Raw genomic sequence first — 57,671 nt, 5'->3', positions numbered from 1 at the left:
GCCTGGTACTTGAAGCTGGTCTCGCCCGCGCCGCCGTACTCCTCGGGCACCTGGATCCCGAAGACGCCGAGGTCGCCGAGCTTGGTGTAGAACTCGCGCGGCGGGTGGCCGGCGTTCTCCCAGTCCTCGTAGACGGGGGCGACCTCCGCCTCGATGAAGGCCCGGATCGTGTCCCGGAACGCCTCGTGGTCCTCGTTGAATACGGTGCGGCGCACGCCGTGGCCCCTCTCCTGTGCCGGGGTGCAACTAACGGAACGCTAACTTAACTCGAATGTAGTTCTAGAATCAAACACGAGCGAGGTCAGCAGTCCGGTTCGCAGACGCGCCGCGACACGGCCTTGAGGAAGATGCCCTGGATCTGCCCGGGCGTCTCGGCCACGTAGGCGTCGCCGTGCGTGACCCGCGCGATCCGCCGCAGCTCATCGACGTCCACGCCGCGCCCGTAGCCGAGCATGTTGACCTGCACCGGGCGCTCCGGGTCGTACTCGCGGCGCATGTGGTCCAGGGTCTCCTCCAGGGACGGGCCGCCCGGGTCCTCGTTGCGGCCGTCGGTCCACAGCAGCACCGAGTTCACGTACTCGGGCTTGTAGGTCCGCTTCATGTAGTCGAAGGCGGCCATGACCGTCTCGTACAGCCCGGTGTCGCCGTGCGGCTTCACCCGGATCCGCGCGAACGCGCTCAGCACGAGCTGGCGGCGGGTCGCCGAGCCGAGCCGCTCGTCCAGCGGCCCCACGCTCACCAGCTCCCGCCAGTCCCGCCCGCCCTCCAGCTCGGTGGAGAAGATCCACTGGCCGAGCTCGCTGTCCTCCGGCAGCAGCGACAGCCCGCCCTGCGCGGTCCGCACGGTGGACTGCAGCCGCGTCACGCCCGGCGCGACCCGCTCGTCCATCGACCCGGACACGTCGATGATGCTGAGCATCCGGATGCTCAGCGACAGCTGCGCCCACGACTGCATGATCCGCCGCACCTCGGCGGCCGGCACCGCCGGAAGCGCCTCCGGCGACGCGGCACCACCGGGAGCCCGGAACCCCAGCCGCCGCACGTCGTCACGGACGGCCGCGCCCGACAGCTCCCGCCACAGGAGCCGCGCCGCACGTGCCTTGCCCGGAGCCAGCACGGCGACCGGATGGTCGAGGTAGACCGTCCCCTCCGCCGGATGCACGGCGACCACCGGCGCGGCGGGACGCCGGGAGTTGTAGGCGCGCACGGCCTGCTCCGGCGCGAGCGCGACCGGGTACCGGTCGGCCGCACCGGTGCGGAACGCGTCGAACTCGGCCTTGACCGACACCGCGACGCCCTCCCGGATCGTCCGCACCACACCGGTGAACCCGGCGGGGGAGCGCTTCAGCAACGTGTTCGCCAGCACCAGCGTGCCCATCCCCGTGGCGCTGCGCCCGGGGTCGGGAACCTGCAACCGCAACAGCCGCGGCGGAATCACCGAGTCGCCGGCGGCACCCTCCGCGGTCCCCGCCGCGGCGAGCAGCTCGGTCCAGGAGGGCCGCGCCGGCGCCCCGAGATTGCGCAACTGCAGCGCGAGCCCACGGGGCATCGCCACCACGATCGGCGTAGTGGCGACACTCCCGAGCACGCTCGATCTCCCCCCAGCCAGCCCGATCCACAACGACGAATCGGGGATCCAGACATCGGGCCGCTCGCTGACGCCGGCCACGCCCTTGCCGGACAGCAGCGTCGCGACGGCGGCCGGGTCGGTCGCGCGCACCCGCGCGCTGACGCAGCGCCCGTCCACCTCGTGCCGGGCGTCGTTGAACCGCCCCGCCGCCCGGACGACCGCGGGCGCGACGTCCGGCGCCACCGCCACGCTGACCGCGACCTCGCCGCCGGAGCACCCGCCGCCCGTACCGAACGCGTACGCGGCGGCCCCGGTGAGCAGCACCAGCCCGACGGCCCCCGCCAGCGGCCCGAGCAGGACGCCGCCGACCCGGCGGGGCCCGGCCTCGCGCCGCCGCCGTGGCTTCACCGCCGCATGCGCCGGCCCGGCCGCCCGAGCCCGCTCCGCCCGGACGACGGGAGGCCCGCTCGGCTCCGAGACACCGAGGAAGACGTAGGGGATGCCCCCCGGCTCCGCCGAACTCCGGGGCGCCCACTCGGGTACGTCGTCGTGTCCGCTCATCGCCGACCTCCGTCCCGGCCACCGTGCCGATGAGACACAAGACCCATCTGTCTCACACAGAAGCAGCTGTGATGTTCGTCTCATCGACGTCGTCCGTCAAGGGGGCCGCTCAGCAGTACGCACCCGAGCGCGGAACGGATCGGTGCGAAAGTTCGGACAGACCGGGTTTCGGCCACTGGCCGGACCAGGCCAGCGCCGGGGGCTTGCCGGTGTCACCCGGATGTGCGTGCCCTCAGCCCGCGAGCAAAGGCGAAGTTATGGCAGCGTCTGCCACGAACCCGGGAAGTCCCAGGAAAAACCCCGGACATTGAAAAGCGGCGCCGGGTGGATACGGGGGCAATCCACCCGGCGCCGCATCATCGGTGTTCCGACGGGGGCCCGGAACACCGGCACGGGCGCTCCGACGGGGGACCAGAGCGCCGGTACAAATCGTACACCGAAACCCCCCGCGGTTAGTCAAGAGAATGTCACGACCCGATTTCCGGTCGCTGTCCGGAATCCGGCTTCTGTCCCGGCTCCTGGCCCCCCGCGCCGAGCTCCGGCCGCGTCCGGTCCTGGAACGACGCCGACGCCGTGGGCTCGCGCCCGCCGTTGGCGACGACGACCGCGATGTAGGGGAGCAGCAGGGCGCCGACGACCATCAGCATCGCCAGCCACCACGGCGCCCCCGCGACCGCGGCGACGACCGCGCCGACGAAGCAGCCGGTCCGCACCCCCATGGAGATCAGGTACCGGCGCTGCCGGCGGCTGATGTCCTCCGACATGGGACGGGGAGCGTCGGTGACCGTGTAGACCGCCGGCTCCCGGTGGTGGCGGGGATTGACCTTCACATTTCCACGGTAAGCCCATGGAGTCCGACCTGCGACGGCAGTACGGGTCAAAACATGGGAGGAACGAGATGACCGATCGCACGTACCGGGTGACGGAGATCGTGGGGACCTCCCCGGAGTCGGTGGAGACCGCCATCCGCAACGGCGTCCGCCGCGCCGCCGAGACCCTCCGCCACCTGGACTGGTTCGAGGTGCGCGAGGTCCGCGGCCAGATCGAGGACGGCGAGGTGGCGCATTTCCAGGTGACGATGAAGGTCGGCTTCCGCCTGGAGGACACCTGACAGACCGGACGAGGAGCCGTCCACGAGTCCGCACCACTCATATGGGCCGTAGGCCCGGGGGTGTAGGGGGAACCCCCCCAGGGGGCGTGGGGGCTGGCCCCCCACCGGGGTGGCCGGAGCCTGGAGCGAGCGCCAGCGAGCGCAAGGCACCGACCACCCCGCACCGGGGGGCGTGGGGGGCGCCCCCCCACACTCAGGACGCCTGCGAGACCGTCGACATGTTGAAGTCGCCGACCCTCAGCGCCGGCATCGCCGTCCGGGTGAAGTAGTCCGACCACTCGCGCGGCAGCGTCGCCCCCGTCTCCCCGATCTCCCCGACCCGCGACAGCAGGTCCACGGGGCTCTCGTTGAACCGGAAGTTGTTGACCGCTCCGACGACTTCGCCGTCTTCGACGAGGTAGACCCCGTCGCGGGTGAGGCCGGTGAGCAGCAGGCTCTGCGGGTCGACTTCGCGGATGTACCACAGGCAGGTGAGCAGCAGCCCGCGCTCGGTGCGGGCGACCATCTCCTCCAGGGTGGCGCCCCCGTCCGGCCCGACGAGGCTGAGGTTGTCGATGGCCGGTGTGACGGGCAGCCCGGTGCGTTCGGCGGAGTGCCGGGTCTGGGTGAGGGAGGTGAGCTCCCCGTCCCGGATCCAGTCGGTGGCGGTGAGCGGGAGCCCGTTGTCGAAGACCGACGATTCGCGTCCGGAGGCGTGCGCGACGACGAACGGGGCGCTCTGCATGCCGGGCGCGGCGGGGTCGCTGGACAGGGTGAGGGGCAGGCTCGCGAGCCGCTCGCCGACGCGGGTGCCGCCGCCGGGGGCGCTGAACACGGTGCGGCCGTCGTGGGCGTCCTGCGCGCCCGCGGACCAGTACAGGTAGATCATCAGGTCGGCGACGGCGGACGGCGGCAGGATCGTCTCGTACCGCCCGGCGGGCAGGTCGACGCGCCGCTCGCCCCAGTCGAGCCGCCGCGCGAGGTCGGCGGTGAGGGCGGGGACGTCGACGCCGGCGAAGTCGCGGGTGCCGACGCCGGCCCACGCGGAGCCGCCGGTGCCCTTGGCGTTGAGTTCCAGCAGCCCGGTGGGCTGGTCGTGGCGGAGCCGCAGCCCGGCGGAGCTGCCGAGGAACGTCGAGGTGAGGACGTGGTTGGCGAAGCCGTAGAGGCGGCGGTCGGCGGACTGCGCGGCGGCGAACGCCTCGCCGAGCGCGGGCGCGAGGCCCTCGAACACGCCGATGCCGGTCTCGGCGGGGTCGTCGTCCCAGCCGGACGCGCCGGCGGGCCCGCCGGTGACGAGGGGCGCGGCGTCCTCGGCGGGCTCGTTGCCGGCGGCGTCGGCCTCGGCGGCGCGGACGAGTTCCTCGATGCCGCCGGCGCCGACCGCGGACCGCGACACCACGCCCGCGGCGACGCCGCCGGCGGTCTCGCGCAGGGCGATGACGGTGAGCCGGCTGGAGCGGGTGACGCCGTTGGTGGTGAGGGTGTTGCCCGCCCACCGCAGGTTCGCGGTGCTGGTCTCGTCGGCGATGACGACGCAGTCGTCGGCGCGGGACAGCGACAGGGCCCGTTCGACGGCCTCCTGCGGCCGCATGGTGGTCACTGGCCGGCCTCCTTCAGCGTGTTGAGGATGTTGACGCCGCGAAACAGCGCGGACGGGCAGCCGTGGCTGACGGGCGCGACCTGCCCGGGCTGGCCCTTGCCGCAGTTGAACGCGCCGCCGAGCACGTAGGTCTGGGGGCCGCCGACGGCCTCCATGGAGTTCCAGAAGTCGGTGGTGGTGGCCTGGTAGGCGACGTCGCGGAGCTGCCCGGCCAGCCGCCCGTTCTCGATCTTGTAGAAGCGCTGGCCGGTGAACTGGAAGTTGTACCGCTGCATGTCGATCGACCAGCTCTTGTCGCCGGCGATGTAGATGCCGCGCTCGACGCCGGCGATCAGCTCGTCGGTGGAGGGGCCGCCCTCGGCGGGCTTGAGGGAGACGTTCGCCATCCGCTGGATCGGCATGCTGGACGCCGCGTCGGCGAACGCGCAGCCGTTGGAGCGGCCGGCGCCGGTGAGGCGGGCGATGCGCCGGTCGGTCTGGTACCCGGTGAACAGGCCCTCGGACACGATGTCGAACGACTGGGTCCGCACGCCCTCGTCGTCGTAGCCGATGGTGGCGAGGCCGTGCTCGGTGGTGCGGTCCCCGGTGATGTTCATGACCTTGGACCCGTACTGCAAGGCGCCGAGCTTGTCGGGGGTGGCGAAGGAGGTGCCGGCGTAGGCGGCCTCGTAGCCGAGGGCCCGGTCGAGCTCGGTGGCGTGCCCGATCGACTCGTGGATGGTCAGCCACAGGTTCGACGGGTCGATGACGACGTCGTAGGCGCCGGGGTCGACGCTCGGCGCGGCGAGCTTCTCGGCGAGCAGCTCGGGGATGCGGGCGAGTTCGCCGTCCCAGTCCCAGTGGTCTCCGGTCAGCCACTCCCACCCGTATCCGGCGGGCGGCGCGAGCGTGCGCATGGTGTCGAACAGCCCGCCGGCGATGCCGACGGCGTTCACGACGGGGTGCAGGCGGACGCGCTGCTGGGTGGTGACGGTCCCGGCGAGGTCGGCGAAGAACTTGTTCTCCTTGACCTGCAGCAGCGTCGCGTCGACGTGGTCGACGCGGTCGTCGCCGAGCAGCCGGCGGCTCCACCCGGCCAGCAGCGCGACCTTCTCGCCGGTCGGCACGGCGAACGGGTCGGTCTCGTAGGACGACACCCACGTCCGCTCCCCGTGCACGGGTTCGGGGGCGAGTTCGATGGGCTCGCGGTTGACGGGCCCCGCGACGGCGGCGACCTCGACGGCCTGCGCGGCGACGCGCGCGGCCCCGTCGGGGGTGAGGTCGATGCCGGCGGCGAAGCCCCAGGTGCCGTCCTTGACGACGCGGACGGACAGGCCGACGTCGTCGGCGTCCAGCGCGGTCTCCAGGGCGGCGTCGTGGAGCCGGAGGGTCTGGCTGCGGATGCGTTCGAGGCGGAAGTCGGCGTGCTCGGCGCCCAGCTCGCGGGCCCGGGTGAGGGCCGCGTCGGCCAGCGCGCGGAGCGGCAGCGCCGTGAAGGCGGGATCGATGTCATGCACCTTCCGCAACCTACCCGCCGCGCCCGCGCGGGGCCGAGAACAAATGCGGGTCGCGGGTTCTTGTCGGTTCGGCACATCCGCAGGGCGCGGCGCGGGCCGCTAGGGTCGTGCCGAGTCTTCCGAGTACGGACGTCTTCTGAGCACGCAAGTCGACGAGAGGGTCATGATGAGTCGCTCTGTCCTCGTGACCGGCGGTAACCGGGGCATCGGCCTGGCGATCGCCCGCGAGCTGGCCGCGGCGGGCGACGCGGTCGCCGTCACCTACCGGTCGGGGGAGCCCCCCGAGGGGCTGTTCGGCGTCCGCTGCGACGTGACCGACGCCGAGGACGTCGACGCGGCGTTCGGCAAGGTCGAGGCTGAGCAGGGCCCCGTCGAGGTGGTCGTCGCCAACGCGGGCATCACCAAGGACACGCTGCTGGCCATCATGAGCGAGGACACGTTCACCTCCGTGCTCGACACGAACCTGACGGGTTCGTTCCGGGTCGCGAAGCGGGCCGTGAAGGGCATGATGCGCAAGCGGTCCGGGCGGATCGTGCTGGTGTCGTCGGTCGTCGGGCTGATGGGGTCGCCGGGGCAGTCGAACTACGCGGCGTCCAAGGCGGGCATGGTCGGGTTCGCCCGGTCGCTGGCCCGCGAGCTCGGCTCCCGCAACATCACGGTGAACGTGGTGGCGCCCGGGTTCGTCGACACCGACATGACGGCCGTGCTCAGCGAGGACCAGCAGAAGGCCATCACCGCGGCGGTCCCGCTCGGGCGGATCGCGCGGCCGGAGGAGATCGCGAAGGCGGTGCGGTTCGTCGCGAGCGAGGACGCCGCCTACATCACCGGGGCCGTGATCCCGGTCGACGGCGGACTGGGAATGGGGCACTGAACGGCATGGGCATTCTCGAAGGCAAGCGGATCCTGGTCACCGGCGTCCTCACCGACGCCTCGATCGGCTTCCACATCGCGCGGGTCGCGCAGGAGCAGGGCGCCGAGGTCGTCCTGACCGCCTACCCGCGCCCGACCCTCACGGCGCGGACCGCGAAGCGGCTGCCGACGGGGCCGGACAACCCGCCGCCGGTGATCGAGCTGGACGCCACCAGCGCCGAGCAGCTGGACGCCCTGGCCGGGAACCTGCGCGAGCAGGGCTTCGACCACCTCGACGGCGTCGTCCACGCGATCGCGTTCGCGCCGCAGACCGCGCTCGGCGGCGCGTTCCTGGAGACGCCGTGGGAGGACGTGGCGACGGCCGTGCACGCCTCGGCGTACTCGCTGAAGTCGCTGACGACGGCGTGCCTGCCGCTGATGAAGGACGGCGGCTCGGTCGTCGGCCTGGACTTCGACGCCACCAAGGCGTGGCCGGTGTACGACTGGATGGGCGTGGCGAAGGCCGGCCTGGAGTCGTGCGCCCGCTACCTGGCCAAGTACCTGGGCCCGCAGGGCATCCGGGTGAACCTGGTCGCCGCCGGTCCGCTGGCGACGATGGCGGCCAAGAGCATCCCCGGCTTCGAGGGCATGACGGACATGTGGCCGAAGGCGGCCCCGCTCGGCTGGGACATCAAGGACAGCGAGCCCACGGCCCGCGCCTGCGCGGCGCTGCTGTCGGACTGGTTCCCGGCCACCACGGGCGAGATCGTCCACGTCGACGGCGGCATCCACGCCATCGGCGGCGCGTACTAGCCGTACCGGCCCCGCACGTCCTTAAGGCCGGCGCCAGGTGCTCTCCGCACCGGCGCCGGCCTTCGCGCGTCAGCGTGTCCGCGCCGGCGGCGGGTCAGCGCGCCGCGCGCCGGCGGCGGAGGGCGCGTCCGGCGACGCTGAGGTTGAGGGCGCCGGCCGCTCCGGCGGCACCGGCCGCGGCGGCGACGAGCAGCAGCTGCCGGTCGTCCTGCCCGCCGCCGGCGCCGGAGGCGGCGACGGGGGAGATCAGCCGGGTCTGCGGCATGGCGGCGGTGCCGCCCACGCCGGTCCGGTGGGCGCTCGGGTCGGCGGCGATCTGCGGTGTCGGCAGGACGCCGGGCAGCCCCGCGGGCGGGACCTCGCCGTCGTAGGGCCGCAGGCCCGCGCCGCCGGTCATGGGGGACGGCCCGGACGGGTCCGCGGCCCGGCCGCGGCTCGGCGGCGCGGCGGGCCGGCGCGGCTTGGCCGCCGTCTTCTTCTTCGCGGTCTTCTTGGTGCTCTGCGCGGTGGTCTTCGTCGGCGCCGGCTTCGCGGTGGTCTTCGTCGGCGCGGGGGTCGGCGCCGGCGTCTTCGGGGTGAGGGCCTCGCGCAGGTTGCCGAGGTTGCACTTCCAGTTCTCGATCGTGCTCTCGGGGTCGGTGCCCTTCTTGCACTCCTGCGCCGCCGCCGCCGCGTCGGCGGGCGGTGCGGCCAGGACGAGGACGAGCGCCCCCGCCGAGACCGCCGCCGAAGCCGTACCGAGCCGCCTGAGCCCCTGGGGCATGTCGCTCCTCCACCCGATGCCGTGCCTGAAACCGCCGCCCTGCCGGGCCTTCACGCGCCTGACCCTGTTGACATCGTGTCCCATACGGGCCCGCCCGTAAACCGCGACACGGTGGTTTCTTTACCTCGCGTTGGCCTCGGTGCGCCTCACTGGCGGACGAGTGACGCAAGGCGGGTGCGCCGCGGCGGCGGGCCCCCGTCGCGCACGGCCGCGGCCAGCGCCGGCCCGGCCGCCTGCACGACCGACAGGTGCCGCGTCGCCAGCCCGAACGCGGTGGCCACCAGCGGCCGCGACAGCCCCTCGGCGGGCAGCACCGCCACGACGGCGGGGCGGCGCGTCCCGCGCGCCAGCGCGACGGGCACGGCCCAGCCGTGCCGCAGCCGGGCCGCGTCCGCCGGGGCGACGGTGGCCGGGCCGGCGGGGAAGTCGATGTCGAGGCCGTGCGGGCCGCCGCCGGCCACCGTGCCGGTCTCGCCGACCGCGGCCTGGGGGAGCGGCGCGGCCACGACGACCCGGTCGCCGGGGTCCATCCCGCCGAACGCGCCGGGCCCAGGGTTCAGCCGGGCCTTCAGCGCCGCGTTGAGCGCGCCCGCGCCCGCCGGGCCGCCCGCGGCGGGCGCGACGGCCTGGACGTCCCCGGCGGGGATGCCGAGCGCGCGGGGGATGGAGTCGGTGACCAGCTGCACGGCCCGGTGCACCGCCTCGCCCGGATCGGCGGCGGGCACGATGACGACCTCCCGGTCGGGCGCGTCCACGGCGGGCAGGTCGCCGCCGCGCACCGCCGCCGCCAGCACGCCGAGCGGGCCGGACGGCGGCGCCGCGTCGAGCGTGACGACGGGGACGGTCTCCGACGCCTCCAGGTCGTCCAGCGGCCGGCCCGGCCCGGCGGGCGGCGCGGCGCCGGGCTCGGCGCACAGCAGCAGGTGGGCGCCGTCCGGGCACGCCTCCGCCAGCGCCGCGCACAGCTCGACGTCGAGCGCGGACGCGTCCGACACCACGAGCAGGTCGAGGTCGAGGGGGTGCCGCTCGCCGCGCCCGTAGGCGACGCCGCCGGGCGCCTCCCGCGGTTCCAGGAGCCGGTGCAGGCCGGTGACCGCCGCGCCCCCGGCGGCGGGCAGCCCGGCGGCGGCGCGGTCGGTCGGCGCCGCGACGGCGGCCCGCAGCCCGGCGCCCGCGGCGGCGCCGGCGATCCCGGCGGCGGCCGCGGCGAGGCCGTCGGCGTCGCCGCGCAGGACGCTGACGCCGGTGCGCAGCGCCGCGGTGAGCGCGAGCGACCGGTCCTCGGGCAGCCCGTCGCGCAGCTCCTTGACGGCGGCGTCGTCCAGCAGCGGCGCGGCGGTGAGCGTGAGCCGCTGGAACCCCTCGGCGGCGGCCTCCTCGGCGAGCGCCCACCGCTCCGCGCCGAGCATCTCCTCGGGCTCCTCCGGCTCGGCGTCCTCGTCGAAGGACTCCTCGTCGAACTCCGGCTCCTCGGTGAGGGACAGGACCTCGGCCTCGTCCAGCGCGGCCTCCACGGCGGCGCGCGGGTCCGGGACGCGGGCGCGCTCCAGCGCCGCGACCACCTCGGCGGCGGGCGTGACGGTGTGCCCCGCGCGCGCCGCCTCGGTGAGCAGGTGCAGCACCAGCGCCCGGCCGCGCCGCGGGTCGCCCGGCCCCGCCGCGTCGCCGAGGACGGCGCGCGCGAAGTGGTCGGCCTGCGGGGGCCGGACGCCGGGGACGCGCAGCAGCCGCCACGGGTCGGCGCGCAGCCGGTCCGCGGCGTCCGGGCCGAGCCGGGCGAGGGCGCCGGCCGCGAGCGGCGCGGGCACGCCCGTCGCGGCGAACAGCTCGGACAGGGCGGCCGCCCCCTCGCGGTCGCTACGCCCGGACGCGGCCGGCAGCGGGGACGCGGCCGGCGGCGGGGAGGCGGGCGGCCCGCTCGCCGCGGGCCCGGGCTCTGGCTGGGCGCTCGCGGGCGCGCGGTCGTCCAGGGCCCCGGCGGCGGCCTCGGCCGCGCGCAGCGCCTCGGCCGCGCGCGCCGCCCGCTCGGCGGGGGTGGGGGTGTCGGATGCGGGTTCGGGGATGTCGGTCACGGGCTTCCCGTCGCGGTGTCGGAGACGTCGTCGAGCGCCCCCCGGATCTCGGTCGGCAGCGTCAGGTCCTCGCTCTCCAGGATCGCGCCGAGCTGCGCGGCGGTCCGGGCGCCGACGATCGGCGCGGCGACGCCCTCCCGGTCGCGGACCCACGCCAGCGCCACCGCGAGCGGGGACCGGCCGAGGCCCTCGGCGGCGGTCACCACCGACTCCACGATCCGGGCGCACTCCTCGTCGAGGTAGGGCGAGACGAAGTCGGCGAAGTGCGGGGCGGCGGCGCGCGACCCGGCGGGGATCCCGGTGCGGTACTTGCCGGTGAGCACGCCGCGGCCGAGCGGCGACCACGGCAGCAGCCCCGCCCCGGCGTCCAGCGCGGCCGGCACGACCTCCCGCTCGATGTCGCGGGCCAGCAGCGAGTACTCCAGCTGCGCCGACACCACCGGGGCGCGGCCCGGCCAGGCGCGCTGCCACGCGGCGGCCTTGGCGACCTGCCAGCCGGCGTAGTTGGCGACCCCGACGTAGCGGGTGCGGCCGGACGCGACCGCCTCGTCCAGCGCCGACAGCGTCTCCTCCAGCGGCGTCGCCGGGTCGTAGACGTGCAGCTGCCACAGGTCGACGTGGTCGAGGTCGAGCCGGTCCAGGGAGGCGTCCAGGGCGCCGAGCAGGTGCCGGCGGGACCCGTCGTAGCGGCCGTTCGGCCGGATCGCCGCCTTGGTGGAGACCACCAGGCCGTCCCGGTCGACGGTCTCGCGCAGCAGGTGGCCGAGGATCCGCTCGGCGACGCCGCCGGTGTAGACGTCGGCGGTGTCGATCAGCGTGCCCCCGGCGTCCACGAACGCGGCGAGCTGCGCCGCGGCCTCGTCCGGGTCGGTGTCCTGCCCCCAGGTCATGGTGCCGAGGCCCAGCCGGGACACCAGCAGCCCGCTCCTCCCGAGGTGACGCTCCTTCATAGGCGGTCAATGTAGCGGTCCGCGCCCGGCGCGCGGAAAGCGAGCGGCCGGCCGCGCGGATCCCCGAGGCCGCCGGGGTCCGGCGCGAAGATCCTGGTGAGCTCTATTGCCGGGGGCCGCCGCCGGGCTAAAGTGCGCAGCCATGGCGCCACCCCCGTTCTCCATGTACTCGCCGAGGTCGCCGGACGGCGACGGCGGCCCGGACGTGGCGCCGGTGTTCGGCGCGGGGCCGGGCGACGACCCCGGGTACCTGGCCTCGCTGCGCGCCGGGACCGAGCTCGGCCGGCTGCGGGCGATGATGCTGGTGCTGCTCGCCGCGCCCGTCCTCATCCTGGCGATCATGCCGCTGATCGTGGAGGACGGGCACGGGGACGCGCCGCCGTGGCTGTACGCGCCGCTCGCCGCCGCCGCGCTCGTCGCGCTGGCCGCCGGCCCCCGCGCGCCGCGCCCGATCCCGCCGGGCGCCGCGCCCGCCGACCCGGCGGTCGCGGCCCGCGCGGCGCTGCTGGTGTTCCGGCAGGCGGTCCTGCTGCGGTTCGCGCTGGCCGAGGGCGTCATCCTGCTCGGGCTGCCGCTGGCGATGGCCGGGCACAGCGAGGCGCTGTTCCTCGCCGGGTTCGCCGCCGGCTACCCGCTGCTGCTGTGGCTGGCGCTGCCCACGCGCGGCGGCGTGGAGCGGATGCGGCGGCGGCTGGAGGCGCGCGGCGCCGAGTCGCACCTGTGGGCCGTCCTGCTGGCCGCCCCGCAGTCCGCCCGTGACGAGGCGTCCTAGCCGCTCGCGGGCGCCGGGTCAGAGCCAGCCGCTGCGGCGCAGCCGCCGGAACAGCAGCACGCACGCGACCGCCATCACCCCGATGACCAGCGGGTACCCGAAGCTCCAGTGCAGCTCGGGCATGTGGTCGAAGTTCATCCCGTAGATCCCCGCGATCGCGGTCGGCACCGCGATGATCGCCGCCCACGCGGAGATCTTGCGCATGTCCTCGTTCTGCTGCTTGCCGAGCAGCGCCAGGTGCGCGGTCAGCACGCTGTTCAGCAGCTCGTTGTGCGCGTCGACCTGCTCGTCCACCCGCAGCAGGTGGTCCAGGACGTCGCGGAAGTACTCCCGGGTCGAGCCGCACTCGGCGACGCGGCCCTTGACGATCTCCTGCAGCACCGGGACGAGCGGGTCCTCGGCGCCGCGGAACTCCAGCACCTCCCGCTTGAGCGAGTAGATGTCGGCGGTGACGTCGCGGGCGCCCGGGTCGAACACGGCCCGCTCCAGCCCGATGATGTCGACCTCCACCTCGTGGGCGACGAGCCCGTACCGGTCGACGACCTCGTCGCACACCGCGTACAGCACGGCCGTCGCGCCGTGCGCGATCAGCTCCGCGTCGTCCTCCAGCCGCTTGCGGACGGGCCCGAGCGGGTTCCCGGCGCCGTGCCGGACCGTGACGACGAAGTCCCGGCCGAGGAAGACCATGATCTCGCCGACCTCGATGTCGGAGGTCTCGTCGAGGTAGGACAGCGTCTTCAGCACCACGAACAGGGTGTCGCCGTAGCGCTCCAGCTTGGGCCGCTGGTGCGCCGACACCGCGTCCTCGGCGGCCAGCGGGTGCAGGTTCAGCTCGTCCTTGACCAGCTCGAACTCGTCCTCGTCGGGCTCGAACAGGCCGATCCACAGGAAGCACTCGCCGTCCTCGCGGGCGAGGTCGAACGCGTCGCTGATGTCGCCGTCGATGTCGCGGCGCGTCCCGCCCGCGTAGATGGCCTTGTCCACGATCACGGCACGCATTGTCGCGCATCCGCGCCGCCCGCCGCCCGAATGCCCGGCATCTCCTAGAGTGGCCGCTGTGACGACCCTTCTCCTCGTGCGGCACGGCCTGACCGCGATGACCGGTCCGGTGCTCGCCGGCTGGACGCCCGGGGTGGCCCTCGACGGCCGCGGCCGCGCCCAGGCCGCCGCGCTCGCCGCCCGGCTCGCGCCCCTCCCCATCGCCGCCGTCGTGTCCAGCCCGCTGCAGCGGTGCGCCGAGACCGCCGAGGCGGTCGCCGCCGGGCACGCGCCGCCCATCGAGAAGGTCGAGACCGACGAGCGGTTCGGCGAGGTCCGCTACGGCGACTGGACGGGCCGCCCCCTCAAGGAGCTCGCCGAGGAGCCGCTGTGGCGGGTCGTGCAGGCCCACCCGAGCGCCGCCCGGTTCCCCGGCGAGGACGGCGAGTCCCTGGCCGCGGCGCAGCACCGCGCCGTCACCGCCGTCCGCGACTGGAACGAGCGCGTCGCCGCCGAGCACGGCCCGGACGCCCTGTACGCGGTGTGCAGCCACGGCGACATCATCAAGGCGGTCGTCGCCGACGCGCTCGGCCTGCACCTGGACCAGTTCCAGCGGATCCAGGCCGACCCCGCGTCCCTCACCGTGATCCGCTACACCGAGACGCGCCCGTTCGTGGTCCGCGTCAACGACACCGGCGGCGACGTGGCCGCGCTGGTTCCGGAACCGCCGCCGGAAGGTTCCGGAAAAGCCGGACTCGGGCCGGGTGACGCGCCCGTCGGCGGCGGCGCGTAGGGTCGGTGTCATGCCCGTCATCTCCTACGACCTGCCGGAGCGCTTCGTCGCCGGCGCCGTCGGGCGCCCCGGCGACCGCGCCTTCTACCTGCAGGCCCGCGCCGGCCGCCGGGTCACCAGCGTCGGGCTGGAGAAGTTCCAGGTGACGCTGCTGGCCGAGCGCCTGGAGGAGCTGCTGGACGAGGTGCTGCGGCGCAGCGGCGGCGACGCCCCGGTGCCCGCCGCCACCCCGGCCGAGCTCCAGGACGACGGCCCCCTCGACCAGCCGGTCGAGGAGGAGTTCCGGGTCGGCACGATGGCGCTCGCCTGGGACCCCGACGACGAGCAGGTCGTCATCGAGGCGCAGGAGGTCACCGAGACCGAGGAGGAGCCCGAGGTCGGCGACGACGACCCGGCGATCGCGGTGCTGCGGGTGCGGATCAGCGCCGCGCAGGCCCGCGCGTTCGCCGAGCGCGCGCTGAAGGTCGTCGCCGCCGGGCGGCCCCCGTGCCCGCTGTGCGGCCTGCCGCTGGACGGCGAGGGGCACGTGTGCCCGCGCCAGAACGGCTACATGGGCTGAGATGGGCCCTCATCGTGCTGGATCATGGACGCCGCGGCCGGGAGAATGAACGCATGACGCAGTCCTCCCGCGACCGGGCGCCCGCCGGCCGCGACTCAGGCCGGGGCGCCGCCCGCGGCTCCGGCCGCGACACGGGCCGCGACACGGGCCGGGGCGCCGGCCGGGACGAGCCCGCGCGCCCGGTCTCCCCCCGCGACGCGGACGCCGCCGAGCGGCTGCTGTCGGCGGGGTGCCTCGGCGTGGAGGGCCGCCTCGTCCAGGCGTCCAACGCCACCCTGTACTGCTCCATCGAGGACGGCGGCACCGCCGCCAACTGCGTCTACAAGCCCGTCGCGGGGGAGCGCCCGCTGTGGGACTTCCCCGACGGCACCCTCGCCGAGCGGGAGGTCGCCGCCTACGAGGTGTCCAAGGTCATGGGGTGGGGCACCGTCCCCCCGACCGTGCACCGCGACGGCCCCTACGGGCCCGGCATGGTGCAGCTGTGGGTCGAGCCCGACCCCGACGTCGACCTGGTCGCGCTGTCGCGCTCCGACGACGAGGCGGTCCGCCGCATGGCGGTGTTCGACGCCGTCGTCAACAACGCCGACCGCAAGATCGGGCACCTGCTGCCGCCGGGCGACGGCCGCGTCTACGGCTGCGACCACGGCGTGTGCTTCTCCACCGAGTACAAGCTGCGCACCGTGCTGTGGCAGTGGCGCGGCAAGCCGCTCACCCCCGAGGCGCTGGAGGCGCTCGGCCGGGTCGAGGCCGGCCTGCGCGGCGGCGCCCTCGGCGCCCGCCTCGGCGAGCTGCTCACCGCCGAGGAGGTCGACGCCACCCGCCGCCGCGTCGAGCTGATGCTCAAGCACCGCATCCACCCCTACCCGCCCGAGGACTGGCCCGCCATCCCCTGGCCGCCGCTCTAGCCCCCCGGCCGCCGGGCGAAACCGGCGGGATGCTCCAATTGGGGCATGTGTACGGCGATCATCAGCGTCGAGCCGTCGTCCCCGGTGCCCGTCCTCGTGGTGGGGGTGCGGGACGAGTTCGTCGCGCGGGAGTGGACCGGACCGGGACGCCACTGGCCGGACCGCCCGCGCCTGGTCGGCGGGCGGGACCTGCGCGCCGGCGGGACGTGGCTGGCGGTCGACCCGGACGCGCCGCGGGTCGCGGTGGTGCTGAACGGCCGCGGCCGGATGGCGCCCGAGGCCGCCCGGTCCTCGCGCGGGGAGCTGCCGCTGCGGGTCGCGGCCGACGGCAAGCTCGGCGACCCCGGCCTCGCCGCCTACGACCCGTTCCACCTCGTCGGCGCCGAACCGGACGGGGTGCGGCTGTGGAGCTGGGACGGGGAGACGCTCACCGAGCGCGGCCTCGGCCCCGGCCTGCACATGATCGTCAACAGCGGGCTCGAAGGCGAGGGGCAGCTGGAGGGGGAGACCGAGGACGCCTACATGGCGGCGCGGCTCGCCCACTTCCGGCCCCGGCTGGCCGCCGCGCCGCGCCCCGAGCCCGGCCCGGACGGGCCCGTGGAGCGGGCCTGGGGGGCCTGGCTCCCGCTGCTGAACGGCGACGGGCTGCCGCGCGCCGACCACCGGGCGCTGCTGCCGCTGCTCGACCTCGGCGAGGGGCGCGTGTGGGGCACCACCTCGGTCAGCCTCACCGCCCTCGGCGCGGGCGGCGTCCGGTACGACTTCTCCGCCGCCCCCGGCGACGGCGAAGCCTGGACGCGGGTGCTGTAGAGCCCGGCGGCCGGCCCCGCGCGGCATGCGGTCAGCGCCCGCGGCGCGCTCCGCGCGGGGTGGCGCGAACGCCTGCGGACGCGTGACGCTGGGTGCTAAATTGGCTACTTAATGCGATCTTCGTCGGGGGTGGCGCGGGGGAGGGCGGCCGCGGCCGGTCTCGCCGCGGTGCTCGCGCTCATGGCGGTGCCGGCGGTCGCCGCGGGCTGCGGCGGCGAGGAGCGGGGCGTCGCGGGCGGGACGCTGCGGGTCGCCGGGTCCTCCGACGTCGACCACCTCGACACCGCCGCCGCCTACAGCACCTGGAGCGGGCTGCTCAGCCGCCAGTACGCGCGCACCCTGTTCGGGTTCGCGGCGTCCAACGACTTCGCCGAGGCCGTCAAGGTGCGCCCGGACGTGGCGCTGGAGGTCCCGACCGCCGGCAACGGCGGCGTCAGCGCCGACGGCCGCACCTACACGATCCGGCTCCGCGACGGCGTCCGGTGGAACACCGACCCGCCGCGGGAGGTGACCGCCGCCGACTTCGTCCGCGGCATCAAGCGGGTCTGCAACCCGGCCGTCCCGTCCGGCGGCAGGGCCTACTACACCGAGACCATCGCCGGGATGGCCGAGTTCTGCGCCGGGTACGCCGAGGTCGACCCGCGCAGCGCCGCCGCCATGGCCCGCTACCAGCGCGGCAACGACGTGGCGGGGCTCGCCGCCAGGGACGCCAAGACCCTCGTCGTGACGCTCGAGCGGCCCGCGAGCGACCTCCCCGACCTGCTCGCCCTGGAGTTCGCGGCGGCGGCGCCCGCCGAGTACGACCGCTACGTCCCCGACAGCCCCGAGTTCCGGCGGCACACCGTCTCCGACGGCCCCTACCAGATCACCTCCTACACGCCCGGGAAGCGGTACGTCCTGGACAGGAACCGCGCCTGGCGGGCCGCGTCCGACCCGATCCGCGCGCAGCACCCCGACCGCATCGCAATCACCCTCGGGCACGACACCCCCGAGGAGGTGCAGCGGCTGCTGGAGAAGGGCGCCGCCGACCTGTCCTGGGACCAGCCCGTCCCGTCCGCGGCGATCCCGCGGCTGCGCGGGGACCGCCGCTTCGCGGTCATGGAGGGCTCGGCGCTCAGCCCCTACCTCGTGTTCAACACCCTCAGCCCGAACAACGGGGGCGCCCTCGGCAAGGCCGAGGTCCGCCGCGCGATCAGCTACGCCGTCGACAAGGCCGCGGTGGTGCGCATCCACGGCGGCCCCGACATCGCCGAGGTCCTCGACCAGGTCATCCCGCCGCGCAGCGTCGGCCACCAGCGCTTCGACCTGTACCCGACGCCCGGCGACGCCGGCGACCCCGCCGCCTGCCGGCGGATGCTCGCCCGCGCCGGGTACCCCCGCGGGCTGACGCTCCGCTTCCCCTACCGGGTCAGCGGCAACCACCCGCGGACCGCCCGGTCCATCGCCGACGACCTGGCCGCCTGCGGCATCGCCACCGAAACCCGCCCCGACACCAGCGGCGCCTTCTACTCCTCGACCCTCGCCACCCCCGCCGACGCCCGCGCCGGGAGATGGGACATCGCCGCGCCCGGCTGGGTGCCCGACTGGTACGGCAACAACGGCCGCGCCACCATCGTCCCGCTGTTCGACGGGCGCCACTACGGCCCCAACTCCACCGACTACGGCGGCTTCCACGACCCCGCCGTCGACCGCCTCATCGACCGGGCGCTCGGCGCCCGCGACGTCGCCGACGCCTCCGGGTACTGGGCGCAGGCCGACCGCCGCATCATGGAGAGCGCCCCGGTCGTGCCGCTGATCAACCCGCGGACCCCGATCTTCCGCTCCGCCCGCGTCGAGAACGCCCGCTACCTGCCCCAGTACCGCGCCTACGACCTCAACCAGGTCACGTTCTCATGACCGGTTACGCCGACCTCGGCACCCGCAGGCCGCCGCCGCCCGGCACCGCCGCGCCCCCCGGCGCGCCCGACCCGGTGCGCGGGCGCGGCCCGTCCCGGCTCGCCTGGGACCGGTTCCGCCGCGACCGCACCGCCGTCGCCGCCCTCGCCGTGCTGCTGGCCGTCATGGCGTTCGCCGCGCTGGCGCCGCTGTGGGCGCACCTGACCGGCCACCCCTACGACGCGACGTTCCCCGGCACCGGCCTGGACGCGGGCGGCCGGCCGCGCGGCCCCGGCGCCCGGTTCCCGCTCGGCGCCGACCAGCTCGGCCGCGACGTCCTGGTCCGCGCCGCCTACGGCGCGCGGATCTCGCTGACCGCCGGGATCGGCGCGGCGGTGCTCGCCTCCGCCGCCGGCACCCTCGCCGGCACCCTCGCCGGGTTCGCCGGCGGCGCCGTGGACGCGCTGCTGGCCCGGCTGATGGACATGATCCTCGCGCTGCCCTACCTGCTCGTGGCGATCATGCTGGCGAGCACCTTCCAGATCTCCTCGCCCAGCGCGAGCCTCGCCATGACGGTCCTGGTCATCGCGTTCTTCTCGTTCGCCGCCTACGGCCGCACCATCCGCGGCCAGGTGCTGTCGCTGAAGGAGCGGCAGTTCATCGAGGCCGCCCGCGCGCTCGGCGCCTCCAACGCGCGGATCATGGTCGGCGACGTGCTGCCGAACCTGGCCGCGCAGATCACCGTGCTGACCTCGCTGCTGATCCCGTCCTCGATCGTGTCGGAGGCGACGCTGTCGTTCCTCGGCGTCGGGGTGCGGCCGCCGATGCCGAGCTGGGGGTCGATGCTCGCCGAGGGCGGCGACGTGTTCCGCACCGCCTGGTGGCTGCTCGCCGTCCCCGGCGGCCTGCTGCTGGCGACCACGCTGGCGTCCACGGTGCTCGGCGACGGCGTCCGCAACGCCCTCGGCCCGCGCGGCGACCACGCCGCCGCCGGGAGGTGACCCGACCGTGCCCCGCTTCGTCCTCCGCCGCCTGCTGTACGCGGCCGTCGTGCTGTGGCTGGTGGCCACGCTGACGTTCGTGATGCTGCACGTCTCGCCCGTCCCGGTGGACCGCGTCATCGGCGGGCCCCGCGCGACCGCCGCGACGCTCGCGCAGATCCGCGCCAACCTCGGCCTGGACCGGCCCCTGCTCGTCCAGTACTGGGAGTTCCTCGCGCGGCTGCCGCGCGGCGACCTCGGCGACTCCTACGTCAACGGGACGCCGGTCACGGCGCTGATCGGCGAGCGGCTCCCGACGACGCTGTGCCTGGTGGCGGGCGCGGCGGTGCTGTGGTTCGCCGGCGGCGTCGCCACCGGCGTGTCCGGCGCCGCGCGGGCCCGCGGCCCGTGGGACCGGGCCGTCACCGTGTTCGTCGCGGCGGGCCTGTCCACCCCGCCGTTCGTGATGGCGCTGGCGCTGCTGTACCTGTTCACGGCGGGGCTCGGCGCGGGCGGCGTCCACGTCTTCGAGGCCGGCCCGCCGCTGCAGGAGCACTTCCTGCGCCGGATGGTCCTGCCGTGGTTCGCGCTGGCGTTCCTGATGATGGCCGCCTACACCCGCCTCACCCGCGGCGCGATGCTGGACGTGCTCGGCGAGGACTACGTCCGCACGGCCCGCGCCAAGGGCCTGCCGGAGGGCCGCGTCCTCCGGCGGCACGCGCTGCGCGCGGCGCTGACCCCGGTCGCCACCCAGCTCGGCATCGACCTCGGCGCCCTGATCGGCTCCACGATCGTCACCGAGAAGGTGTTCGGGCTGCAGGGCGTGGGGCAGTTGGTCTACCAGTCCATCGCGGCCGGCGACACCCCGGTGATCATCGGGGTGACGCTGCTGGTGACGTTCGCGGTGACCGTCGCGAACCTCGTGGTGGACGTCGGCTACGCCGTCCTGGACCCGCGCGTCCGCCTCGCCTGACGGGCCGGGCCGCCGGGGCGCCGGACACCGGGCCGGGCACCGGGGGACACATCACATGATCTCGGAGTAAGCGTGCGAGCTGCGCATGGATAAGCTTTCGGTATGCGATCGTGGCCCGCCTCCGAAGTCCCCAGCCTGCCCGCCGCGGGCCTGCCCGCCGCCGACCGTCCGCTGAGTCTCCACGACACCGGCACCGGCGCGGCGCGGCCCACCGCCCCCGGCGGCACCGCCCGGATGTACGTGTGCGGCATCACCCCCTACGACGCCACGCACCTCGGCCACGCCAACACCTACCTGGCCTTCGACCTCGCCAACCGGGTCTGGCGCGACCTCGGCCACCGCGTCCACTACGTGCAGAACGCCACCGACGTCGACGACCCGCTTCTGGAACGTGCCCAGCAGACCGGCGAGGACTGGCGCGCCCTCGCCGACCGGGAGATCGAGCTGTTCCGCGAGGACATGGCCGCGCTGCGGATCCTGCCGCCCGACCAGTACATCGGCGCGGTCGAGGCGATCCCCCTCGTGGTGGAGATGATCGAGAAGCTGCGCGGCCGCGACGCCGCCTACGAGGTCGACGGCGACGTCTACTTCCCGGTCGCCGCCGACCCGTCCTTCGGCGCGGTCAGCCGGCTGGACCGCGCCGCCATGGCGCCGCTGTTCGCCGAGCGCGGCGGCGACCCGGACCGCCCCGGCAAGCGCGACCCCCTCGACGCGCTGCTGTGGATGGCGCGCCGCCCCGGCGAGCCCGGCTGGGAGTCGCCGTTCGGCGAGGGCCGCCCCGGCTGGCACGTGGAGTGCTCGGCGATCTCCGTGGAGTACCTCGGCATGGCGTTCGACGTCGAGGGCGGCGGCTCGGACCTGGCGTTCCCGCACCACGAGATGAGCGCCTCGCACGCCCAGGTCGCCACCGGCGAGCGCCCCCACGCCCGCGCCTACGTGCACGCCGGGATGGTCGGCCTGGACGGCGAGAAGATGTCGAAGTCGCGCGGCAACCTGGTGTTCGTGTCGAAGCTGCGGGAGTCGGGCGCCGACCCGATGGCGATCCGGCTGGCGCTGCTGGCCCGCCACTACCGCGCCGACTGGGAGTGGACCGCCGGCGCGCTGGAGGAGGCCGCCGCCCGCCTCGCCCGGTGGCGCGCGGCCGCCGCCCGCCCGTCCGGCGCGCCCGCCGCGCCGCTGGCCGCCGCCGTGCGCGGCCACCTCGCCGACGACCTGGACGCGCCCGCCGCGCTGGCCGCCGTCGACGCCTGGGCCGCCGCCGCCGGCACCGACGAGCGGGCCCCGGCCCAGGCCGGGGCGATCACCGACGCCCTGCTCGGCGTCGCGCTGTGACGTCCCCGTGACGCCCGGGGCGGCTCACCGCAGCACGTAGCACTCCCAGTCGCCGGGGTCCGAGGCGTCGCCGCGCAGGCGCGCCTCGGCCTCCGGCCGGTACTGCGACGCGCACACCGCCGTCATCGAGATCTTGGTGTCGACGCCGATGTCGCCGCCGCGCGGGACGCAGTACCAGTCGCGGACCCGGAACTCGGCGTCGCGCTCGCGGGCGCCGCAGTACCGGGCGGGGGAGGGGGACCCGAGCACCGCGGGCGCGGGCGGCGGGTCGCCGGTGGGCGGCGTGCCGCCGCCCCCGCCCTGCCCCGGCCGCGTGCCCTGCCCGGGGCCCGGCCGGGTCGGCGTCGCGCCGGGCGCCGATGTGCCGGGCCGCGGCCGGGTCGGCTCGGTCTCCGGCGGGCCGGACGAGGACCGGCTCGCCGTCGGCGCGGTCGCGGTCACCGGGCCCTGGCCGGGGGTGCCGGCAGCGGGCCCGCCGCCGCCCGGCCGGTCCAGCAGCGCGTACCCGCCGGCTCCGGCGGCGGCCGCGACGACCGCGGCCGCCGCGCCCGCCACCGCCCCGTAGCCCAGCCGCCGCCTCCGTGTGCGCCGCCCGCGCCGCCCGCCGGGACCGCCGCCGTCGGGTTCGGTGGACGCCGGCGGCAGCGTGTCGCCGCCGCCCGAGCCCCCCGCCGCGGGCACGGCGGGCATGGCGGGCACGGCGGGCAGGGCGTCGGCCGCCACGCTGTCCCCGGTGCCGGACGTGCTCCCGCCGGCGGTGGCGGCGGCGACGTCGAAGGCGTCGTCGTGGCCGACGAGCCGCAGCAGCAGCTGCGCCGCCGTCGGCCGCCGCGCCGGGTCCTTCGCCAGCGCCGCCGCGACCAGCGCGCCGAGCTCCCCGTCCAGGCCGCCGAGGTCGGGCTCGTGGTGCAGGACCCGGTACATGACGGCGGGGATGGAGTCGGCCCCGAACGGGGGCCGCCCGGTCGCGGCGAACGTCATCGTCGCGCCCCAGCCGAACACGTCCGCGGCGGCGCCGACGCTCCCGCCCGACACCTGCTCGGGCGCCATGTAGGCGGGGGTGCCGACGGCGCGGCTGCTCACCGCGCTGGCCGCGTCCAGCACCCGCGACAGCCCGAAGTCGATCACGCGGGGGCCGTCCGGGCCGAGCAGCACGTTGTGCGGCTTGAGGTCGCGGTGCACGACGCCCGCGCGGTGGATGGCCGTCAGCGCGCTGGCGGTGCTGACGGCGAGCCGGTCCAGCGCCCCGCCGGACAGGGGCCCGTCCCGCGCGACGGCGCGGTTCAGCGCCTCACCGGGGACGTACTCGCTGACCAGGTACGGGGTGTCCCCGGCGACCTCGGCATCCAGGAGCTGGGCGGTGCAGAACCGGGCGACCTGCTTGGCGACCTCCGCCTCGCGGACGAACCGGGCCCGCGCGGTGGCGTCGTCGTCGAACTGGACCTGCAGGAGCTTGACCGCCACCCGCTCCCCGCCGGCGCCCTCCCCGAGGTACACCGTGCCCTGGGCGCCGGACCCGAGCCGCCCGAGGAGCTCGTAGCGGCCGAGGCGGGCCGGGTCGTGCGGCCGCAGCGGCTGGGCCTCCGGCAAACCTGCGCTCCCTCCGGTCCGGTCGGTCATGGCAGCCCGTCACAGCAGGCCCGCCAGCTTATAGAGGACGAGCGAGCCGGCGACGGCCACGTTCAAGCTGCTGCCATGTCCCACCATAGGGATCTCCACGGCGAGGTCGAGCAGGTCGACGGCCTCCGCGGGGATGCCGGTCTGCTCGTGGCCCAGCACGGCGACCGTCCGGACGCGGGCGGCGGGCAGGTCGGCGAGCCGGACCGCCTCGTCCGCCAGCTCGACGCCGACGACGCGGGAACCGGCCCCGCGCTGGCGCTCCAGCCAGCGCAGCGGGTCGTTCACCCAGTGGACGCAGGCGGGCCGGCGCAGCGTGTTGCCGCGTTCGAGGGCCTCCGGCACCCAGGAGAACCGGGGGACGGCCAGGCACGCGCCGACCGCGTCGCAGGTGCGCAGCAGCGTCCCGAGGTTGGCGCCGTGCAGCGGCCACAGCGGCGCGGCGAGGAGGTGGTCCCAGCAGGAGTGGGCGTGGCGGCGGCGCTGCCGGCGCAGCTCGCGCGGGGCGCGGACCCGGATCGCCGGGCCGGCGGTCCGGCGGCTCACCGGCGCGGGGCGCCGCCGCCCTCCCGGAAGAAGCAGAAGATCATGATCGGCGCACTTGGCGGCGTGCGCGGGCCATCGCCGACGGCGGGGACGCCACCGAGTGTAACCCGCCGCCGCCCGCGATCCGCCGCCCGCGATCCGCCGCCCGCGATCCGCCGCCCGCGATCCGCCGCCCGCGATCCGCCGCCCGCGATCCGGCGGCCGCTAGCCGGGGCCGCGCCCGGGGTCGCGGCGGCGCAGGTAGCGCTCGAACTCGCGGGCGATCGCGTCGCCGCTCGCCTCCGGCAGCTCGGTGGCGTCCTTCTGCTCCTCCAGCGTCCGGACGTACTCGGCGACCTCGGAGTCCTCCTCGGCGAGCTCGTTGACGCCGTGCTCCCATGCGCGCGCCTCCTCGGGCAGCTCGCCGAGCGGGACGGTGACGTCCAGGAGGTCCTCGACGCGGCGCAGCAGCGCGAGCGTCGCCTTCGGCGACGGCGGCTGCGCGACGTAGTGCGGGACCGCCGCCCACAGCGACACGGTGTCGAGGTCGGCCTTGGCGCACGCGTCCTGCAGCACGCCGAGGATGCCGGTCGGGCCCTCGTAGCGGGCGGGCTCCAGGTGCAGGGTGCTGACCAGCCCGGCCTCCGACGCGGCCCCGGTCACCGGGACCGGGCGGGTGTGCGGCGCGTCGGCCAGCAGCGCGCCCAGCAGCACGACGTTGCGGATCTCCAGCTCCAGCATCAGCCCGACCAGCTCGCGGCAGAACGACCGCCACCGCATGTTCGGCTCGATCCCGTGCAGCAGGACGACGTCCTTGCCGTTCGGCAGCCGCGCCCACGACACCCGGGTCGTCGGCCAGGTGATGCCGCGGGTCTCCCCGTCGGACATCTCCACGATCGGGCGGGTGACCTGGAAGTCGTAGTAGTCGTCGGGATCGAGCTCGGCGATGGGCACCGCTTCCCAGGTCGACTCCAGATGCGCGATCACCCCGCTGGCGGCCTCCCCGGCGTCGTTCCACCCCTCAAAGGCGGCCACGAGCACCGGATCGACGAGTTCCGGCACGCTTTCGAGCTCGACCACGCGCTGCCTCCTTCCGACGCCCAGGTACAGCGTCACCGACGGGGGCCGTCATTCCCGGGGTCGGGGGCCCCGCTCATGATCGGTGGCTGTCAGCCTACGTCCTGACAGTGACCTACCCCACCCCCGAAGGGCCAGACCCCCGCCCTGTACGCCCGCGGCGGAACTCCGGGGCGGGACGCGGCGGCGGCGGGACGCGGCGGAGGCGGGGTGCGGGACGGGGGCCGGCGCGGGGGTCACTTGCCGTCGGTGGTGTGCACGATCAGCACGTCGCAGGGCGCCCGGTGCGACAGGTTCGCCGGGACCGACCCGAGGATCCGGCCCGCCAGGCTGTTCAGCCCCCGGTTGCCGATCACGACCAGCTCGGCGCCGCGCTCCTTGGCGACCCGGGAGATCACGTCGACGGCGTCGCCCTCCACCGCCACCTGGTCGATGTCGAGCGCGCCCGCCGCGACCGCGCGCTCGCGCGCCGCCCGCAGCGCGTCGTCGGCGGGCGTCGAGCCCTGCACCTTGTACGCCAGGTCCCCGAGCCGGTCGGCGGCGCTGGCGCGCTCGCGCTCGGGCATGGGGCTGTAGGCGGAGGCCAGCAGGAGGGTGGCGCCGGTGGCGGCGGCCAGCTGCGCGGCGCGGTCCACCGCGCGGAACGAGGAGTCCGAGCCGTCGGTGCCGACGAGGATGATGCGGTACGCGCTCATGCCGTTCCTTACCCGTTGGTAGTCACTGCAGGCACGGTATCGGGCCGGTGACCCATCCGTCACCGTCTCTTTGCACACCTCGTCCAAAAGCGGCCGGTGAGGGGGCCGGCGGGCACCCGCGATCACGCGGTTATGGTGGGGATACATGAGCACCCCCACAGCGCGTCCCCCGCATCCGGGACGGCGCGCATGAGCGCCGGTACCCGCGGCGGCCTGCAGGCCGTGATGTTCGACATGGACGGCCTCCTCATCGACTCCGAGCACGTCTGGCTGGAGGTCGAGACGGAGGTCATGGCCTGGCTCGGCGGCGAGTGGACCCCCGCCCACCAGGAGCGGCTCGTCGGCGGCTCCATCGCGATCGCCGTCGACTACATGCTGGAGCTGACCGGCGCCTCCGCCGACCCGGCGGAGATCGCCCGGCGGATGCTGGACGGCATGACCGAGCGCCTCACCGCCTGCGTCCCGATGATGCCCGGCGCCAAGGAGCTGCTCGCCGCGGTCCGCGCGGCGGGCGTCCCGGCGGCGCTGGTGTCCTCCAGCCACCGCCGGCTGATCGAGCCGGTGCTGGACGCGATCGGCCGCGAGCACTTCGCGCTGAGCGTCGCCGGCGACGAGGTCTCCCGCACCAAGCCCGACCCCGAGCCGTACCTGACGGCCGCCGCGCGGCTGGGCGCCGACCCGGCCCGCTGCGTCGTCCTGGAGGACTCCCCGAACGGGGTCGCGGCGGGGGAGGCGGCGGGCTGCGCGACGGTCGCCGTCCCGGGCGTCCTGCCGATCCCGCCCGCGCCGGGCCGCACCGTGGTCGCCTCGCTGCGCGAGGTCGACGTGGACCTGCTGCGCGCCCTGGCGGCCGGCGCGCCCTCGCCCGGCTGACACCGCCCGGCTGACACCGCCCGGCTGACACCGCCCGGCTGACACCGCCCGGCTGACACCGCCCGGCTGACACCGCCCGGCTGACACCGCCCGGCTGACACCGCCCGGCCGGCGCCGCCCGGCCGGCGCCGAGGCTGATACCGCCCGGCTGGTACCGGAGGACTGGCTCCGGGGGAGCGGTCCGCAGGAGCGCGCTCCCGCCGCAGGAGGAGGCCGGCCGGGCCGGGAACCGTCCGCCGGGAGGAGCGGTTCCGCCGTCCCGCGTGTGACGATGGGAGGGAGGACCACCGTTCGGAATGAGGGGCCGGCATGAGCGACGCAGCCATTTTCGCGATCAGCCTCGGGGTGACCCTGGTCGGTCTGGTGATCAGCTGGGGCGCCTACCGCCGCCGCGGCGCGGGCACCGGCCTGCGCGGCGCGGCGCTGTCCCTGGTGCCGCTGGCGGCGGCGATGACGGGGGTGACGGAGTTCTTCGTCGACCTGGCGTTCAGCCCGGTGAAGTGGGCGGGCGTCGGGGTGGCGGGCCTGGCCGTCCTGCTCTACCTGACGTCGGGGGCGATGCTGAGCCGCCGCGCGGGCGGCGAGGACGCGGGCTCGGACGCGGGCGCGGGCCGGGCCGCCGGGGACGGCGGGCGCAAGGCCGCCGGGCGCGCCAAGTCCAAGGGCGCGGTGGAGGGGCCCGCGCGGGGCGGCGGCGACCCGGAGATGGCCGAGATCGAGCGCATCCTGCGCGACCGCGGCATCTCCTGACCCGGCCCGGCCGGCCCGGAGCGGCCGGGCGCGCGCGACGCGCCCGGCGGACCGGCGGGCCGGGGCGCCTCCGTGCGGTGCTCACGTGCCGCGGAGGCGCCCCGGCCCGCCGGTTTCCTGTGCCGCGTGTTGCTCCAGTGGGCTGACCTGCGGAGAATCGGTCTCAGATCGGACTCGGTACGGTAAAGCTTGGCGGTCTAGACCGCCGTTGAGTTGCCTGTCCGGGTGGAGTTGAACGTACTATTCGGGCGATTTGTCCGACCAGCTGTGCGGACGCGTGTGCCCCAGATGACGACGAGATCACAAGTCAGATACGGGTACTGGCGAAGCCCGCTTCACGGATGGACAGTCGTGCCCGAAGGACTACGTTTCCCTTCAGCAAACGCGGCGTAACGGGCACGGAGGCAGCGGATGATCTCCGCGGCCGCCGGCCGGACGCCGGCGGCATGGCCGAACCAGTGGCCGAACGGTAGGAGGTATGGAGCGTGGCCGCACCCATTGAGGTGACCGGGTCCGACACCGAGGCGCAGCCGGAATCGGTCCTCGTCGGTGTCGACAGCAAGAAGATCCAGGGACGCTCCCTCGGTCAGATCGCCTGGATGAGGCTCAAGCGCGACAAGGTCGCGCTGACCGGCGCCGTGGTGGTCATCCTGCTCATCCTGCTGGCGATCTTCGGTCCGTACTTCGTGCAGGACCCGCTGGCCTACCACCAGAACCTGATCGACCCGACCTACAACCGGCCGAAGAGCGGGTTCTGGCACTCGGGCATCAGCAGCGAGCACTGGTTCGGCGTCGAGCCGGGCAGCGGCCGCGACCTGCTGGCCCGCATCGTCCACGGCGCCCGGATCTCGCTGCTGGTGTCGTTCCTCGCGACGCTGCTGTCGGTGCTCATCGGGACCGTGATGGGCATCATGGCCGGCTACTTCGGCGGCTGGGTCGACTACGTCATCAGCCGCGCCATGGACGCCTTCCTGGCCTTCCCGCTGCTGCTGTTCGCGATCGCGCTGGTCGGCGTCATGTCCGACGGGGCCTTCGGGCTGTCGGGCAACGGGCTGCGCGTCTCGGTCCTGATCGTGGTCATCGGGTTCTTCAACTGGCCCTACATCGGCCGCATCATCCGCGGCCAGACCCTGTCGCTGCGCGAGCGCGAGTTCGTCGACGCCGCGCGCAGCATGGGCGCCCGCAACTCCTACGTGCTCTTCAAGGAAGTCCTGCCGAACCTGGTCGCGCCGATCCTGGTCTACTCGACCCTGCTGATCCCGACCAACATCCTGTTCGAGGCGGCGCTGTCGTTCCTCGGCGTCGGCGTCATCCCGCCCACGCCGTCGTGGGGCGGGATGCTCACGCTCGCCGTGCCGATCTACTCCTCGGACCCGATGTACATGATCATCCCCGGTATGGCGATCTTCATCACCGTCCTCGCCTTCAACCTCTTCGGTGACGGGCTGCGGGACGCTCTCGACCCTCGGTCCAAGTGACTCGGGTCCATCGGACCCGTCTATTTGAAGGGGTGCGCCTGCACATGAACAAGATGAGACCAATCGCGGTCTTCGCGGCCGGGGTGGTCGCGGCCGCGGGGCTCGCCGCCTGCGGCGGCGGCGACTCGGGCAGCGGCTCGGGCAGCGGCCCGGGATACAACGCCGGCGTGAACGAGGTCGTCAACAAGTCGGACAAGAAGGGCGGCACCCTCAAGCTCGCCGAGTCCGACGACTTCGACTCGCCGGACCCGGGCAACACCTACTACGCCTACTCCCAGAACATCGCCCGCCAGTACGGGCGGGGCCTGACGACGTTCAAGCCCGCCGCCGGCAAGGAGAGCCTGGAGGTCATCCCCGACCTCGCCACGGACCTGGGCACCTCCAGCGACGGCGGCAAGACCTGGACGTACAAGCTGCGGACCGGCGTCAAGTTCGACGACGGCACCACGGTCACCTCCAAGGACGTGAAGTACGCGGTCGAGCGCAGCAACTTCAGCAGCGAGCTGCAGTCCGGGCCGAAGTACTTCAAGCAGTACCTCGTCGACAACAAGCCCGCCTACAAGGGCCCCTACGAGGACAAGTCCGACGAGGGCCTGAAGTCGATCGAGACCCCCGACGACCAGACGATCGTGTTCCACCTGAAGGAGCCGTTCGCCGAGTTCGACTACCTGGTCGCCATGTCGCAGACGATGCCCGTGCCGAAGGCCAAGGACACCGGCCTGAAGTACGAGACCTCGATCGTCTCGTCCGGCCCGTACAAGGTCGACAACTACACGCGCGGCAAGTCCATGACGCTGTCGCGCAACCCGCACTGGAACCAGAGCACGGACCCGATCCGCAAGGCCCTGCCTGACAAGATCGAGATCCAGCTCAAGCAGAACGCCGACGACATCGACCAGCGCCTGCTCGCCGGCTCGCTGGACATGGACATGGCCGGTGTCGGCGTCCAGTCGGGCACGCAGCCGAAGGTGCTGACCGACGCGCAGAAGCCGTACGTGGACAACCCCGTCCAGGGCTTCCTGCGGTTCATGTCGCTGAACGTGCACGTGAAGCCGCTCAACAACGTCCACTGCCGGATCGCCGTGCAGTACGCGACCGACAAGGTCGCCGCGCAGACGGCCTACGGAGGCCCGCTGGCCGGCGGCGACATCGCCACCACGGTGCTGCCCCCCTCGGTCGACGGCTACACCAAGTTCGACCTGTACCCGCAGAAGCAGGCCGCGGGCGGCAACGGCCTCGACGAGGCCACGATGAACAAGGCCAAGGAGGAGCTGAAGGCCTGCGGCCAGCCCAACGGCTTCAGCACCAAGATCTCGGCCCGGTCCGACCGGCCGAAGGAAGTCGCCATGGCCCAGGCGATCCAGCAGAGCCTGGCCAAGGTCGGCATCAAGGTCGACCTGGTGCAGTTCCCGGCCGGTGACTACTTCAGCAAGTACGTCGGCGTGCCGAAGTACGTCCACGAGCACGGCGTCGGCATGATGATCATGGCGTGGGCGGCGGACTGGCCGACCGGCTACGGCTTCCTCGCCCAGATCGCCCACGGCGACGCCATCAAGCCGTCCGGGGGCAACAACCTGGCCGAGCTGGACGACCCCAAGGTCAACGAGGGCCTCGACGCCGCCATCGCCAACCCGGACAAGGCCGCCCGGATGAAGGCGTACGGCGAGGTCGACAAGCTGATCATGGGGACCGCCACCGAGGTGCCGCTGGTCTACGCCAAGGCGCTGATGTACCGGCCGAAGCGCGTCACCAACGCCGGCATCACCTACGCCTACGGCGGCATGTACGACTACCTCAACATGGGCGTGGAGTAACACTCCGCTCGTCCGTGAGTCCATCTGAAGGCAGGTGAAGGCGAAAGTCCGCCGGCCGTGACCGGGCCTACAGGCCCGGCCTCGGCCGGCGGGCGGGGCCGCGCAGTGTGTTCCCATACCTCATCCGGCGCCTCATCGGTGCCGTGCTCATGTTGCTGCTGGTCAGCCTGGTGACCTTCGGCATCTTCTTCTGGCTGCCCAAGCTGGCCGGTCAGACCACCGACCAGATCGCGGCCGGGTACGTCGGCAAGGCCCCGACGGCCGAGGCGATCCAGGACACCAAGGAGCGGCTCGGCCTCGACAAGCCGGTCGTGGTGCAGTACGGCGAGTACCTGAAGGCCATCGTCGTCGGCAAGGACTACAAGGCCGGCCCGGTGACCGACCACTGCCCGGCGCCCTGCCTCGGCTACTCCTACCGCAGCAGCCAGCCGGTCTTGGAGACGCTGCTCGACCGGGCGCCCGCGACGGCGTCCCTGGCGTTCGGCGCGGCGGTCGTCTGGCTCGTCGGCGGCATCACCACGGGCGTGGTGTCGGCGCTGCGCAGAGGCTCGCTGTGGGACCGGACCGCGATGATCATCGCGCTGAGCGGCGTGTCGCTGCCCATCTACTTCACCGGCCTGGTCTCCCTCGCGCTGTTCTCCTACACCTTCAAGATCTTCCCGGGCGGCGGCAGCTACCTGCCGATCACCACGAACCCGGTGACCTGGTTCCAGTCGCTGGTGCTGCCATGGGTGACGCTCGCGTTCCTTTACGCGGCGATGTACGCGCGGCTCACCAGAGCGGGCATGCTGGAGACGATGAACGAGGACTACATCCGCACCGCCCGCGCCAAGGGGCTGCCGGAGAAGACCGTCGTCACCAAGCACGCCCTGCGCGCCTCGCTGACGCCGATCCTCACGATCTTCGGCCTGGACCTCGGCCTGCTGCTCGGCGGCGCCGTGCTGACCGAGAACACCTTCGGCATCCCCGGGCTGGGCCAGCTCGCGATCACCTCGATCAACGGCGGAGACCTGCCCATGGTGCTCGGCATCACGCTGATCACCGCGACCTCGATCGTGGTGATCAACCTGATCGTCGACCTGCTGTACGCCGTCGTCGACCCGAGAGTGAGGCTGAGCTGATGACCGGCACCGCGCCCGCCGCGGACACCGCGGGCACCGGCGAGGCTCCCACCGCGTTCCTCGACGTCCGCGACCTGCAGATCCACTTCCCGACCGACGACGGCCTGGTGAAGTCGGTGGACGGCCTGTCGTTCCAGCTGGAGCGCGGCCGCACCCTCGGCATCGTCGGCGAGTCCGGCTCGGGCAAGAGCGTGACCAGCCTCGGCATCCTCGGCCTGCACAACAAGCGCAACGCCGACGTGTCCGGGGAGATCTGGCTGAACGGCAAGGAGCTCGTCGGCTCCTCGCAGACCGAGGTGCGCCGCCTGCGCGGCCGCGACATGGCGATGATCTTCCAGGATCCGCTGTCGGCGATGCACCCCTTCTACACCGTCGGCGCGCAGATCATCGAGGCGTACCGGGTCCACAACGACGTGTCCAAGCAGGTGGCGCGCAAGCACGCCATCGACATGCTCGGCCGCGTCGGCATCCCCAAGCCGGACAAGCGGGTCGACGACTACCCGCACCAGTTCTCCGGCGGCATGCGGCAGCGCGCGATGATCGCGATGGCGCTGTCGTGCGACCCCGAGCTGCTGATCGCCGACGAGCCGACGACGGCGCTGGACGTGACCGTCCAGGCGCAGATCCTGGACCTGATCCGCGACCTGCAGCAGGAGTTCAACTCCGCCGTCATCATGATCACCCACGATCTCGGGGTGGTCGCCGAGCTGTCGGACGACATCCTGGTGATGTACGCCGGCCGCGCCGTGGAGTACGCCTCCGTCGACGACGCCTTCCACCGGCCGCTGCACCCCTACACGTGGGGGCTGCTCGGCTCGATGCCGCGGCTGGACCGCGAGCGCAGCGAGCGGCTCATGCCGATCAAGGGGTCGCCGCCGAGCCTGATCAACGTCCCGTCCGGGTGCGCGTTCCATCCGCGCTGCCCCTACAAGGACCTCAACGGCGACAAGAGCACGACCGAGCGGCCCGAACTGGTCGAGGTCGAGCCCGGCCACAAGGCGGCGTGCCACCTCCCGCTGGAGAAGAAGCGCGAGATCTGGAACGACGAGATCCGGCCGAAGCTGTGACGAGCACGGGTGGGAACGAGACTGTGAGCACATCGAAGACCCCGGTCGGCGAGACCCCGGCCGCCGCGACCCCGGCCGCGGCCGCCGAGCCCGCGGCGGCGCGCCCCGCGGAGGGCGAGCCGCTGCTGGAGGTGGACAACCTCGGCAAGCACTTCCCCGTCACCGCGGGGCTGCTGCGCCGGCAGGTCGCGGCGGTCAAGGCCGTCGACGGCGTGTCGTTCTCGGTCCGCAAGGGCGAGACCCTCGGGCTGGTGGGGGAGTCCGGCTGCGGCAAGTCCACCACCGGCCGCATGATCATGCGGCTGCTGGACCCGAGCTTCGGGACGATCAGGTTCGAGGGGCAGGACATCACCAAGATGTCGCAGGGCCGGCTCCGGCCGCTCCGCCGCGACCTCCAGATGATCTTCCAGGACCCGTACTCGTCGCTGAACCCCCGCAAGACCGTCGGCGCGATCGTCGGGGCCCCGTTCCGGCTGCAGAACATCGAGGCCAAGCAGGGCGTCAAGAAGGCCGTCCAGGAGATCCTGGAACTCGTCGGCCTCAACCCCGAGCACTACAACCGGTACCCGCACGAGTTCTCCGGCGGGCAGCGGCAGCGCATCGGGATCGCCCGGACCCTCGCCCTCAAGCCGAAGCTGATCGTCGCGGACGAGCCGGTGTCGGCGCTGGACGTGTCGGTGCAGGCGCAGGTCGTCAACCTGCTGGAGGACCTGCAGGACGAACTCGACCTCACCTACGTGGTGATCGCGCACGACCTGTCGGTCGTCCGGCACATCTCCGACCGCGTCGCCGTCATGTACCTCGGCAAGATCGTCGAGGTGGCGGACCGCGCGGACCTGTACCAGCGGCCCATGCACCCCTACACCAACGCGCTGCTGTCGGCGGTCCCCATCCCCGACCCGAGCGAGCGCAGCGGCCGGGAGCGGATCCGGCTGCAGGGCGACGTGCCGAGCCCGCTCGACCCGCCGCCCGCGTGCCGGTTCCACACCCGGTGCTGGAAGGCGCAGGACATCTGCAAGCAGGTCGAGCCGCCGCTGGTCGAGCTCAGCCCCGGCCACCAGGCCGCCTGCCACTTCCCGGAGAACACCACGGTCAGCGCGACCGACGCGGTCGCCAAGGCCGCGGTGGCGCCCGGCGCCGGCACCGCCGACGCCGCCCCGGCCGGCACCGAGCCCGAGGCCGAGTAGCCGGCCCGCACCGGCCGCCGGGCATCCGGCGGCCGGTGCGGCCCGCAACGACAAGGACCCGGCCCCTCCACGCGGAGGGACCGGGTCCTTTCGGCTCGTGCGGGCCGCCGGTCCCGGCGGCCCGCCGCCGGCTACTCGGTGGAGATGGCCTTCAGGACGTCCATGCGCCCCGCCCGCCACGCCGGCCACAGCGCCGCCAGCACACCGATCAGCGCCGCGACCACCAGGTACACCCCCAGCGTCCCGAACGGGACGGCGAGGACCCCGAGGCCCTGGTCGGCCAGCGCGTTCTGCAGCGCCGCGCCGAACGCCACCCCGATGCCCATGCCGAGCACCGCGCCGAACACCGCGATCATGATGGACTCCAGCCGGATCATGCGGCGCAGCTGCCGCCGGGAGATCCCGATCGCGCGCAGCAGCCCGATCTCCCGGGTCCGCTCGATCACCGACAGCGCCAGGGTGTTCACCACCCCCACCGCCGCGATGATCACCGACATGACCAGCAGGATCGTCAGGAACGTCACGAACCCGTCGATCTGCTTGCGGGCGTCGTCCTTCAGCTTCGCCTGGTCGGCGACCTCCAGGTTCGGGTACGCCCGCACCGCTTGGTCCAGCGCCGACTTCGTCGCCGCGTCCGCCCGCGCCGCGTCCACCACCATGATCGACACCGTGGGCCGCACCGTGTGCCGCAGATGCGCCTGCTCGGACACCAGCCGCGGCCCGATCAGGTCGCTCTTGGCGTACACGCCCGCCACCGTCAGCCGCTCGGTCTCGCCGTCGGTGAACCGCATCGGCACCGCCGTCCCGACCTTCCAGCCCTGGTCCTGCGCGGTGCCCTCGTCCACCATGATCGACGCCGGCCCGCCGGACGCGGTGCCCGACACCATCTTCAGCCGCGCCGCCTTCGCCAGCGCCGGCAGGTCGCCGGCCAGGTAGTACACGTCCTTGCCCTTGATCTCGGCGCGGGCGTCGTAGGTCGGCGACACCGCCACCACCCCGGGCGTCTGCTCGATCTTGCGCCGCGCCTCGGCGTTCACCCCGCCGGGGCCCTGCGACTGCACCAGGTAGTCCGCGCCGAACTGCGCGTCCACCTGCTCGTCGATCGAGGCCCGCATCGTCGCGCCGAGCACGTTCACCGTGGTGATCAGCGCCAGCCCGATCATCAGCGCCGCGGCCGTCGCCGCGGTGCGGCGCGGGTTGCGCAGCGCGTTCTGCCGCGCCAGCCGCCCGGGGGAGCCCATCAGCCGCGCGAACGGCGCGCCGAGCACCTTCAGCACCGGCACGCTGATCACCGGCGCGAGCATCGCGACGCCGATGAACACCGCGAACGCGCCCGCGCCGACCGGCACGACCGGGTTGCCGCCGTCGCCGGCCAGCCCCACCCCGATCAGGCCCGCGCCGGCCAGGGTCAGCAGCGACCCGAGCGCCACCCGGATCCGCAGCGACCGCTGCGGCAGCGCCACGTCGTCGCGCATCGCCGCCACCGGCGGGACCTTCGCGGCGCGCCGCGCCGGGAAGTACGCCGACACCACCGTCACCACGATCCCGACCGCGTACGACCAGATCACCGGCGTCGCGGTGAACGTCAGGCCGCCCTGCCCGGCGTCGCCCATCTGCGTCTGCAGCAGCGACGCCAGCCCCGCCCCGGCCGCCAGGCCCAGCGTCGACCCGACCACGCCGACCGCGACGGCCTCGCCGATCACCGCCCGCGTCACCTGCCCGCGCGCCGCGCCGACCGCGCGCAGCAGCGCCAGCTCACGGGTGCGCTGCGCGACCAGCATCGAGAACGTGTTGAAGATGATGAACGCCCCGACGAAGATCGAAATCAGCGCGAACACCAGCAGGAACGTCCGGAAGAACCCCATCATCTGCGCGATGTCGCTCTTGGACTCCTCGCGGAGCTCCTCGCCGGTGACGGCCTCCATGCCCTGCGGCAGCACCTTCGCGACCCGGTCCCGCAGCTCCTCCTGCGACGGGCCCGACGAGCCCATCTCGATGTCGGAGAAGTACCCGGGCTTCAGCATCAGCTTCTGCGCCGTCGGCGTGTCGAACCCGGTGACGGTCGCGCCCATCAGGTTCCCGGTGTCGATCAGCCCGACGACCGTCATCCGCGCGGGCGGGCCCGCGGTGAGGACCTGCGTGACGTCCCCGAGCGCGAGCTCGCCCTTCTTCGCGGTCGCCGCGTCGATCACGACCTCGCCCGGCCCCCGCGGGGCGCGGCCCGACGCCAGCTCGTAGGTCCCGTCGCCGCCCGTCCAGTTCACGCCGAGCTGCGGCGGCCCGTTCTGCGCCGTCCCGACGAGCTCGCCGTCCTTGCCGACGACGGCCGCGTACCCGTTGACGTTGCCCTTGGGATCCTTGACGCCCTCGACGCCCCCGACGGCCTTCAGGACGCTCGCCGGGACCGGCTGCGCCGCGTAGCCGTCGGTGTCGCCGCCGACGACCTTCTTGGCCCGCACGTCCACGGCCACGTTCGTGCCGATCCGGCTGAACAGGTCGTCGAACTGCTTGTTCATGCTGTCGGTGAAGATCAGCGTGCCCGCGACGAACGCCACGCCGAGGATCACCGCGACCGCCGTCAGCACCAATCTGATCTTGTGCGCCGCGAGATTGCGGAGCGTGACCTTCCCCATCATCGCGCCGAGACCTCCGCGCCCGCCGCCGGCGCCGCGCCGTCGAAGCCCTTCATCCGCTCCAGCACCCGCTCCGCCGTCGGCTCGGCCATCGTGTCGACGATCTGCCCGTCCGACAGGAACAGCACCTGGTCGGCGTACGCCGCCGCCGACGGGTCGTGCGTCACCATCACGATCGTCTGGCCCATCCGGCGCACCGAGTCGCGCAGGAAGCCGAGCACCTCGGCGCCCGACCGCGAGTCCAGGTTCCCCGTCGGCTCGTCCGCGAAGATGATCTCCGGGCGGGACGCCAGCGCGCGGGCGCACGCCACCCGCTGCTGCTGCCCGCCCGACAGCTCCGCCGGGCGGTGCTTCAGCCGCGGCCGCAGCCCCACCGTGTCGATGACCAGGTCCAGCCACTCCCGGTCGGCCCTGCGGCCGGCGATGTCCATCGGCAGCGTGATGTTCTCCAGCGCCGTCAGCGTCGGCACCAGGTTGAACGCCTGGAAGATGAAACCGATCTTGTCGCGGCGCAGCCGCGTCAACTGCTTGTCCTTCAGCGCCGTCAGCTCGGTGCCGCCGATGAACACCTGCCCGGAGTCGACCGAGTCCAGCCCCGCCATGCAGTGCATCAGCGTGGACTTCCCCGACCCCGACGGGCCCATGATCGCGGTGAACCGGCCGCGGGGAATGCCGACCGTGACCCCGTCGAGCGCGACGACCTGGGCGTCGCCGCGCCCGTACACCTTCGCGATCTGCTGGGTCCGTGCGGCGAAGTCGCCCGCCCCGGGCGCGGACTCCGCGCCGGCGGTCGAAGGGGCGGTGTTCGTCACTGGAGACTCCCGGATGTGAGTGGACTGGTGTGAGTGGACTGGATGGGACCGGACCGCGCACGAGCCCCCGGCGATCCGACACCCAGAACCCTAGAAGCCCCGCGAACCCGAAGGATGCACCCCAGGAACGGACTTGCCGGTCCACCCACGGCAGGAGGCACCCTCCACCCGTCGTCCTCCGGGAGTAGTCCCCGCGGGGGCGGGCGTCAGGGTCGACTCAGGGACCGACCCTGACACCGGCCCGGGAACACCGCCCCGACCGGCCACGCGGGGGAGCGCCGGTCAGCTCTGCCCCGGCCTGCTCAGACCCGTCTCGTACGCGTACACGACCGCCTGCACCCGGTCCCGCAGCCCCAGCTTCGCCAGGACGTTCCCCACATGCGTCTTCACGGTCGTCTCGCTCACCACCAGCTCCGCGGCGATCTCCGCGTTCGACTGCCCCCGCGCCACATGCGACAGCACCTCCCGCTCCCGCTCGGTCAGCGTGTCCAGCCCCGGCGGCGGCGACTGGTCCCGCACCGCCGGCAGCCGCGTCGCGAACTTGTCCAGCAGCCGCCGCGTCACCGACGGCGCCACGATCGCGTCGCCCGCCGCCACGATCCGGATCGCCTGCACCAGGTCCTCCGGCGGCGAGTCCTTCAGCAGGAACCCCGACGCCCCCGCCCGCACCGCCTCGATCACGTACTCGTCCAGATCGAACGTCGTCAGGATCAGCACCTTCGGATCATGCGACGCCGCGCCCTCCCGGATGATCCGCCGGGTCGCCTCGATCCCGTCCACGCCCGGCATCCGGATGTCCATCAGCACCACGTCCGGCAGCAGCGACCGCGTCAGCTCCACCGCCGCCGCGCCGTCCCCGGCCTCACCGACCACCGCGATATCGGCCTCCGCCTCCAGGATCAGCCGGAACCCCGTCCGCAGCAGCGGCTGGTCGTCGACGAGCAGCACCCGCACCGCCGTCATCGCGTCACCCCGGCGCAGTACCGGCCCCGTCGCTCCATCGTTCCCGCTCCTCGCCTCACGACGCTCCTGCCTACCCTCCCGCCCACCGGCAACCGACGGCCGGGAGCACACGCCCAAGCGGGACTCACGCCTCCAGGGGGAAACGGGCCCGCACACCGAACCCGCCGCCGACCCGCGGCCCGATCCTCAACTCGCCACCGTACAGCGCCACCCGCTCGTACATGCCGACCAGACCGTGCCCCGGATTGTCCCCGTTGCCCGCCATGATCGTCGCCGTGCCGCGCCCGTCGTCCTCGACCTCCACCGTCAGGTCCGCGTCCCCGTAGTACAGCCGCACCCACGCCCGCGCCTGCGGACCCGCGTGCTTCAACGTGTTCGTCAGCGCCTCCTGGATCAGCCGGAACGCCGCCACGTCCACCCCCGGCGACGGCGGCCGCGCCTCACCCTCGATCCACAGCTGCACCGACAGGCCCGTCTCCCGCACATGGTCCAGCAGCTCCCCGAGATCCCCCAGACCCGGCTGCGGCGCCAGCTCCCGGCCCGCCTGCTCGGCGTCCCGGTCCGTGCGCAGCACCCCCACGATCCGCCGCATCTCGCTCAGCGCCGTCCGCCCGACCTCCTCGATCGTCGACATCGCCTCCCGGGCGCTCCCCGGATCCCGGTCGATGATCCGCCGCGCCGCGCCCGCCTGCACCGTCATCACGCTCACATGGTGCGCCACCACGTCGTGCAGCTCCCGCGCGATCCGCGACCGCTCCTCGATCCGCGCCGCCCGCGCGTCGGTGCCCCGCGCCCGCTCCAGCCGCGCCGCCCGGTCCTCCAGCTCCGTAAAGTACGCCCGCCGCAGCCGCAGGCTCCGCCCCAGCATCCACACGCCGATCACCAGCGCGGAATCAGTGATGATCACCACCGGCTCCGCCGACACCGGCAGCACCAGCAGATACACCAGGAAGTACACGAACCCGACCAGCCCGCCCAGCGCGCTCTGCGCCAGCCCCCGGTGCGCCGCCACGCTGTACACCGCGATCAGGAACGCCACCACGTCCGGCACGCTCGGCGGATACTGCATCACCGCCATCGCCAGCTCACCGGCGATGATGAACAGCAGCACCGGCAGCGGATGCCGGCGCCGCCACACCAGCGCCAGCGCCACCACGACGACCAGCAGCGCGTTCCACCCGTCCGGCGACCGGAACCCCGCGAACTCCTCGCCCCGCGGAAGCTCCTCCAGCCACAGCTGCGGCAGCCCCAGCAGCAGCAGCCCGACCGCCAGCACGGCGTCGGCCGCCATCGGACGCGCCTGCAGCCAGGCACGGGCGGCATGAAGACCACGGATGCGGGGTGACACGACACTCACCCTAGGAGGTCGCGGCAGGTCCCGGCCCCTCCTGAACGCGGATCCGCCGTCATCCCCAAGGATGAGCCCGCACCGCCCCAGCGGACGGCGCCTCCGCCGCCCGCAGCGCCCGGCAGCACGCGGAATCCGCGGCCGCACCCCCCCGGCGACGGACGACGCCCGGGCGGCCCCCGCGAGTCCCCTCAGACCGCCGCGCCGCCCCGCCGCCCTACAGATCCCCGTGCTCGCGCACCGCGACCTCGGAGACCTCCAGATCGGCCGGCGACGGGCGCCGCACCGGCACCTCCGGCAGCGGCGGGGGAGTGCCCCCGAACTCCGGGCACCGCTCCTTGTGATCGCACCAGTCGCACAACCGGCCCGCCCGCGGCCGCCACTCGCCGCTGTCCATCGCCCGCCGGATCGCCGCCCACAGCGCCTCCACCTTCCGCTGCGTCGCCCGCAGATCCGCCTCGTCCGGCTCGTACCGCAGGATCTCGCCATTGCCGAGGTACATCAACTGCAGCAACCGCGGCACCCGCCCCCGCGACCGCCACAGCACCAGCGCGTAGAACTTCATCTGAAACAGCGCCCGCGCCTCGAAATCCGCCCGCGGCGCCGTCCCCGTCTTGTAGTCCACGATCCGCACGTCACCGCTCGGCGCCACGTCCACCCGGTCGATGTACCCCCGCAGCTTCAGCCCCGACTCCAGCACCGTCTCCACGAACAGCTCACGCTCCGCAGGCTCCAGCCGGCGCGGATCCTCCAGCGCGAAGTACCGCTCCACCATCCGCCGCGCCTGCCCCAGCCACTGCGCGCGCTCGGCGTCCCCGGCCTCCCCGTCCCCGAACAGCCCCGCCAGCTCCGGCTCCTCCGCCAGCAGCCGCTCCCACTCCGGCCCCAGCATCTCCAGCGCCGCCTCCGGCGTCCGCCCGCCCGTCGGCAGGTCGAACAGCCGCTCCAGCACCGCGTGCACCAGCGTCCCCCGCACCGCCGCCGCACTCGGACGCTCCGGGATCCGGTCGATCACCCGGAACCGATACAGCAGCGGACACGTCATGAAATCGCCTGCCCGGGACGGCGACAACGACCCCACCACCGCGACGTCCCCCGCACCCCCGCCCCCGCCCCGCGCGGACGGAACGGACGCCTCACTACCCGCCTCGGTCGTCGTCATGGCACAGCAGACTAGGCGACACCCCCGACGAAAATCCCGCACCCGCCCCGCACGCGCAGCCCGCCCGCCCCGCACCCGCCCCGCCCCGCCCGCCGCCACCGGCGGCACCGCACCCCCGCCGGGGGCCGTAGCATCGAAGACGTGACGAACAGCGCGCCCCCGACCCAGGGCAGGACCCCCGCCGGAGGCCCCGGCCACGACGACCGCCGCCCCCAGCGACCCGGCCTGTCCATGGGCCGCGTCCTCGGCGTCCCCGTCTACGTCTCACCCAGCTGGTTCCTCGTCGCCGTCCTCGTCACCGTCATGTTCGAAGGCCAGGTCCACGGCGTCGCCGACCGCCCCCTCAGCTACCTCGTCGCCTTCACCTACGCCGTCCTGCTCTACGGCTCCGTCTTCGTCCACGAACTCAGCCACGCCGTCACCGCGCGCATCTTCGGGCTCCCCGTCCGCTCCGTCACCCTCCACGTCCTCGGCGGCGAGACCTCCATCGAACGCGAGGCCCCCACCCCCGGCCGCGAATTCCTCATCGCCTTCGCCGGCCCCCTCACCAACCTCGTCCTCGCCGGCCTCGGCCTCCTCGCCCACGCCACCCTCGCCCTCCCCGACGTCGCCCTCCTGCTCCTCGAAGCCCTCACCTTCGCCAACCTCCTCGTCGGCCTCTTCAACCTCCTGCCCGGCCTCCCCCTCGACGGCGGCCGCCTCGTCCGCGCCGCCGTCTGGAAGGCCACCGGACGCGCCCGCAGCGGCGCCATCTTCGCCGGCTGGGTCGGCCGCGCCGTCGCCATCGGCTGCCTCATCGCCGGCGCCTACCTCGCCACCTACACCACCACCGCCGCCGACGGCGGCATCGGCTGGCTCGCCCTCCTGTGGTCCGCCCTCATCGCCTCCTTCATCTGGGTCGGCGCCACCCAGGCCATCCGCGCCGAACGCGTCCGCGACCGCATCCCCCTGCTGTCGGCCCGCCGCCTCGCCCGCCGCGCCACCCTCGTCACCGCCGACACCCCCCTCGCCGAGGCCATCCGCCGCGCCCACGCCGACCACTCCGGCGCCATCGTCATCGCCGACCACGACGGCCGCCCCCTCGGCCTCGTCAACGAGAAGGCCGTCACCGCCACCCCCGAGCACCGCCGCCCCTGGGTCACCGCCGGCGAACTCTCCCGCGGCGTCCACGACGACCTCACCCTCCCCGCCGACCTCGCCGGCGACGACCTCCTCGACGCCCTCCGCCGCGCCCCCGCCTCCGAATACCTCCTCGTCGAACCCGACGGCCGCCTCTACGGCGTCCTCGCCGTCAGCGACATCGACCACACCTTCACCGGCATCTGACCCACCGGAACCCGCAGCGCGCCCGGCCCCGCACCGCACGGGCCGCCGCCGCCCCGCGGCGGCCCGACCTGCCCGCGCCCGCCGCTAGCCTTGACCACCATGAGCGAACCCCAGCCCACCGGACCCGCCCCCGCCCTCGGCCGCATCCCCCACGGCCCCTTCCGCCCCGGCGACCAGGTTCAGCTCACCGACCCCAAGGGCCGCATCAACACCATCACCCTCCAGCCCGGCAAGCTCTACCACTCCCACAAGGGCTCCATCCCCCACGACGACATCATCGGCAGCCCCGAAGGCAGCGTCTTCCGCTCCACCGGCGGCATCGAGTACCTCGCCTTCCGCCCCCTCCTCGCCGACTTCACCCTCCGCATGCCCCGCGGCGCCGCCGTCGTCTACCCCAAGGACGCCGCCCAGATCATCGCCATGGCCGACATCTTCCCCGGCGCCCGCGTCATCGAGGCCGGCGCCGGATCCGGCGCCCTCACCTGCTCCCTGCTGCGCGCCGTCGGCGAGCACGGCCTCGTCTCCTCCTACGAACGGCGCCCCGACTTCGCCGACATCGCCCGCGGCAACGTCGAGAAGTTCTTCGGCGGCCCCCACCCCGCCTGGCGCCTCACCGTCGGCTCCCTCGAACACGCCCTCGCCGAAACCGACGCCGACCGCGTCGTCCTCGACATGCTCGCCCCCTGGGAGACCCTCGACGCCGTCGCCAAGGCCCTCATCCCCGGCGGCCTCGTCTGCGCCTACATCGCCACCACCACCCAGATGTCCCGCGTCGTCGAAGACCTCCGCGCCCAGGGCTCCTTCGCCGAGCCCTACGCCTTCGAGACCATGCTCCGCTCCTGGCACGTCGACGGACTCGCCGTCCGCCCCGACCACCGCATGGTCGGCCACACCGGCTTCCTCGTCACCGCCCGCCGCCTCGCCGACGGCGTCACCCCGCCCGCCCGCCGCCGCCGCCCCGCCAAGGGCGCCCACCCCGCCCCCGGCGACGCCCCCCACGGCGACACGCCCGGCGCGGAACCCGCCGGCGGCACCACCACCGGCACCGCCGACGCGCCCGGGCACCCCACCGAGTCCTAGATCACAATCCGGCCGGCCCCGCCGCGCCGCACCGCGCCCGGCCCCCACCCCGCCCCGCGCACACCCACCGAACTCGGCAAACCCCCCGTCACGACACGCCCGACCCCCCGGACCCCCAGGTCCACACCCCGTAACCCCACGCCCCGCACCACCCCCACAGCACCCCTCCCAACCCTCCCGGAAGACACCCGCACGACACGAACACCGAATGGGCAGGTTACGGAAGCCCTCCAGATAGGTAGGGTCTCAGTAGGTCGTCGGCTCTCTTCGTGAGGAGGTGACGGGGCGTGGCCGCTCGTGACGATGCTGGGGCGCGCAGGGCGCAGCACGAAAAGGAGGTCAGGGACCTCCAAACGCAGATCTCCTTCCTGGAGGAGGAGATCTCCGTGCTGCGCCGCAAGCTCGCGGAATCCCCGCGCCAAGTACGTGTGCTGGAAGAACGCCTCCATGAGGCGCAGGCAAACCTGGCCGCCGTAACCGGCCAGAACGAGCGACTCGTAGCGACCCTCAAAGAGGCTCGCGAACAGATCGTGGCGCTCAAGGAGGAGGTCGACAGGCTCGCACAACCACCGTCCGGATTCGGCGTCTTCCTCGAAGCCCGCGACGACGGGACCGTCGACATCTTCACCGGCGGGCGCAAGCTGCGCGTGAACGTCAGCCCCGCCGTCGAGATCGACGAACTCCAGCGCGGCCAAGAGGTCATGCTGAACGAGGCCCTCAACGTCGTCGAGGCCCTCGAGTTCGAAGAGCAGGGCGAAGTCGTCATGCTCAAGGAACTCTTCGACGACGGCGAACGCGCACTCGTCATCGCGCACGCCGACGAGGAGCGCGTCGTCAAGCTCGCCGAGCCGCTGCGCGGAGTCCCCCTCCGCGCCGGCGACTCCCTCATGCTCGAATCAAGGTCCGGCTACGCCTACGAGAAGATCCACAAGGCCGAGGTCGAAGAACTCGTCCTCGAAGAGGTCCCCGACATCTCCTACAACGAGATCGGCGGCCTCGGCTCCCAGATCGAACTGATCCGCGACGCCGTGGAACTTCCCTACCTGCACGCCGACCTGTTCCGGGAGCACCAGCTCCGCCCGCCCAAGGGCGTCCTCCTCTACGGACCGCCCGGCTGCGGGAAGACCCTCATCGCCAAGGCCGTCGCCAACTCCCTCGCCAAGCAGGTCGCGGAGAAGACCGGCCAGGAGGGCAAGAGCTTCTTCCTCAACATCAAGGGCCCCGAACTGCTCAACAAGTACGTCGGCGAGACCGAGCGGCACATCCGCCTCGTCTTCCAGCGGGCCCGCGAGAAGGCGTCCGCCGGGACCCCCGTCATCGTCTTCTTCGACGAGATGGACTCCATCTTCCGCACCCGCGGCTCCGGAGTCTCCTCCGACGTCGAGAACACCATCGTCCCGCAGCTGCTCAGCGAGATCGACGGCGTCGAGGGCCTGGAGAACGTCATCGTCATCGGCGCCTCCAACCGCGAGGACATGATCGACCCCGCGATCCTGCGCCCCGGCCGGCTCGACGTCAAGATCAAGATCGAGCGGCCCGACGCCGAGTCCGCCAAGGACATCTTCTCCAAGTACATCCTCGGCGGACTCCCGCTCCACCCCGACGACCTCAAGGAGCACGGCGGCTCCGCCGAGGCCACCGTCGACGCCATGATCCAGCGGACCGTCGAGCGCATGTACGCCGAGACCGAGGAGAACCGCTTCCTGGAGGTCACCTACGCCAACGGCGACAAGGAAGTCCTCTACTTCAAGGACTTCAACTCCGGCGCGATGATCCAGAACATCGTCGACCGCGCCAAGAAGATGGCCATCAAGCAGTTCCTCGACACCGGCCAGAAGGGGCTGCGCGTCACCCACCTCCTCGCCGCCTGCGTCGACGAGTTCAGCGAGAACGAGGACCTGCCCAACACCACCAACCCCGACGACTGGGCCCGCATCTCCGGCAAGAAGGGGGAGCGGATCGTCTACATCCGCACCCTCGTCTCCGGGACCAAGGGCGCCGAGGCCGGACGGTCCATCGACACCGTCGCCAACACCGGCCAGTACCTGTAACGCCCCGCACCATGACGGCAACCGCGCGGCGGCTCCCCGGAAGGGGGGCCGTCGCGCCCGCGTCCGGCCGCACCGCCGCAGCCCGCGCCGCCACGCCGCAACCCCCGCCACACCCCGGTCCCGTGGCTCCACCCCCGCCGCCCCGATAGGCTCGACGATATGACTGTTCGGCGGGTGATGGGCATCGAGACCGAGTACGGCATCTCCGTACCGGGACAGCCAGGGGCCAACGCGATGGTGACCTCCTCCCAGGTCGTCAACGCCTACCTCGCGGCTTCCGCGGCGCGGGCCCGCAGGGCCCGCTGGGACTTCGAAGAGGAGAACCCGCTGCGCGACGCCCGCGGGTTCGACCTCGCCCGCGAGGTCGCCGACCCCACCCAGCTCACCGACGAGGACCTTGGCCTCGCCAACGTCATCCTCACCAACGGCGCCCGGCTCTACGTCGACCACGCCCACCCCGAGTACTCCGCGCCCGAATGCACCAACCCCCGCGACGCCGTCCTCTGGGACAAGGCCGGCGAGCGCGTCATGGCCGACGCCGCGCAGCGCGCCGCCCTCGTCCCCGGCACCCACCCCATCCAGCTCTACAAGAACAACACCGACAACAAGGGCGCCTCCTACGGCTGCCATGAGAACTACCTCATGCGCCGCGAGACCCCCTTCGCCGACATCGTCCGGCACCTCACCCCCTTCTTCGTCTCCCGCCAGGTCGTCTGCGGCGCCGGCCGCGTCGGCATCGGCGTCGACGGCCGCGGCGACGGCTTCCAGATCAGCCAGCGCGCCGACTTCTTCGAGGTCGAGGTCGGCCTGGAGACCACCCTCAAGCGGCCCATCATCAACACCCGCGACGAGCCCCACGCCGACCCCGAGAAGTACCGGCGGCTGCACGTCATCATCGGCGACGCCAACATGGCCGAGCTGTCCACCTACCTCAAGCTCGGCACCACCTCGCTCGTCCTCGCCATGATCGAGGACGGCTTCCTCACCGTCGACCTGTCCGTCGACATGCCCGTCGCCGCACTCCGCGCCGTCTCCCACGACCCGTCCTGCAAGCACCTGCTCACCCTCCGCGATGGCCGCAAGATGACCGCCGTCCAGCTCCAGATGGAGTACCTCGAGCAGTCCCGCAAGTACGTCGAGGACCGCTTCGGCGCCGACGTCGACGAGATGACCAAGGACGTCCTCGACCGCTGGGAGTCGGTCCTGCACCGCCTGGGCGACGACCCCATGCAGCTGTCCCGCGAACTCGACTGGGTCGCCAAGCTGTCCCTCCTGGAGGGCTACCGCAGCCGCGACGGCCTCGACTGGTCGCACCCGCGCCTGCAGCTCGTCGACCTGCAGTACACCGACATCCGCCCCGACAAGGGCCTCTACAACCGCCTCGTCGACCGCGGCCGCATCGACCGGGTCGTCACCGAGGCCGAGGTCCAGGCCGCCGTGGAGGACCCGCCGGAGGACACCAGGGCCTACTTCCGCGGCCGCTGCCTGCGCCAGTACGCCGAGTCCGTCGCCGCCGCGTCCTGGGACTCCGTCATCTTCGACGTCCCCGGCCGTGAGTCGCTCCAGCGCGTCCCGACCCTGGAGCCGCTGCGCGGCACCAAGCAGCACGTGGGCGCCCTCCTGGACCGCTGCCGCACCGCCGCCGACCTGGTCGCCACCCTGACCGGCCAGAGCTGACCGGCGAGAGCTGACCGGACAAACGAGAGCCGGGGGGCGCGAGAGCGCGCCGCCCGGCTCTCCGACGTCCCATTGGATAGTGTGACTATCGAGCCCTATCGCCCCGCTGACCTGCGCGGACGGGTGAGGTCTCGGTTTCGTGACCGCTTTGCCCGTTTCACCGCCCGGCGGACCGGCGATAACCCGAGCATGCCCCCGGCCCGGGGGGAACCGGGACGGCGAAACGGACGTTTCAAGATCCGCTAGCCGTCGAAGATCCCGGCTAGGGTCGGAGGCACCGGCAGAGCGGAGGTACGGAATGGCCACGAAGGACACCGGCGGTCAGAAGCAGACCACCCGGCGCACGGAAGAGGTCGAGGAGACCGAGGCCACGACCACCGAGGACGTGCAAGAGCGCCAGGAGAAGCTCACGGACGACGTGGACTCAATTCTGGACGAAATAGACGAAGTATTGGAAGAGAACGCAGAAGACTTTGTCCGTGCATACATCCAAAAAGGCGGACAGTGATATACAAATCGGACATTCCGTAAGTGGCAGGGAAGGCCTGCTTTAGGTGGGGCTTTCTTGATCGGCAAAGTGCAACGAAGTCATGGGCGGGACTGCTAAAGTCCCGCCCATGACTTCGAAAAGATGTTCGGACTGCGGTTCGGTCAAGTCCGTCGGAGAGTTCTGGAAGCGCAAGTCCTCCGTAGACGGCCGGGCTCCCTACTGCAAGGTCTGCTTCGGGATCCGAAACAGTCGCTCTTATCGGAAAAAGCAGACGCAGATCGGTAAGAAAGTGAGGCCATATCGCAGGCGTTCAGATGTCCCGGAGGGGATGAAGTACTGTGCGCGGTGCGATGAGACTAAAAAAATCGAGGAGTTTGGGAGTAATCGTTCCGAAAAGTCCGGGCTCGCCGCCTACTGTCGCCCCTGTCACGCGGCGGCCATAGCGGAGATCACGAAGCGTAACCACGGGAGCAGCCGCAACTACCTGCTCAAGCTGCGCTACGGCCTCACCGAGGAGCAGGTCGCGCGGATGATCGCAGAGCAGGGCGGGGTCTGCGCGATCTGCCTGCGGGCCGATGCGAAGCACGTCGACCACAGCCACCTGACCGGCATCGTCAGGCGCATCCTGTGCTTCAAGTGCAACGGCGGGCTCGGGCAGTTCCGGGACGACCCCGACCGCATGCGCCTCGCGGCCAACTACCTCGAGCTGCGGGGCCCTCATGCGCGGCGGCTGCGCATAGAGATCGGTGCTCCGCTCTTCGGCGGCCCCGACCGCGTCCGCTGGGATCCGTTCTGGAGGGCGCGGGCGAACGCCACGCAGTCGGCGCGGCACTACCACCTGCGGCAGAAGTACGGCATCAACGACGACGACACGAAGTGGCTCCTCAAGGTGCAGGTGGGGTACTGCGCGGTGTGCTCGGACCATCCGGCGGAGCACGTCGATCATGATCACAAGACCGGCGCGGTTCGCGGCCTGACGTGTGTCGGGTGCAACTCGGGTATGGGGCAGCTGCGGGACGACCCGATCGCGCTGCGCCGCGCGGCGGACTATGTGACGGAACGGCTCGTGCGGACGGTGGGGACGGACGGGGGCGGGACGCGGCTGTCGCTCACGGTTCCGGACGTCGATCCGGCCGCGGTGCCGAGGGGCGGCTGGAAGGCGTACTGGGAGGAGGACGGCCTGTTCCGCAAGGAGACGCTGCCGTTCGACGAGGAACTCGACATGCCGACGTGGGATGAAGCCAGGCAGGATCTGGTCCTGCCCGGTTGAGACGGCCTGAGAGCAGAGTCGCAGGGTGGCTGGGCGGCGGGCCGTTCAGTGCGCGTGGGGCCGCTGTGGTGCCGAGCAGGGCGAGGCCCTTGCGGTCGAAGGGTTCGCCGTGGGCTTAGGCGGGTGGGGATCGCGTGGCATGCGCGCGGGCGACCTTGAACAGTAGGGTCGTAGACGTCCGTGCCGGTGGGGTTGTCGCGCCGGTGCCATGGTGGAGGGAAGGGAGTCGCGTGGCGTCCCACGATTCGCACATCGGGCGTCTGCCCGGGTTGTTCGCGAACCCGGATACGTCGTCGTTCACCGAGTTCCTGGGGGCGTACTCCCCGCAGTCGCTGCCCGGGGGGCGGACGCCGCCGGCGTCGCGGGCGGGGGACGACATCCCGCACGGGACGACGATCGTCGCGGTGAGCTTCGCCGGCGGGGTGGTGATGGCGGGGGACCGGCGGGCGACCGCGGGCAACGTCATCGCGCAGCGCGACATCGAGAAGGTGTTCCGGGCGGACGAGTTCTCCGCGATCGCGATCGCCGGGACGGCCGGCATCGGGATCGAGATGGTGCGGCTGTTCCAGGTGGAATTGGAGCACTACGAGAAGCGCGAGGGCCGGACGCTGTCGGTGGAGGGCAAGGCGAACCGGCTGGCGACGATGGTGCGGCAGAATCTGGCGATGGCGATGCAGGGCCTGGCGGTGGTGCCGCTGTTCGCGGGCTATGACGAGGAGCGGGACGAGGGCCGGATCTTCTCCTACGACCCGGCGGGGGGCCGGTACGAGGAGCGGGACTTCCACTCGATCGGCTCGGGGTCGGTGTTCGCGCGCGGCGCGCTGAAGAAGCTGTACCGGGGCGACCTGTCGGCGGAGGACGCGGCGCTGGTGTGCGTGCAGTCGCTGTACGACGCGGCGGATGACGACTCGGCGACGGGCGGGCCCGATCTGACGCGCCGGATCTTCCCGGTGGTGGCGTCGGTGACGTCGGACGGGTATCGCCGGCTGGGCGAGGACGAGGTGGGCGCGCTGGCGCAGGCCGTTGTCGACGGACGTTACGACTCGCCGGGCGGTCCGACCGCCCCGCTGCGATAGAAGGGATCCTGACCGGTGTCCATGCCGTTCTATGTGTCGCCCGAACAGCAGATGAAGGACAAGGCGGACTATGCGCGCAAAGGTATCGCGCGTGGCCGCAGTGTCGTGGTGCTGCAGTACGACGACGGCATCCTGTTCGTGGCGGACAACCCGTCGCGGGCGCTGCACAAGATCAGTGAGATTTACGACCGGATCGCGTTCGCGGCGGTGGGGAAGTACAACGAGTTCGAGAACCTGCGGCTGGGCGGGGTGCGGTACGCCGACATCAACGGGTACCAGTACGACCGCCGGGACGTGACGGCGCGGGGGCTGGCGAACGTGTACGCGCAGTCGCTGGGCACGATCTTCACGGAGACGAACAAGCCGTACGAGGTGGAGTTGGTCGTCGCGGAGGTGGGTGAGGACGCGGAGACCGACCAGATCTACCGGTTGACGTTCGACGGTTCGGTGGCGGACGAGCACGGCTATGTCGCGATGGGCGGGCAGGCGGACGCGGTGGCGCAGTCGCTGAAGGACGGCTACCGGGAGGGTTCGTCGCTGGTGGAGGCGCTGCGGACGGCGGTGCGGGCGCTGGAGGCGCAGGATTCGGATCGGCATCTGGAGGCGACGTCGCTGGAGGTCGCGGTGCTGGACCGCAACCGGGAGCACCGGCTGTTCAAGCGGCTGACGGCGGCGCGGATCGCGGATCTGCTGTCGGCGGCGGAGGGCTCCGGCGGGGCGGGCGCCGCGTCGGGCGATGCGGAGCCGGGCGGTTCCGCGGGTTCGTCTTCTACGTCGGGGGCGGACGAGGACTGAGGCCGAGCGGGCCTGCGCGCCGCCCCCGCGCGGGGGCGGGCGCGGGTTCCGGGGTTCGGGCCCGTCGTGGCGGGGCGGTCGTGTCCGCTTCGCCGCGGCGGGCTCTGCCCTTTCCGGGTGCGGAGGGGTGCGTCGCGGGGGCCGCGGGAAACGGTGGGGTCGAGAGACTGCCAAGTGGGGGCCTGGCCGCATAGGGTCTTGGTGTGGACAGGCGCATCTTCGGGCTTGAGAACGAGTACGGCGTCACTTGTACCTTCCGGGGGCAGCGGCGGCTGTCGCCGGACGAGGTGGCGCGCTATCTGTTCCGGAGGGTGGTGTCGTGGGGTCGTAGCAGCAATGTGTTCCTGCGCAATGGGGCGCGGCTGTACCTGGACGTGGGGAGCCATCCGGAGTACGCGACGCCGGAGTGCGATTCGGTCGTGGACCTGGTGACGCATGACAAGGCGGGTGAGCGGATCCTGGAGGGTCTGCTGGTGGACGCCGAGCGGCGGCTCCGCGAGGAGGGGATCGCCGGCGACATCTACCTGTTCAAGAACAACACGGATTCGGCGGGGAATTCGTACGGCTGCCATGAGAACTATCTGGTGGGGCGGCACGGGGAGTTCGGCCGGCTGGCCGACGTCCTGATCCCGTATCTGGTGACGCGGCAGATCATCTGCGGTGCGGGGAAGGTGCTGCAGACGCCGCGCGGCGCGGTGTACTGCGTGTCGCAGCGGGCGGAGCACATCTGGGAGGGCGTGTCGTCGGCGACGACGCGGTCGCGTCCGATCATCAACACGCGGGACGAGCCGCACGCGGACGCGGAGCGGTTCCGGCGGCTGCACGTCATCGTCGGCGACTCGAACATGAGTGAGACGACGATGCTGCTGAAGGTCGGGGCGACCGATCTGGTGCTGCGGATGATCGAGGCGGGCGTGGTGATGCGCGACCTGACGCTGGAGAACCCGATCCGGGCGATCCGCGAGGTGAGCCATGACATGACGGGCCGGCGGAAGGTGCGGCTGGCGAACGGCCGGGAGGCGAGTTCGCTGGAGATCCAGAAGGAGTACTTCGGCAAGGCGCGTGACTTCGTGGACGCGCGCGGCGGTGACGCGACGGCGAAGCGGGTGCTGGAGCTGTGGGAGCGGACGCTGCGGGCGGTGGAGACCGGCGATCTGGACCTGGTGTCGCGGGAGATCGACTGGGTGACGAAGTACAAGCTGATCGAGCGGTACCGCCGCAAGTACGATCTGCCGCTGTCGTCGCCGCGGGTGGCGCAGCTGGATCTGACGTACCACGACGTGCACCGGGACCGGGGCCTGTACTACCTGCTGGAGAAGCGGGGGTCGGTGGACCGGGTGACCCGCGATCTGGACATCTTCGAGGCGAAGTCGGTGCCGCCGCAGACGACGCGGGCGCGGCTGCGGGGCGAGTTCATCCGGAAGGCGCAGGAGAAGCGGCGTGACTTCACGGTGGACTGGGTGCATCTGAAGCTGAACGACCAGGCGCAGCGGACGGTGCTGTGCAAGGACCCGTTCCGGTCGGTGGACGAGCGGGTGGACAAGCTGATCGCGGGGATGTAGCGGCGGTGCGGCGGCCCCCGGTGCGACACGCGCGCCGGGGGCTACCGGCGGGTCACCAGGGCGGTAGGGTGAGCGCGCAGTAGCGGTTCGTCGCCCCTCGGAGGACCCCCGTATGCTCCGCCGTTCCCGGTTGCTGTCCGTGGTCGTCGTGCTCGCCGCGCCGCTGGCGCTGTCGGCGGGGTGCTGGTGGGGCGGCGACGGTGTGGGCGTCACGGTGCGGGGCGATGTCGGGAAGCTGCCGGAGGTGAAGTTCCCGAAGGGTGCGCCGGACGACTCGTTCGCGGTGGAGACGCTGGCGGAGGGCAAGGGCGCGGCGGCCCGCAAGGGTGATCTGGTGGTGGCCGATTATGTGGGCTACCGGTGGAGTGAGAACGGGCGCAAGCTGCTGGCGAGCAGTTACGCGAAGGGGCAGCCGGGGGCGTTTCCGACGGGCCGGCTGGTGCCGGGGCTGACGAAGGCGTTCGTGGGGGCGCGGGCGGGGTCGCGGGTGGTGGCGCGGATTCCGCCGGAGGACGGTTTCGGCGCCGACGGGGATCCGAAGCACCAGGTGGGCGGGGACGACACGCTGGTGTACGTCCTGGACGTGCGGGCGGTGTATCCGAAGTCGGCGGGGCCGCACGGGGCGAAGCAGGCGCCGCTGAGCGAGCCGGGGCTGCCGAAGGTGGCGGAGGCGCCGGCGGGGCAGGCGCCGGTGGTGACGATGCCGCGGTCGGCGGCGCCGAAGAAGCTGCAGGTGCGGACGCTGGTGCGGGGTGACGGCCCGGCGGTGCGCAAGGGGCAGTTGATGGTGCTGCAGTACGGCGGGTACTTCTGGCGGGACGGGCGGGTGTTCGATTCGTCGTGGTCGTCGGGGCATCCGTCGGCGGCGGTGATCGGGACCGGTCAGGTGATGAAGGGCTGGGACCGGGGCCTGGTGGGGCAGCGGGTGGGGAGCCGGGTGCTGCTGGTGGTGCCGCCGTCGCTGGGGTACGGGGCGAAGGGGCTGGCGCAGTTCGGGATCAAGGGTTCGGACACGCTGGTGTTCGTGGTGGACCTGCTCGGCGCGCACTGACCCGCACCGCGCACTGACCCGCACCGCGCACTGACCCGCACCGCGCACTGACCCGCGCCGCGCACTGACCCGCGCCGCGCACCCCGTCCCGACCTGGACCTCTGCCGTGTGCCCGCCGTTTCCGTCGCGGCGGCGGTTCTAAGCGGAGTCCTCGTTGTTCTTAGTATGGCGGGGTGGAGGACATCGAGGCGATCGCGCTGCTGCAGGATCCGGTGCGGCGGCGGCTGTACGAGTTCGTGGCCGCGCAGGGGCGCGAGGTGGGGCGCAACGAGGCGGCGGAGGCGGCGGGCGTCGCGCGGACGCTGGCGGCGTTCCATCTGGACAAGCTGGTGGACGCGGGGCTGCTGGTGGCGGGCAGCCGGCGGTTGACGGGCCGGTCGGGGCCGGGTGCGGGGCGTCCGGCGAAGGTGTACCGGCGGTCGGCGGCGGAGTTGGGCGTGTCGGTGCCGCCGCGTGATTACGGGACGGCGGCGGGGGTGCTGGCGGAGGCGGCGGAGGCGGCGGGCCTGGACATGGAGGTGCAGGACGCGGCGCGGCGCCGGGGGCGGGCGCTGCGGGGCGTGTGGGGCGGTGGCGCCGGTGGGCTGGCGGGGGTGCTGGCGGAGCGGGGCTATGAGCCGGTGGCGGACGAGGGCGGGGCGGTGCTGCGGATGCGCAACTGCCCGTTCCACGCGGTGGCGGAGTTGTTCCCGCCGCTGGTGTGCGGGATGAACCTGGCGCTGCTGGAGGGGCTGGTGGAGGGGTCGGGGGTGCGGGTGCGGATGGATCCGCGGCCGGGCTGGTGCTGCGCGGCGGCGGATGTCCCGGAGCCGGAGCCGGAGCCGGAGCCGCCCGCCGCGGCGCCGCCTTCTAAAAACAATGAGCGTTGACATAGAAGAGGGCGCCGTGGTGAGGTGGGGATCATGACCGATGACGCCGCGTACCATCTCGCCGAGTTCAACGTCGCCACCCTCCTGGAGCCCCTCGACGCGCCGGGCATGGCCGACTTCGTCGCGCTGCTGGATCCGGTGAACGCGCTCGCCGACGCCGCGCCGGGTTTCGTGTGGCGCCTGGTGGAGGAGGGGGAGCCGGACGCGACCGGGATGCGCCCCGCCGGCGCGGACGTGATCGTCAACTACTCGGTGTGGGAGTCGGCCGAGGAGTTGTGGGACTTCGTGTACCGCAGCGCGCACCTGGAGACGCTGCGGCGGCGCCGGGAGTGGTTCCGGCGGCACCTGGAGGCGCATCTGGTGATGTGGTGGATCCCGGCGGGCAGGATCCCGACCGTGGAGGAGGGCCTGGAGCGGCTCGCGCTGCTGCGCGCCCACGGCCCGTCCCCGCGCGCGTTCACCTTCAACGCGTCCTACACCGCCGCCGAGGCCGCCGCAGCGGAGGAGACCGCGGCGAAGGAGGCGGCGAAGGAGACCGCGGAGGAGGAGACCGCGGCGGCGGGGGCCGCCGCGGTCCCGTGACCCGGGAAGGGCGCCGCTAGCCGAGCAGGGCGGCGGTGTGGCGGCCGGCGGCGGCCGCGGTGAGGAAGTAGGGGAGGTCCTCGTCGAGGCGGCGGCCCATGGTGGACAGCCGGACGCCCCAGTCCTTCTCGGCGGCCCTGAGGGTCGCGTGGAGGCCGTCGACGGGGACGGGGACGAGCCGGTGCCGGTCGCCGAGCGGCGCGGCCTCGGCGGCGACGCGGGCGCCGAAGGCGCCGCCGAGTTCGGGGACGGGGATGTCGGCGGCGGCGAGGGCGACGCGGCCGTAGGCGGTGAGGCAGTGGTGGGAGACGCCGATGTGGCGCTCGCGCCGGTCGCCCTCGCTGACGCGCAGGGAGCCGACGGGCCGGCCGCCGAGGACGGACGCCGCGTTGACGGCCTCGCCGGCGGCGACGCCGGAGAACCCCCAGGTCGTCCCGGTGCCGAGGTTGCCGGGGCCCTGGGCGAGGACGGCGACGTCGGCGTCCAGGACGAGCCGCGCGGCCAGGAGCCCGGTGTGGACGGTGACGGCTTCGAGGTCGCCGCCGAAGGCCTGCCCGGTGGTGATGGTGGCGGCGAGGGCCCCCGCGTCCTTGAGCCGGGCGATGGACATGGAGAACCAGGACGGCAGCGCGCCGCCGTCCGGCATGACGTACACGACGCGGGTGGCGGGCCGGGCGGCCAGCAGCGCGGCCAGGATCGGCGGCAGCGCCGAGTGCAGGTCGGCGACGATGACGGGCATGCCGCCGAGGGAGTCGGCGTCGCGGAGCAGGTCGTGGTGGGGGGAGTCCTGCTCGTCGGCGCCGAGGACGGTGGCCTGCAGGGGGGTGTAGCGGGCTTTGACCAGGTGGCCGGGGCCGGCCGGGTCGGGGGGGAGCCGGTCGGGGACCGCGACGACCATGGCGTAGCCGCCGGTGCCGAGGCCCATCGCCAAGGCCGTAGTGTTGAGCAGGACGGTATCGCCCGGTTCGGGCCGCCCGACCAGGGCGGGGTAGGCCAGGGCGCGGTGCGTGCCGTCGCCCCCGATCGAGACGGTCAGCTCGACCGCCCCCGGCCATTCGCGGCGGATGTCCTCGACTGTGCCTTTGCGCCATCGGATCACACCGGGAAACGGTAGCGTCCTGCACGACGGCTCGCGGGGACGATCGGCCCACCCGGCGGGGGCGGGGCCACGCGGGGACACGGAGGGAACGAGGTGGTGGCGGAGTGTCGCGGCGCAAGACCGAGCGCCTGCTGAATCTGGTGGTCTGCCTGCTCGCGACCCGGCGCTATCTGACGGCCGAGCAGATCCGCCGGGCCGTGCCCGGCTACCCGGACTCCGATGAGGCGTTCAAGCGCATGTTCGAGCGGGACAAGGAGGAGCTGCGCGAGCTCGGCGTCCCCCTCGAGGTCGGCAGCGACCTGCAGGGCGGCGGCGGTGAGGAGATCGGGTACCGGATCCCGCCGCAGGCCTACGAGCTGCCCGACATCCACCTGACGCCCGACGAGGCGGCGGTGCTGGGCCTGGCGGCGCGGGTGTGGCAGCGGGCGAGCATGGCCGAGGCGGCGTCGGGGGCGCTGCTGAAGCTGCGCGCGGCGGGGGTGGAGACCGACGCGGCGCCGGCGGTGGGGATCGAGCCGCGGGTGAACACCCACGAGCCGTCGTTCGCGGCGCTGTGGGAGGCGGTGCGCGACGGCCGGCCGGTGGCGTTCGACTACCAGGGCATCGGGCGGACGTCGGTGGTGCGGCGGCACCTGGAGCCGTGGGGGGTGGTGAGCCGCCGGGGCCGCTGGTACGTGGTGGGCTTCGACCGCGACCGCGACGAGCAGCGGGTGTTCCGGCTGAGCCGGATCGTGGGCGAGGTCGCGGCGGACGGCCCGGCGGGGTCGGTGGCGGTCCCGGACGGGGTGGACGTGCGGCGCATCGCGTTCGACTGGGGCGACCCGGTGAGCGACCCGCGGCCGGCGGTGGTGCGGCTGCGGCGCGGCGCGGCGCAGGGCCCGCGGCGGTGGGCCCGCGACGTGCGGCCGGTGCGGGACGCGGCGTGGGACGGCGAGTGGGACGAGGCGGTGCTGACGTTCCGGGACGTGGACCGGTTCGCGCCGTACCTGGCGCGGTTCGCCGACGACGTGGTGGTGCTGGACCCGCCCGACCTGCGGGAGGCGGTGATCCAGCATCTGAAGTCGGTGCTGGCGGGCGCGGGCGTCCGGCCGGCGCCGGAGGGGGAGGTGCGATGAGCGGGAAGGCGGCGGCGACGACGTCGACCGACCGGCTGGGGCGGCTGCTGGCCCTGGTGCCGTACGTGGTGAACCGGGACTCGGTGCTGCTCGGCGAGGCGGCGGCGGCGTTCGGGGTGACCGAGAAGCAGCTGATCGACGACCTGAACCTGCTGTGGTGCGTGGAGCTGCGGGCGCCGGACCCGTACTGCCCGATCGACCTGTCCTACGAGGGCGGGGAGATCACGGTGGCGGAGGCGGAGTCGATCGCGCGGCCGCTGCGGCTGAAGACCGACGAGGCGTCGGCGCTGCTGGTGGCGCTGCGGATGCTGGCGGGCATCCCGGACCTGGACGACCGGGACGCGCTGAGCCGGGTGATCGCGAAGCTGGAGAGCGCGGCGGGGGAGGCCGCGGCGGCCTCCAGCCAGGTCGCGGTGGAGGTGGACGCCTACGGCGGCACCGCCGACCCGGCGCGCACCGCGGTGGGGGTGCTGCGGGACGCGATCGCGCGGCGCCGCCGGGTGCACCTGACGTACTACGTGCCGGCGCGGGACGAGAACACCGAGCGGGACGTCGACCCGATGCGGCTGCTGGTGGTGGAGGGCAACACCTACCTGGAGGGGTGGTGCCGGCGGGCGGAGGCGGTGCGGCTGTTCAAGCTGGACCGGATCGCCGGGCTGGCGGTGCTGGAGGTGCCCGCGGAGGTGCCGGACGAGGCGGAGCCGATCGACGTGGACGCGGGCCTGTTCCGCCCGTCGCCGCACGACGCGGCGGTGACGCTGG

General features: G+C 73.4%; 52 protein-coding genes (2 of these 52 cut by a window edge). 33 read left to right on the top strand and 19 right to left on the bottom strand.

Features of this window, described 5'->3' with window-relative positions:
- The 3 genes from HUT06_RS22875 to HUT06_RS22865 all read right to left on the bottom strand — a co-directional run.
- Positions 1-215, bottom strand: partial view of an acyl-CoA dehydrogenase family protein gene (locus HUT06_RS22875; RefSeq protein ID WP_176197599.1) — the start only. It extends 937 nt beyond the left edge of the window; only the first 215 of its 1,152 coding nucleotides appear in the window; the start codon lies at positions 213-215; its stop codon lies off the left edge, out of view.
- Between the two features lie 86 nt (positions 216-301).
- Complete coding sequence (locus HUT06_RS22870) at positions 302-2,131, bottom strand: substrate-binding and VWA domain-containing protein (RefSeq protein WP_176197598.1); 1,830 nt, start codon at positions 2,129-2,131, stop codon at positions 302-304.
- 467 nt (positions 2,132-2,598) lie between these two features.
- A complete protein-coding gene (locus tag HUT06_RS22865) occupies positions 2,599-2,961 on the bottom strand; it encodes a DUF3099 domain-containing protein (protein WP_176197597.1) in 363 nt (120 codons plus the stop codon).
- A 68-nt stretch (positions 2,962-3,029) separates the two neighbouring features.
- On the opposite strand from HUT06_RS22865, the gene HUT06_RS22860 reads away from it, so the two are divergent.
- A complete protein-coding gene (locus HUT06_RS22860; protein ID WP_176197596.1) occupies positions 3,030-3,242 on the top strand; it encodes a dodecin in 213 nt (70 codons plus the stop codon).
- A gap of 193 nt (positions 3,243-3,435) precedes the next feature.
- Here the strand turns inward: HUT06_RS22860 and HUT06_RS22855 are convergent, their stop codons facing one another.
- Together HUT06_RS22855 and HUT06_RS22850 are read right to left on the bottom strand one after the other, a co-directional pair.
- Positions 3,436-4,815, bottom strand: a complete 1,380-nt coding sequence (locus HUT06_RS22855) for a metallopeptidase TldD-related protein (RefSeq protein ID WP_176201555.1) — start codon at positions 4,813-4,815, stop codon at positions 3,436-3,438.
- A gap of 5 nt (positions 4,816-4,820) precedes the next feature.
- On the bottom strand, positions 4,821-6,320 hold the full coding sequence (locus HUT06_RS22850; protein ID WP_176197595.1) for a TldD/PmbA family protein: 1,500 nt from the start codon (positions 6,318-6,320) through the stop codon (positions 4,821-4,823).
- Positions 6,321-6,486: 166 nt separating this feature from the next.
- Here HUT06_RS22850 and HUT06_RS22845 point away from each other — a divergent pair, with 166 nt between their 5' ends.
- Entirely contained in the window at positions 6,487-7,191 is a 705-nt protein-coding gene (locus tag HUT06_RS22845; protein ID WP_089326020.1) for a beta-ketoacyl-ACP reductase, read from the top strand.
- Positions 7,192-7,196: 5 nt separating this feature from the next.
- Positions 7,197-7,982, top strand: coding sequence for an enoyl-ACP reductase FabI (gene fabI / locus HUT06_RS22840; RefSeq protein ID WP_176197594.1), 786 nt, complete (start codon positions 7,197-7,199; stop codon positions 7,980-7,982).
- A 94-nt stretch (positions 7,983-8,076) separates the two neighbouring features.
- Here fabI and HUT06_RS22835 read toward each other — a convergent pair whose 3' ends face one another.
- The 3 genes from HUT06_RS22835 to HUT06_RS22825 all read right to left on the bottom strand — a co-directional run bounded on the left by HUT06_RS22835 (position 8,077) and on the right by HUT06_RS22825 (position 11,767).
- Positions 8,077-8,745, bottom strand: coding sequence for a hypothetical protein (locus tag HUT06_RS22835; protein WP_176197593.1), 669 nt, complete (start codon positions 8,743-8,745; stop codon positions 8,077-8,079).
- Between the two features lie 146 nt (positions 8,746-8,891).
- Positions 8,892-10,817 (bottom strand): helix-hairpin-helix domain-containing protein, encoded by a 1,926-nt coding sequence (locus tag HUT06_RS22830; RefSeq protein WP_254715334.1) that lies wholly within the window; start codon positions 10,815-10,817, stop codon positions 8,892-8,894.
- The gene (locus tag HUT06_RS22825) at positions 10,814-11,767 is read right to left on the bottom strand and encodes an aldo/keto reductase (RefSeq protein ID WP_176197592.1); all 954 of its coding nucleotides are present in this window, start codon (positions 11,765-11,767) and stop codon (positions 10,814-10,816) included. Before HUT06_RS22825 ends, HUT06_RS22830 begins: the two co-directional genes overlap by 4 nt.
- 142 nt (positions 11,768-11,909) lie before the next feature.
- On the opposite strand from HUT06_RS22825, the gene HUT06_RS22820 reads away from it, so the two are divergent.
- Positions 11,910-12,539 (top strand): hypothetical protein, encoded by a 630-nt coding sequence (locus tag HUT06_RS22820; protein ID WP_176197591.1) that lies wholly within the window; start codon positions 11,910-11,912, stop codon positions 12,537-12,539.
- An 18-nt stretch (positions 12,540-12,557) separates the two neighbouring features.
- Here the strand turns inward: HUT06_RS22820 and corA are convergent, their stop codons facing one another.
- Entirely contained in the window at positions 12,558-13,538 is a 981-nt protein-coding gene (gene corA / locus HUT06_RS22815) for a magnesium/cobalt transporter CorA (protein ID WP_176197590.1), read from the bottom strand.
- 58 nt (positions 13,539-13,596) lie between these two features.
- Between corA and HUT06_RS22810 the strand changes: the two genes are divergently transcribed.
- The 8 genes from HUT06_RS22810 to mshC all read left to right on the top strand — a co-directional run bounded on the left by HUT06_RS22810 (position 13,597) and on the right by mshC (position 21,744).
- Positions 13,597-14,310 (top strand): MSMEG_4193 family putative phosphomutase, encoded by a 714-nt coding sequence (locus HUT06_RS22810; RefSeq protein ID WP_176197589.1) that lies wholly within the window; start codon positions 13,597-13,599, stop codon positions 14,308-14,310.
- Positions 14,311-14,320: 10 nt separating this feature from the next.
- Positions 14,321-14,869, top strand: a complete 549-nt coding sequence (locus tag HUT06_RS22805; protein ID WP_176197588.1) for a DUF3090 domain-containing protein — start codon at positions 14,321-14,323, stop codon at positions 14,867-14,869.
- A 53-nt stretch (positions 14,870-14,922) separates the two neighbouring features.
- Positions 14,923-15,774, top strand: coding sequence for an SCO1664 family protein (locus HUT06_RS22800; RefSeq protein ID WP_176197587.1), 852 nt, complete (start codon positions 14,923-14,925; stop codon positions 15,772-15,774).
- Between the two features lie 45 nt (positions 15,775-15,819).
- Positions 15,820-16,584: an NRDE family protein gene (locus HUT06_RS22795; protein WP_176197586.1), complete on the top strand. Its 765-nt coding sequence runs from the start codon at positions 15,820-15,822 to the stop codon at positions 16,582-16,584.
- A gap of 111 nt (positions 16,585-16,695) precedes the next feature.
- Positions 16,696-18,480 carry an ABC transporter substrate-binding protein gene (locus HUT06_RS22790; RefSeq protein WP_176197585.1) on the top strand — a complete coding sequence of 595 codons (1,785 nt, stop codon included), beginning with the start codon at positions 16,696-16,698 and terminating at the stop codon, positions 18,478-18,480.
- The gene (locus HUT06_RS22785; RefSeq protein WP_176197584.1) at positions 18,477-19,460 is read left to right on the top strand and encodes an ABC transporter permease; all 984 of its coding nucleotides are present in this window, start codon (positions 18,477-18,479) and stop codon (positions 19,458-19,460) included. The genes HUT06_RS22790 and HUT06_RS22785 overlap by 4 nt, the downstream gene beginning before the upstream one ends.
- A gap of 7 nt (positions 19,461-19,467) precedes the next feature.
- A complete protein-coding gene (locus HUT06_RS22780; protein ID WP_176197583.1) occupies positions 19,468-20,412 on the top strand; it encodes an ABC transporter permease in 945 nt (314 codons plus the stop codon).
- A gap of 102 nt (positions 20,413-20,514) precedes the next feature.
- The gene (gene mshC / locus HUT06_RS22775) at positions 20,515-21,744 is read left to right on the top strand and encodes a cysteine--1-D-myo-inosityl 2-amino-2-deoxy-alpha-D-glucopyranoside ligase (protein ID WP_176197582.1); all 1,230 of its coding nucleotides are present in this window, start codon (positions 20,515-20,517) and stop codon (positions 21,742-21,744) included.
- Positions 21,745-21,768: 24 nt separating this feature from the next.
- Here mshC and HUT06_RS44685 read toward each other — a convergent pair whose 3' ends face one another.
- The 4 genes from HUT06_RS44685 to HUT06_RS22755 all read right to left on the bottom strand — a co-directional run bounded on the left by HUT06_RS44685 (position 21,769) and on the right by HUT06_RS22755 (position 25,658).
- Positions 21,769-23,334 (bottom strand): serine/threonine-protein kinase, encoded by a 1,566-nt coding sequence (locus HUT06_RS44685; RefSeq protein WP_254715333.1) that lies wholly within the window; start codon positions 23,332-23,334, stop codon positions 21,769-21,771.
- Positions 23,335-23,373: 39 nt separating this feature from the next.
- Entirely contained in the window at positions 23,374-23,907 is a 534-nt protein-coding gene (locus HUT06_RS22765; protein ID WP_217711402.1) for a TrmH family RNA methyltransferase, read from the bottom strand.
- Positions 23,908-24,111: 204 nt separating this feature from the next.
- Positions 24,112-24,966: a PAC2 family protein gene (locus HUT06_RS22760; RefSeq protein ID WP_176197580.1), complete on the bottom strand. Its 855-nt coding sequence runs from the start codon at positions 24,964-24,966 to the stop codon at positions 24,112-24,114.
- Positions 24,967-25,199: 233 nt separating this feature from the next.
- Positions 25,200-25,658: a universal stress protein gene (locus tag HUT06_RS22755; protein ID WP_176197579.1), complete on the bottom strand. Its 459-nt coding sequence runs from the start codon at positions 25,656-25,658 to the stop codon at positions 25,200-25,202.
- 189 nt (positions 25,659-25,847) lie between these two features.
- On the opposite strand from HUT06_RS22755, the gene HUT06_RS22750 reads away from it, so the two are divergent.
- The 7 genes from HUT06_RS22750 to HUT06_RS22720 all read left to right on the top strand — a co-directional run bounded on the left by HUT06_RS22750 (position 25,848) and on the right by HUT06_RS22720 (position 33,948).
- Entirely contained in the window at positions 25,848-26,531 is a 684-nt protein-coding gene (locus tag HUT06_RS22750; protein ID WP_176197578.1) for an HAD family phosphatase, read from the top strand.
- 309 nt (positions 26,532-26,840) lie between these two features.
- Complete coding sequence (locus tag HUT06_RS22745; RefSeq protein WP_176197577.1) at positions 26,841-27,281, top strand: hypothetical protein; 441 nt, start codon at positions 26,841-26,843, stop codon at positions 27,279-27,281.
- 485 nt (positions 27,282-27,766) lie between these two features.
- The gene (locus HUT06_RS22740; RefSeq protein WP_176197576.1) at positions 27,767-28,759 is read left to right on the top strand and encodes an ABC transporter permease; all 993 of its coding nucleotides are present in this window, start codon (positions 27,767-27,769) and stop codon (positions 28,757-28,759) included.
- 53 nt (positions 28,760-28,812) lie between these two features.
- A complete protein-coding gene (locus HUT06_RS22735; protein WP_176197575.1) occupies positions 28,813-30,573 on the top strand; it encodes an ABC transporter substrate-binding protein in 1,761 nt (586 codons plus the stop codon).
- A gap of 107 nt (positions 30,574-30,680) precedes the next feature.
- Positions 30,681-31,694, top strand: a complete 1,014-nt coding sequence (locus tag HUT06_RS22730) for an ABC transporter permease (RefSeq protein ID WP_176197574.1) — start codon at positions 30,681-30,683, stop codon at positions 31,692-31,694.
- Entirely contained in the window at positions 31,694-32,761 is a 1,068-nt protein-coding gene (locus tag HUT06_RS22725) for an ABC transporter ATP-binding protein (protein WP_176197573.1), read from the top strand. The genes HUT06_RS22730 and HUT06_RS22725 overlap by 1 nt, the downstream gene beginning before the upstream one ends.
- A gap of 122 nt (positions 32,762-32,883) precedes the next feature.
- Positions 32,884-33,948 carry an ABC transporter ATP-binding protein gene (locus HUT06_RS22720; protein WP_254715788.1) on the top strand — a complete coding sequence of 355 codons (1,065 nt, stop codon included), beginning with the start codon at positions 32,884-32,886 and terminating at the stop codon, positions 33,946-33,948.
- Positions 33,949-34,079: 131 nt separating this feature from the next.
- On the opposite strand, the gene HUT06_RS22715 is transcribed toward HUT06_RS22720, so the two are convergent.
- The 5 genes from HUT06_RS22715 to HUT06_RS22695 all read right to left on the bottom strand — a co-directional run bounded on the left by HUT06_RS22715 (position 34,080) and on the right by HUT06_RS22695 (position 40,866).
- On the bottom strand, positions 34,080-36,584 hold the full coding sequence (locus HUT06_RS22715) for an ABC transporter permease (protein ID WP_254715332.1): 2,505 nt from the start codon (positions 36,582-36,584) through the stop codon (positions 34,080-34,082).
- Positions 36,581-37,393: an ABC transporter ATP-binding protein gene (locus tag HUT06_RS22710; RefSeq protein WP_176197572.1), complete on the bottom strand. Its 813-nt coding sequence runs from the start codon at positions 37,391-37,393 to the stop codon at positions 36,581-36,583. The genes HUT06_RS22715 and HUT06_RS22710 overlap by 4 nt, the downstream gene beginning before the upstream one ends.
- A 282-nt stretch (positions 37,394-37,675) precedes the next feature.
- Entirely contained in the window at positions 37,676-38,356 is a 681-nt protein-coding gene (locus HUT06_RS22705; protein WP_176197571.1) for a response regulator transcription factor, read from the bottom strand.
- Between the two features lie 124 nt (positions 38,357-38,480).
- Positions 38,481-39,647, bottom strand: coding sequence for a sensor histidine kinase (locus HUT06_RS22700; RefSeq protein WP_254715331.1), 1,167 nt, complete (start codon positions 39,645-39,647; stop codon positions 38,481-38,483).
- A 274-nt stretch (positions 39,648-39,921) separates the two neighbouring features.
- Positions 39,922-40,866: a PD-(D/E)XK nuclease family protein gene (locus tag HUT06_RS22695; protein ID WP_176197569.1), complete on the bottom strand. Its 945-nt coding sequence runs from the start codon at positions 40,864-40,866 to the stop codon at positions 39,922-39,924.
- Between the two features lie 141 nt (positions 40,867-41,007).
- Here HUT06_RS22695 and HUT06_RS22690 point away from each other — a divergent pair, with 141 nt between their 5' ends.
- The 12 genes from HUT06_RS22690 (at position 41,008) to HUT06_RS22630 (ending at position 54,695) form a co-directional block, all read left to right on the top strand.
- Positions 41,008-42,192, top strand: coding sequence for a site-2 protease family protein (locus HUT06_RS22690; RefSeq protein ID WP_254715330.1), 1,185 nt, complete (start codon positions 41,008-41,010; stop codon positions 42,190-42,192).
- A 99-nt stretch (positions 42,193-42,291) separates the two neighbouring features.
- A complete protein-coding gene (locus HUT06_RS22685; RefSeq protein WP_176197568.1) occupies positions 42,292-43,272 on the top strand; it encodes a tRNA (adenine-N1)-methyltransferase in 981 nt (326 codons plus the stop codon).
- Between the two features lie 287 nt (positions 43,273-43,559).
- Positions 43,560-45,323 (top strand): proteasome ATPase, encoded by a 1,764-nt coding sequence (gene arc / locus HUT06_RS22680; RefSeq protein ID WP_176197567.1) that lies wholly within the window; start codon positions 43,560-43,562, stop codon positions 45,321-45,323.
- Between the two features lie 159 nt (positions 45,324-45,482).
- Entirely contained in the window at positions 45,483-47,000 is a 1,518-nt protein-coding gene (gene dop / locus HUT06_RS22675) for a depupylase/deamidase Dop (protein WP_176197566.1), read from the top strand.
- 298 nt (positions 47,001-47,298) lie between these two features.
- Positions 47,299-47,508, top strand: coding sequence for a ubiquitin-like protein Pup (locus tag HUT06_RS22670; protein ID WP_021593619.1), 210 nt, complete (start codon positions 47,299-47,301; stop codon positions 47,506-47,508).
- Positions 47,509-47,617: 109 nt separating this feature from the next.
- Positions 47,618-48,760, top strand: a complete 1,143-nt coding sequence (locus tag HUT06_RS43950) for an endonuclease VII domain-containing protein (RefSeq protein ID WP_217711400.1) — start codon at positions 47,618-47,620, stop codon at positions 48,758-48,760.
- 230 nt (positions 48,761-48,990) lie between these two features.
- A complete protein-coding gene (gene prcB / locus HUT06_RS22655) occupies positions 48,991-49,836 on the top strand; it encodes a proteasome subunit beta (RefSeq protein ID WP_176197565.1) in 846 nt (281 codons plus the stop codon).
- 21 nt (positions 49,837-49,857) lie between these two features.
- Positions 49,858-50,631, top strand: a complete 774-nt coding sequence (prcA, locus tag HUT06_RS22650; RefSeq protein ID WP_176201549.1) for a proteasome subunit alpha — start codon at positions 49,858-49,860, stop codon at positions 50,629-50,631.
- A 203-nt stretch (positions 50,632-50,834) separates the two neighbouring features.
- Positions 50,835-52,193 (top strand): Pup--protein ligase, encoded by a 1,359-nt coding sequence (gene pafA, locus HUT06_RS22645; RefSeq protein ID WP_089325990.1) that lies wholly within the window; start codon positions 50,835-50,837, stop codon positions 52,191-52,193.
- Positions 52,194-52,305: 112 nt separating this feature from the next.
- A complete protein-coding gene (locus HUT06_RS22640; RefSeq protein ID WP_176197564.1) occupies positions 52,306-53,244 on the top strand; it encodes an FKBP-type peptidyl-prolyl cis-trans isomerase in 939 nt (312 codons plus the stop codon).
- Between the two features lie 173 nt (positions 53,245-53,417).
- Positions 53,418-54,113 carry a metalloregulator ArsR/SmtB family transcription factor gene (locus tag HUT06_RS22635; RefSeq protein ID WP_254715329.1) on the top strand — a complete coding sequence of 232 codons (696 nt, stop codon included), beginning with the start codon at positions 53,418-53,420 and terminating at the stop codon, positions 54,111-54,113.
- 33 nt (positions 54,114-54,146) lie between these two features.
- Positions 54,147-54,695 carry a DUF3291 domain-containing protein gene (locus HUT06_RS22630; RefSeq protein WP_176197563.1) on the top strand — a complete coding sequence of 183 codons (549 nt, stop codon included), beginning with the start codon at positions 54,147-54,149 and terminating at the stop codon, positions 54,693-54,695.
- Positions 54,696-54,711: 16 nt separating this feature from the next.
- On the opposite strand, the gene HUT06_RS22625 is transcribed toward HUT06_RS22630, so the two are convergent.
- Complete coding sequence (locus HUT06_RS22625; RefSeq protein WP_176197562.1) at positions 54,712-55,794, bottom strand: DUF3866 family protein; 1,083 nt, start codon at positions 55,792-55,794, stop codon at positions 54,712-54,714.
- A gap of 104 nt (positions 55,795-55,898) precedes the next feature.
- On the opposite strand from HUT06_RS22625, the gene HUT06_RS22620 reads away from it, so the two are divergent.
- Together HUT06_RS22620 and HUT06_RS22615 are read left to right on the top strand one after the other, a co-directional pair.
- A complete protein-coding gene (locus tag HUT06_RS22620) occupies positions 55,899-56,909 on the top strand; it encodes a YafY family protein (protein WP_176197561.1) in 1,011 nt (336 codons plus the stop codon).
- On the top strand, positions 56,906-57,671 hold the 5' portion of the coding sequence (locus HUT06_RS22615; RefSeq protein WP_176197560.1) for a YafY family protein. The gene runs 227 nt beyond the window's last position; 766 of the gene's 993 nt are visible here — the first part of the coding sequence; its start codon is at positions 56,906-56,908; its stop codon lies off the right edge, out of view. The genes HUT06_RS22620 and HUT06_RS22615 overlap by 4 nt, the downstream gene beginning before the upstream one ends.

This window comes from Actinomadura sp. NAK00032, assembly GCF_013364275.1.
Classification (GTDB): domain Bacteria; phylum Actinomycetota; class Actinomycetes; order Streptosporangiales; family Streptosporangiaceae; genus Spirillospora.
Note: the sequence above shows the minus strand (reverse complement) of the source record. Positions and strands in the feature narration are given on the sequence as shown.

Excerpts from the sequence above, each read along its gene's own strand:
- HUT06_RS22630 (WP_176197563.1), top strand. The coding sequence starts at position 54,147 with ATGACCGATGACGCCGCGTACCATCTCGCCGAGTTCAACGTCGCCACC.
- fabI (WP_176197594.1), top strand. The coding sequence starts at position 7,197 with ATGGGCATTCTCGAAGGCAAGCGGATCCTGGTCACCGGCGTCCTCACC.
- HUT06_RS22745 (WP_176197577.1), top strand. The coding sequence starts at position 26,841 with ATGAGCGACGCAGCCATTTTCGCGATCAGCCTCGGGGTGACCCTGGTC.
- HUT06_RS22640 (WP_176197564.1), top strand. The coding sequence starts at position 52,306 with ATGCTCCGCCGTTCCCGGTTGCTGTCCGTGGTCGTCGTGCTCGCCGCG.
- corA (WP_176197590.1), bottom strand. The coding sequence starts at position 13,538 with ATGCGTGCCGTGATCGTGGACAAGGCCATCTACGCGGGCGGGACGCGC.
- HUT06_RS22870 (WP_176197598.1), bottom strand. The coding sequence starts at position 2,131 with ATGAGCGGACACGACGACGTACCCGAGTGGGCGCCCCGGAGTTCGGCG.
- HUT06_RS22670 (WP_021593619.1), top strand. The coding sequence starts at position 47,299 with ATGGCCACGAAGGACACCGGCGGTCAGAAGCAGACCACCCGGCGCACG.
- HUT06_RS22735 (WP_176197575.1), top strand. The coding sequence starts at position 28,813 with ATGAGACCAATCGCGGTCTTCGCGGCCGGGGTGGTCGCGGCCGCGGGG.
- HUT06_RS22705 (WP_176197571.1), bottom strand. The coding sequence starts at position 38,356 with ATGACGGCGGTGCGGGTGCTGCTCGTCGACGACCAGCCGCTGCTGCGG.
- HUT06_RS22835 (WP_176197593.1), bottom strand. The coding sequence starts at position 8,745 with ATGCCCCAGGGGCTCAGGCGGCTCGGTACGGCTTCGGCGGCGGTCTCG.
- HUT06_RS22695 (WP_176197569.1), bottom strand. The coding sequence starts at position 40,866 with ATGACGACGACCGAGGCGGGTAGTGAGGCGTCCGTTCCGTCCGCGCGG.
- HUT06_RS22860 (WP_176197596.1), top strand. The coding sequence starts at position 3,030 with ATGACCGATCGCACGTACCGGGTGACGGAGATCGTGGGGACCTCCCCG.
- HUT06_RS22785 (WP_176197584.1), top strand. The coding sequence starts at position 18,477 with ATGACCGGTTACGCCGACCTCGGCACCCGCAGGCCGCCGCCGCCCGGC.
- HUT06_RS22805 (WP_176197588.1), top strand. The coding sequence starts at position 14,321 with ATGCCCGTCATCTCCTACGACCTGCCGGAGCGCTTCGTCGCCGGCGCC.
- HUT06_RS22685 (WP_176197568.1), top strand. The coding sequence starts at position 42,292 with ATGAGCGAACCCCAGCCCACCGGACCCGCCCCCGCCCTCGGCCGCATC.
- HUT06_RS22795 (WP_176197586.1), top strand. The coding sequence starts at position 15,820 with ATGTGTACGGCGATCATCAGCGTCGAGCCGTCGTCCCCGGTGCCCGTC.
- mshC (WP_176197582.1), top strand. The coding sequence starts at position 20,515 with ATGCGATCGTGGCCCGCCTCCGAAGTCCCCAGCCTGCCCGCCGCGGGC.
- HUT06_RS43950 (WP_217711400.1), top strand. The coding sequence starts at position 47,618 with ATGACTTCGAAAAGATGTTCGGACTGCGGTTCGGTCAAGTCCGTCGGA.
- dop (WP_176197566.1), top strand. The coding sequence starts at position 45,483 with ATGACTGTTCGGCGGGTGATGGGCATCGAGACCGAGTACGGCATCTCC.
- HUT06_RS22755 (WP_176197579.1), bottom strand. The coding sequence starts at position 25,658 with ATGAGCGCGTACCGCATCATCCTCGTCGGCACCGACGGCTCGGACTCC.
- HUT06_RS22790 (WP_176197585.1), top strand. The coding sequence starts at position 16,696 with ATGCGATCTTCGTCGGGGGTGGCGCGGGGGAGGGCGGCCGCGGCCGGT.
- HUT06_RS22715 (WP_254715332.1), bottom strand. The coding sequence starts at position 36,584 with ATGATGGGGAAGGTCACGCTCCGCAATCTCGCGGCGCACAAGATCAGA.
- HUT06_RS22845 (WP_089326020.1), top strand. The coding sequence starts at position 6,487 with ATGAGTCGCTCTGTCCTCGTGACCGGCGGTAACCGGGGCATCGGCCTG.
- HUT06_RS22825 (WP_176197592.1), bottom strand. The coding sequence starts at position 11,767 with ATGAAGGAGCGTCACCTCGGGAGGAGCGGGCTGCTGGTGTCCCGGCTG.
- prcA (WP_176201549.1), top strand. The coding sequence starts at position 49,858 with ATGCCGTTCTATGTGTCGCCCGAACAGCAGATGAAGGACAAGGCGGAC.
- HUT06_RS22725 (WP_176197573.1), top strand. The coding sequence starts at position 31,694 with ATGACCGGCACCGCGCCCGCCGCGGACACCGCGGGCACCGGCGAGGCT.
- HUT06_RS22855 (WP_176201555.1), bottom strand. The coding sequence starts at position 4,815 with ATGCGGCCGCAGGAGGCCGTCGAACGGGCCCTGTCGCTGTCCCGCGCC.
- HUT06_RS22820 (WP_176197591.1), top strand. The coding sequence starts at position 11,910 with ATGGCGCCACCCCCGTTCTCCATGTACTCGCCGAGGTCGCCGGACGGC.
- HUT06_RS22750 (WP_176197578.1), top strand. The coding sequence starts at position 25,848 with ATGAGCGCCGGTACCCGCGGCGGCCTGCAGGCCGTGATGTTCGACATG.
- HUT06_RS22700 (WP_254715331.1), bottom strand. The coding sequence starts at position 39,647 with ATGGCGGCCGACGCCGTGCTGGCGGTCGGGCTGCTGCTGCTGGGGCTG.
- HUT06_RS22800 (WP_176197587.1), top strand. The coding sequence starts at position 14,923 with ATGACGCAGTCCTCCCGCGACCGGGCGCCCGCCGGCCGCGACTCAGGC.